The sequence below is a fragment of the Streptomyces sp. NPDC053432 genome, from assembly GCF_055585365.1.
Genome location: NZ_JBVJKF010000005.1, coordinates 80,901 through 137,836, shown reverse-complemented (window position 1 = coordinate 137,836; position 56,936 = coordinate 80,901). Strand labels below are relative to the sequence as shown.

Below are 56,936 nucleotides of genomic sequence, written 5' to 3'. Positions count from 1 at the left end.
CGAGGAGGCGGCCGGAGTCCTCAAGCACCGCAAGCGCAAGGAGAAGGCGCTGCGGAAGCTGGACGCGATGCAGGCCAATCTCGCGCGCGTGCAGGACCTCGGGGACGAGCTGCGGCGGCAGCTCAAGCCCCTGGGACGGCAGGCGGCCGTGGCCCGGCGGGCGGCCGTGATCCAGGCCGACCTGCGCGACGCCCGGCTGCGGCTGCTCGCCGACGACCTGGTCACGCTGCGGCGGGCGCTCGACGAGGAGCTCGCGGACGAGGCGGCCCTCAAGGAGCGCAAGGAGGCCGCCGAGGCGCAGCTCGCGGACGCGCTGCGCCGGGAGGCGGAACTGGAGGCGGCGGTACGCGAGCTGGCCCCGCGGCTCCAGCGGGCCCAGCAGACCTGGTACGAGCTGTCCCAACTGGCCGAGCGGGTGCGGGGGACCGCGTCCCTGGCCGACGCGCGGGTCAAGAGCGCGACGGCTCCGGCCGAGGAGGAGCGGCGCGGCCGCGACCCGGAGGACATGCGGCGGGAGGCCGGGCGGATCCGCGAGCAGGAGGCTGAACTCACGGCCGCCCTGGAGGCGGCCTCGCGTGCGCTGGAGGACACCGCCGAGCACCGCGGCGAGCTGGAGCGGGCGCTCGCCGAGGAGGAACGACGGCTGCGGGACGCGGCCCGGGCCATCGCGGACCGGCGCGAGGGGCTGGCCCGGCTGACGGGCCGGCTCGGCGCCGCGCGCTCCCGGGCGGGGGCGGCGCAGGCCGAGATCGACCGGCTGGTTGCGGCGCGCGACGAGGCCGAGCGCCGGGCGGGTGCCGCGCAGGCGGAGTACGAGGCGCTGGCGGAGGAGGTCGGCGGGCTCGACGAACCCTCGCTGGACGCCGAGCACGAGGCGGCCCGGGCGGAACTGACGGCCGCGGAGGCGGGACTGTCCGCGGCACGGGACGCCCTGTCCGAGGCGGAGCGTTCGCGGGCGGCGGTGTCGGCGCGGCGGGACGCGCTGGCGCTGGGGCTGCGCCGCAAGGACGGCACGGGCGCGCTGCTCGCGGCGCGCCAGCGGCTGGCGGGAGTCCTGGGCCCGGTCGCCGAGCGGCTCTCCGTGGTCCCTGGGTACGAAGCCGCGGTGGCTGCCGCGCTGGGTTCGGCCGCGGACGCGCTGGCGGTGGCGTCGCCGGGGGCGGCGGCCGATGCCATCCGGCACCTCCGCGACACGGACGCGGGCCGCGCGACCCTCCTGATCACCCCACCACCCGTTGTCCCGGGGCAGGGCGGCTCCCCGATGGCTGCCGCCGCCCCGGCAGCCTCCCCGGGCGGGCCGGGCTCCTCGACGGCGACCGGCCCGACCGCCCTTCCGGGGCAGGGCCCGGGTCCCGACCAGCCGTTGGGCGGGGGTGCGGGGGAAGGCTCTTTCCCCCACCCCGCCCCTTCCCGTAACCGGGCTCTGCCCGGACCCGCTCCTCAAACGCCGGCGGGGCTGGGGCATCAGCACCCGGCTGTGCCCGGGGCCGCGGACGAAGTGGCCGTGCACCGTCCAGCCCCTCCGGCGTTTGAGGAGCGGGGTCCGGGGCGGAGCCCCGGCGGCGCAGCCGCCTCCCCGGCGGTGCCGACCGGCGTGCCGGTCCTCGGCGAAGCCGTGCCCGCCGCCCAGCTGATCCGCGGGGACGCCGAAGTGCGCGGCGCCGTCGGGTGGGTGCTGCGGGACCACGTCGTCGTCGGCACGCTCGACGACGCCGAGGCGTACGTCGTACGGAACCCGGGCGCCGTGGCCGTGACCGCGGACGGGGACGTCCTCGGCGCGCACCTCGCCCACGGCGGCTCCTCGGCCGCGCCCAGCCTGATCGAGGTGCAGGCCGCCGTCGACGAGGCCGCCCAGGAGCTGGCCCGGCTGGACCAGCGCTGCAGCGAACTCGCGGAGGCCCGCGAGTCCGCCCAGGCACGGCGCCGGGCCACGGCCGCGCTCGTGGAGGAGCTCGCCCAGCGGCGGCGGGCCGCCGAACAGGCCCGCGCCGGGGTCGCGCAGCAGCTCGGACGGCTCGCCGGACAGGCCAAGGGGGCGGCCGGCGAAGCCGAACGCGCCGTCACCGCCGCGGCGAAGGCGCAGGACGCGCTGGAGCAGGCGCTGGCCGAGGTGGAGGAATGCGCCGAGCGGCTGGCGACGGCCGAGGAGATCCCCGTGGAGGAGGAGCCGGACTCCTCCCGGCGCGACCGGCTGGCCGCCGACGGGGCCAACGCACGCCAGACCGAGATGGAGGCCCGGCTCCAGCTCAGGACCCACGAGGAGCGGGTCAAGGGGCTGGCCGGACGGGCCGACTCGCTCGACCGCGCCGCCAGGGCCGAGGAGGAGGCCCGGGCGCGCGCCGAGCGCCGCCGCGCGCGCATGGCGTACGAGGCACGGGTGGCCCGGGCCGTCGCCGACGGCTCCCGGCAGCTGCTCGCCCACGTGGAGGTGTCGCTGCGCCGGGCCGAGGAGGAACGCGCCGCGGCCGAGCACGCCAAGGGCCTGCGCGAGCGGGAGCTGGCCGGTGCCCGCGACCACGGCCGCGACCTCAAGGGCGAGCTCGACAAGCTCACCGACTCCGTGCACCGCGGCGAGGTGCTCGGCGCCGAGAAGCGGCTGCGCATCGAGGCGCTGGAGGGCAGGGCGCTGGAGGAGTTCGGCATCGAGACCGCCGGACTCGTCGCCGAGTACGGGCCGGACCAGCCGGTGCCCCCGTCCCCGCCCGCTGACGGCGAGGAGCTGCCGGAGGATCCCGAACACCCCCGCAACCGGCCCGGCCCCTTCGTACGGGCGCAGCAGGAGAAGCGGCTCAAGGCCGCCGAGCGCGCCTACCAGCAGCTCGGCAAGGTCAACCCGCTGGCCCTGGAGGAGTTCGCCGCCCTGGAGGAGCGGCACCAGTTCCTCAGCACCCAGCTGGAGGACCTGCGCAAGACCCGGGCCGACCTCCTTCAAGTGGTGAAGGAGGTGGACGCGCGGGTCGAGCAGGTCTTCACCGAGGCGTACCACGACACCGCGCGGGAGTTCGAAGGAGTGTTCTCGCGGCTGTTCCCCGGCGGCGAGGGCCGGCTGGTCCTCACGGATCCCGACAACATGCTCGCCACCGGCGTCGACGTCGAGGCCCGTCCGCCGGGCAAGAAGGTCAAGCGGCTGTCGCTGCTCTCGGGTGGCGAGCGCTCGCTGACGGCCGTGGCGCTGCTGGTGTCCATCTTCAAGGCGCGGCCCAGCCCGTTCTACGTGATGGACGAGGTGGAGGCCGCCCTGGACGACACCAACCTGCAGCGGCTGATCCGCATCATGGAGGAGCTCCAGGAGAGCTCGCAGCTGATCGTGATCACCCATCAGAAGCGGACGATGGAGGTCGCCGACGCGCTCTACGGCGTCTCGATGCAGGGCGACGGGGTCTCGAAGGTCATCAGCCAGCGCCTCCGCTGAGAGCCATTCTGTTCAAGAAATGAATCACACTCCGCAGGTATCCCGGACGCGTGCACCAAGGCCCGGGTATTGACTTCAGAAATTGAACACATAAGCTCGCTCCGCTGTCTCCCGCCTTCGGGTGGTGCTCGATCTTGAACTGTGCACCACTAGGAGAACGGACAAAACCCCCACGGAGCACACCTTGACCAGCACAGCGCAGGAACCGGCGTCGGGCGGATCGGCCACGCCGCGGCCCGAGCACCTCGGCCGCGTCATCTTCATCGCCGCCGCCGCGGCCATGGGCGGTTTCCTCTTCGGCTACGACAGCTCCGTCATCAACGGCGCCGTCGTCGCCATCCGGGAACGCTTCGACGTCGGCTCCGAGGCGCTCGCCCAGGTGATCGCCGCCGCGCTGATCGGCTGCGCCCTCGGCGCCGCCACGGCCGGCCGTATCGCCGACCGGATCGGCCGAATCCGCTGCATGCAGATCGCCGCCGTCCTCTTCACCGCGAGCGCGATCGGCTCGGCCCTTCCGTTCGCCCTCTGGGACCTCGCCATGTGGCGCGTGATCGGCGGCTTCGGCATCGGCATGGCCTCCGTCATCGGGCCCGCCTACATCGCCGAGGTGTCCCCGCCCGCCTACCGCGGCCGGCTCGCCTCCTTCCAGCAGGCCGCCATCGTCATCGGCATCGCCGTCTCCCAGCTCGTCAACTGGGGCATCCTCAACCTCGCCGACGGGGACCAGCGCGGAGACATCGCCGGCCTGGAGGCCTGGCAGTGGATGCTCGGGGTGATGGTCGTCCCGGCCGTCGTCTACGGACTGCTGTCCTTCGTCATCCCCGAATCCCCGCGCTACCTCGTCTCCGTCGGCCGCAACGCCGAGGCCAGGAAGGTGCTCGCCGAGGTGGAGGGCAAGCGCGTCGACCTCGACGGACGCATCGCCGAGATCGAGCACGCCATGCGGTCCGAGCAGAAGTCCACCTTCAAGGACCTGCTCGGCGGCCGGTTCGGATTCCTGCCCATCGTCTGGGTCGGCATCGGCCTGTCCGTCTTCCAGCAGCTCGTCGGCATCAACGTGATCTTCTACTACAGCTCCCTGTTGTGGCAGTCCGTCGGCATCGACCCGAGCGACTCCTTCCTGTACTCCTTCGAGACCTCCGTGGTGAACATCGTCGGTACGGTCATCGCGATGGCGCTCGTGGACCGGCTCGGCCGCAAGCCCCTGGCCCTCATCGGCTCGGCCGGCATGGCGATCTCGCTGGGCCTGGCGGCCTGGGCGTTCTCGTTCAAGTCCGGTACCGGCGACGACATCTCCCTGCCGCACGCGCAGGGCATCGTGGCGCTGGTCGCGGCCAACTGCTTCGTCCTCTTCTTCGCCCTCTCCTGGGGCGTGGTGGTCTGGGTGCTCCTCGGCGAGATGTTCCCGGGCCACATCCGGGCCGCGGCCCTCGGCGTCGCGGCGGCCGCCCAGTGGATCGCCAACTGGGCCATCACGGTCTCGTTCCCGACGCTCTCGGACTGGAACCTGTCCGGCGCCTACATGATCTACACCGGCTTCGCCCTGCTCTCGATCCCCTTCATCCTCAAATGGGTGCCGGAGACCAAGGGCAAGGCGCTGGAGGAGATGGGGTAACCAACCCCCGCCAACGCCCCTTCTCCTCGATACTGCCCCGGCTCAGTCCTTGAGCCGGGGCAGTACCTGTTCGCACAGCAGGTGCAGGCTGCGCCAGCCCTCGTCGACCGGCATCCCGCCGCACAGCGGGTGCAGCACCAGGTTTCCCGCCTCGCCGGCCGCCCGGGCGTACGAGACCGCCTCGTCCGGGGTGAGGATCCGGTACACGCCCTCCGCACGAAGCTCGGCCACCGAGCGCGCGCCAGACCGTACGGCGCTGCGGATGTCCTTGGACTGCCAGGAGGCGTACGTGCCCGCCTCGTGCAGGAAGCGCTCGCCGTGCTCGGCCCAGACCCGGTCGGGGTCCTCCGCGATGTGCAGCAGCGGGGTCTCGGCGGCGGGCATCATGCAGAAGCCCTCCGTGCCGTACTCGGCGAGCTTCGCGTTGTAGTACGCCCCCAGCTCCGGCAGGTGGGCGCTGGGGAAGAACGGCAGCCCCAGCCGGGCCGCGCGCCGCGCCGCCGCCTCGGAACTCCCGCCGACCAGCAGCATCGGATGCGGCTGGGTGAAGGGCCTCGGGGTGACCCGGACCGTGCGGCCGCGGAACTCGAACGGCTCGCCGGTCCACGCCTTCAGCAGGGTCTCCAGCAGCTCGTCCTGGAGCTTCCCGCGCCGGCCCCACTCCACGCCGTGCTGCTCGTACTCCTCGGGCCGGTAGCCGATCCCCGCGACGGTGACCAGGCGGCCGCCGCTCAGCAGGTCCAGCACGGCGATGTCCTCGGCCACCTTCAGCGGGTCGTACAGCGGCCCGATGATCGCCGAGACGGTGACGGCGATCCGGCGGGTGGCGCCGAACACCGCGCCCGCGAAGGCGAAGGGGGAGGGCAGCCAGTTGTTGCCGGTGCCATGGTGTTCCTCGGTCTGGATGGTGTCGATCCCGAGGTCGTCGGCGTACCGGGCCATCTCCAGCGCCGCCTTGTAGCGGGCGGAGAGGGACTCCGGGGTGCCGTTCGGGTCGACGAGGTTGAACCGGGCCACGGTGATGGGCATGGAGTGGTCCCCCTTCGCCGGGTGTGGGTGGGCGGGCGAAGAGGGACGCTAGCTGACGTGGCGTCAGTTGGACAGGGATCCGACGGGCTCCCGCTCCCCGGCGGGACCGGGCACGGCCGGAGCGGGGGTGCGCGGCAGTACGGCGTACAGCAGCCCCGAAGTCAGGATCCCGACGGCCCAGCCGAGCCCGTTCCGCCCGATCCAGGTGCCCGCGAGGGGCCCGCCGAACCAGTCCACCTCGGTGAACAGCAGCCCCACGACCAGGGCCGCGGCCCACGCGGTCATCGCCTGCCAGGCGAAACCGCCCTTGTACCAGTAGGCGCTGCCCGGGGTGGTGTCCAGCAGTGCGGGGCCGTCGTACTCCTTGCGGCGCAGCATGTCGACGCCGAAGACGCCGATCCACGCGGAGAAGGCCACCGCCAGCAGCGTCAGGAAGGAGATGAAGGAGCCGAAGAAGCTGGTGGCGACCACCATCAGCAGGAAACCGAAGACCAGGCTGATGACGGCGTTGACGCTGACCGCCCAGGCGCGCGGCACCCTGATGCCCAGGGTCTGCGCGGTGAAGCCGGCCGAGTACATGGACATCGAGTTGATCAGCAGCATGCCGACGAGCGCGACGAGCAGGTACGGGACCGCGATCCAGGCCGGCAGCAGCGCGCCGATGAAGGACACCGGGTCCTGCGCGCGGGCCAGGTCCGGGGTGCCGACCGCCATCACCGCGCCCATGAGCACCATGGGGAGCACCACGACGCCGGCCCCGCCGATCGTCGCGCCCACCATGCCCCCGGAGGAGGCTGTACGGGGGAGGTAGCGGGTGAAGTCCGGGCCGGACGGGACCCAGCTGATGCCGCCCGCCGCGATGGTGCCGATGCCCGCGATCATCATCGCCGTGGAGCCCGCGGGCTTGCCGAAGACCGCCGTCCAGTCGGTGGTGGCGACCAGGTAGCCGAGCACGAGCACACTGAAGGCCCCGAAGAGGTACGTCGACCACTTCGAGCAGACGCGCAGCGCGTTGATGCCGAGGCCCGAGACCACGAAGGTGCAGCCCACGAAGAAGAGCAGGGTGGCGACGATGAGGGGGGTGCTGCTCTTCACGCCGAAGAGCAGGCCGAGCACCGTCAGGACGGCGTAGGCCCCGCTGACCGCGTTGATGGTCTCCCAGCCCCACCGGGCCACCCAGATCAGCGCGCCCGGGAAGAGGTTGCCGCGCTGCCCGAACACGGCCCGCGAAAGGGCCATGCCCGGGGCGCCGCCGCGCTTCCCGGCGATGGAGATCAGCCCGACGATCCCGTACGAGACCACCGGCGCGGCGAACGCGACGACGAGCACCTGCCAGATGTTCAGCCCGTTGAAGATCACCAGCCCGGCGCCCATGGTCAGCAGCAGCACGCTGATGTTGGCGGCGACCCAGGTCGGCACGAGCTCGCGGACCCTGCCGCCGCGCTCTCCGTCCGGTATGGGTTCCAGTCCGCGTGTCTCCATCACGCTGTCGGGTGCGCCGGTCGGGGCGTCGGCAGGCATGGGTGCTCCGTGAGAGGTGGGGGGATTTGCCCACCATCATACGTTTGCAGCAGAACGCGAGGTAAAGGGGCTTACGGTCCCTGTAGGGCTTCCGGAGGCCAGGCCCGCGAGCCCCACCTGCGCAAACCGGGTCCGGGCCGGGGTGTCACGCATACTGAACGCGTTATGGACATCCTCATCCTTGCTGTAGTCATCGCCCTGGTCGCGGTCGGCGCGATCAGCGGGCTCGTGGTCAGCAGCCGCAAGAAGAAGCAGCTGCCCCCGGCGCCGCCGAGCACGCCGACCATCACTGCCCCGCCCGCCGAACCGCAGGTGGGGGAGGACGCCGTAGAGACGGCGGAAGAACCCCGCCGCACCATCGAGGAGGTCGTCCTCCCGGAGGCGGAGGCTCCCGCGGAGGCGCCGGTCGCGGAAGCCCCCGTCGCGGAGCCCGAGGCTCCGGCCGCGCCCGCGATCGAGGTGCCCGAGCCCACCGCCGGCCGCCTCGTCCGGCTGCGCGCCCGGCTCGCCCGGTCGCAGAACTCCCTCGGGAAGGGCCTGCTCACGCTGCTCTCCCGGGAGCACCTCGACGAGGACACCTGGGAGGAGATCGAGGAGACCCTGCTCGTCGCCGACGTCGGCGTCGTCCCGACCCAGGAGCTCGTCGACCGGCTCCGCGAGCGGGTCAAGGTGCTCGGCACCCGGACCCCGGCGGACCTGCGCGCCCTGCTGAAGGAGGAGCTGCTGACCCTGGTCGGCACCGACTTCGACCGCACGGTGAAGACGGAGAGTGGCGAGGACACCCCCGGCGTGATCATGGTCGTCGGCGTCAACGGCACCGGCAAGACCACCACCACCGGCAAGCTCGCGCGCGTGCTCGTCGCCGACGGCCGCAGTGTGGTGCTCGGCGCGGCCGACACCTTCCGCGCGGCCGCCGCCGACCAGCTCCAGACCTGGGGCGACCGCGTCGGCGCCCGCACCGTACGCGGCCCCGAGGGCGGCGACCCGGCCTCGATCGCCTACGACGCGGTCAAGGAGGGCATCGCCGAGGGCGCCGACGTGGTGCTCATCGACACGGCCGGCCGGCTGCACACCAAGACCGGCCTCATGGACGAGCTCGGCAAGGTCAAGCGCGTCGTGGAGAAGCACGGCCCGCTGGACGAGATCCTGCTGGTCCTGGACGCCACCACCGGCCAGAACGGCCTGACCCAGGCCCGGGTCTTCGCCGAGGTCGTGGACATCACCGGCATCGTGCTGACCAAGCTCGACGGCACCGCCAAGGGCGGCATCGTCGTCGCCGTTCAGCGGGAGCTGGGCGTCCCGGTCAAGCTCGTCGGCCTCGGCGAGGGCGCGGACGACCTGGCCCCCTTCGAGCCGGAGGCGTTCGTGGACGCCCTGATCGGCGACTGAGCACGACCCGTACGCACAACGGTGCCCCCGCGTCCCACCGGAACGCGGGGGCACCGCCGTGAGCGGGTCCGGGCTAGCCGCGGAAGCGGTGGCAGATGTACGCCAGGGTGCCCAGGAGGAGGCGGGCCTGGGGCGGGCCGCCGGCGTTGTCCAGGGCCGGCGGCCGCAGCCAGTGGACCTGGCCGAGTCCGGCCCGGTCCGAGGGCGGGACCGTCACGAAGGTCCCCTCGCCCAGGGCTCTCAGGTCCAGGTCCGCGTCGTCCCAGCCCATCCGGTACAGCAGCTGCGGCAGCTCGGCCGCCGCGCCCGGCGCCACGAAGAACTGGGCCCTGCCGTCCGGGGTCGAGACCACCGGGCCGAGCGGCAGGCCCATCCGCTCCAGCCGCACCAGCGCGCGCCGCCCCGCCTCCCCGGAGACCTCGATCACGTCGAAGGAGCGGCCCACCGGGAGCAGTACCGCCGCGCCCGGGTACTCGCTCCAGGCCTCGGTGACCTCGTCCAGGGTGGCCCCGGCCTTGACCGTGGGGGCGAAGGGCAGGGGGTGCGCGCCGGGCGCCGCGCACCGCGCGTCCCCGCAGGAGCAGTCGCGGGCGGGTGCCGCGGCCCGCGCGCCGGGAACCACGTCCCAGCCCCACAGTCCGGTGTACTCCGCCACCGCCGTGCACTCCGAGGTCCGGCCGCGGCGCCGGGCGCCCGAACGGAATTCCTTGGTGCCGCGGCTGCCGCCGATCGTGAAGCCCATGCCCATGCCCCCTCCAACGGGTCGGACGCGCTGGTGGTTACGAGGCCGGTGGGACCTGCTGCCGCGGGGTGCGGCCGCCGTCGCCCGGCGCACTCCTCGCCGCGCGCGCCCCGAGCGCACTCCAGTCCAACCGGACCGTTCTCACCTCGGTGTCAAGTGAATCGTGCCTGGCCGGTGGCGAGTTCATTCGAAGGGGTGGCGAATGGTGGCGTTTCTGGAATCGCCCTCGCCGGAGGGGTGATCGTAGGATTACTTTCAGTGCACGAACCCCGAAAGCATGCTCATCCGTGGGTATGCCGGAGGCAATGTGTGGAGGACCTGTGAAGGTCCATGGTGACGCCCGGCGTCACGGCCAGGGTTTCGTGTGGAAGATGCGACGCGGATGGGGGCGTTCCAGTGAGCGGCAACAGCGCAAGCGGAACGACGGACGACGCTGCTGCGCGCAACGAACAGCTGACGTCGTGGTTCGTCCGCAGCGGTTGGTCCAAGGGCGAGCTCGCCCGCCAGGTGAACCGCCGGGCCCGCCAGATGGGCGCCCACCACATCAGCACCGACACCTCCCGGGTGCGCCGCTGGCTCGACGGCGAGCAGCCCCGCGAGCCCGTCCCGCGGATCCTCTCCGAGCTGTTCTCCGAGCGCTTCGGCTCCGTCGTCGCCATCGAGCAGCTCGGCCTGCGCACCGCCCACCAGACCCCCTCCGTCTCCGGGGTCGACCTGCCCTGGGCCGGCCCGCAGACCGTCGAACTGCTCGGCGAGTTCTCCCGCAGCGACCTGATGCTGGCCCGCCGCGGCTTCCTCGGGACCTCGCTCGCCCTCTCCGCCGGGCCCGCCCTGATCGAGCCCATGCAGCGCTGGCTCGTACCGGTCCCGGCCGCCGACCCGGGATCGCGGGACACGGGGCCGGCGCACGCACCGGGCGGCCACCGGCTGCCCCGCCTCTCCGGACCGGAGCTCGACCTGCTCGACGCGACCACCGTCATGTTCCGCCAGTGGGACGCCCAGTGCGGGGGCGGACTGCGCCGCAAGGCCGTCGTCGGCCAGCTCCACGAGGTCACCGACCTGCTCCAGGAGAACCACCCGGCGCCCGTCATGAAGCGGCTCTTCAAGGTCGCCGCGGAACTGGCCGAACTGGCCGGCTGGATGAGCTACGACATCGGCCTGCACCCGACCGCCCAGAAGTACTTCGTCCTCGCGCTGCACGCCGCCAAGGAGGCCGGGGACAAGCCGCTGGGCTCGTACATCCTCTCCAACATGAGCCGTCAGATGATCCACCTGGGCCGCCCCGAGGACGCCCTGGAACTCATCCACCTCGCGCAGTACGGCAGCCGCGACTGCGCCGGCCCGCGCACCCAGGCCATGCTGTATGCGATGGAGGCCCGCGCCTACGCGAACATGGGCCAGCCCAGCCGCTGCAAGCGGGCGGTGCGGATGGCCGAGGACACCTTCGGCGACGTCGGCTTCGCGGGCGGCGAGCCGGAACCCGACTGGATCCGCTTCTTCTCCGAGGCCGAGCTCAACGGCGAGAACTCCCACTCGTACCGGGACCTGGCCTACGTCGCAGGGCGCAGCCCCATGTACGCCTCCCTCGCCGAGCCCGTCATGGAACGGGCCGTCGAACTCTTCGAGAAGGACCAGGAGCACCAGCGCTCCTACGCCCTCAACCTCATCGGCATGGCCACCGTCCACCTGCTCCAGCGCGAGCCCGAGCAGGCCGCGCTCCTCGTGGACCGGGCCCTGGACGTGGCCGGAAAGGTGCGGTCCGAACGGGTGAACACCCGGCTGCGCAAGACCGTCGACACCGCAGCCCGTGAGTACGGGGACGTCGCCGAGATCGTCCGGCTCACCGACCACCTCGCCTCGCGCCTCCCCGAAGCCGCGGAGGCCGTCTGACGGCCCGAGCGGCCGCCCCCAGGCCCCGGCCGCGGCAGTCACCCCGTGAAGCCCGATCAGGCTCCCCCAGCCAGGACGTCCGGGTACTGCCGCGGCCGGCTGTTCTTGGCGGCTGAACCGCCGCCGCTCTGGCGGAGGTGGTTGCCCGCCGTCGTGGTGGCTCGATCGACGGTCGCGGTGTTCATCGCCGCGTAACAGCACGGACGTCTTCGTCACGGGCGCGAAACATCGGGCGGCGCCGCCGGAAACCGGCCTGCGCGAATCTCATGGCCAATAACCGGCCAGTTCCCAACGCCGCCGCTCAGGTTTTCACGATCGCCCGCACGCGAACGTACCGACGACGAGGAGACGCCGATGGCATCAGCCATCACGACCCTCGCGGCAGACGCCCCGACGCTGTCTGCCGCGAACACCGGGTTCATGCTCATCTGCTCCGCCCTGGTCATGCTGATGACCCCGGGACTCGCCTTCTTCTACGGAGGCATGGTCCGCGTCAAGAGCAGCCTCAACATGCTGATGATGAGCTTCATCAGCCTCGGGATCGTCACGATCCTCTGGGTGCTCTACGGCTTCAGCCTCGCCTTCGGCACCGACTCCGGCTCCCTCATCGGCTGGAACTCCGACTACGTGGGCCTCAGCGGCATCGGGATCACCGAGCTGTGGGACGGCTACACCATCCCGGTGTACGTCTTCGCCGTCTTCCAGCTGATGTTCGCCGTGATCACCCCCGCCCTGATCAGCGGCGCCCTCGCCGATCGGGTGAAGTTCAGCGCCTGGGTCCTGTTCAGCGCCCTGTGGGTCACCGTCGTGTACTTCCCCGTCGCCCACTGGGTGTGGGGCGCCGGCGGCTGGCTCTTCGAGCTCGGTGTCATCGACTTCGCGGGCGGCACCGCCGTCCACATCAACGCGGGTGCCGCCGCCCTCGGCGTGATCCTCGTCATCGGCAAGCGCGTCGGCTTCAAGAAGGACCCGATGCGCCCCCACAGCCTCCCGCTCGTGATGCTCGGAGCCGGTCTCCTGTGGTTCGGCTGGTTCGGCTTCAACGCCGGATCCTGGCTCGGCAACGACGACGGCGTGGGCGCGGTCATGTTCGTCAACACCCAGGTCGCCACCGCCGCCGCCATGCTCGCCTGGCTCGGTTACGAGAAGCTGCGCCACGGCTCCTTCACCACCCTCGGCGCCGCCTCCGGCGCGGTCGCCGGCCTCGTCGCCATCACCCCCTCCGGCGGCTCCTGCTCCCCGCTCGGCGCGATCGCCATCGGCGCCATCGCCGGTCTGCTCTGCGCCATGGCCGTCGGCCTCAAGTACAAGTTCGGCTACGACGACTCCCTCGACGTGGTCGGCGTCCACCTCGTCGGCGGTGTCGTCGGCTCGCTCCTCGTGGGCTTCTTCGCCACCGGCGGGGTCCAGTCCGACGCGGCCGGCCTCTTCTACGGCGGCGGCCTCGAACAGCTCGGCAAGCAGGCCATCGGAGTCTTCTCCGTCCTCGCCTACTCTCTGGTGGCGTCCGCGCTGCTCGCCTTCCTCCTCGACAAGACCATCGGAATGCGGGTCACCGAGGACGACGAGGTCACCGGCATCGACCAGATCGAACACGCCGAGACCGCCTACGACTTCAGCGGAGCCGGCGGCGGCGCGGCCTCGCGCAACACCGCCGCCCCGAGCCACTCCGCCGCGAGCAAGAAGGTTGACGCATGAAGCTGATCACCGCGATCGTCAAGCCGCACAAGCTGGACGAGATCAAGGAAGCCCTCCAGACCTTCGGAGTCCAGGGCCTGACCGTCACCGAGGCCAGCGGCTACGGCCGCCAGCGCGGTCACACCGAGGTCTACCGCGGTGCCGAGTACCAGGTCGACCTCGTCCCCAAGATCCGCATCGAGGTGCTGGTCGACGACTCCGACGCCGAGGAACTGATCCGCGTCATCGTGAGCGCGGCCGCCACCGGCAAGATCGGCGACGGCAAGGTGTGGAGCGTCCCCGTGGACTCGGTCGTACGGGTCCGCACCGGCGAGCGCGGCGCTGACGCGCTCTAGGCGACGGGAGCTCCCGGGTGACGAGTGTCGAAGAACCCACGGACCACACGGCCGACCCGGGAGCCGGCGGCTACGCCGCGGCCCGGCTGCGACTCCTCCAGGAGGAGTCGCGGTCCGGGCCCTCGCGGCGTTCCGCGCTGGCCGGGCTTACCGACGACTGGCTGACCACCCTGTTCACGACCGCCGCACGCGAGACGGGCGTCCGCGGCGCCGCCCTCGTGGCCGTCGGCGGCTACGGCAGGGCCGAACTCTCCCCCCGCAGCGACCTCGACCTGGTGCTGCTGCACGACGGCAAGGCCGAACCGCGGGCGCTGGGCGCGCTCGCCGACCGGCTCTGGTACCCCGTGTGGGACCTCGGCCTCGCCCTCGACCACTCCGTACGGACCCCCGCCGAGGCCCGCAGGACCGCCGCCGAGGACCTCAAGGTGCACCTCGGACTGCTCGACGCACGCTCCGTCGCGGGCGACGCCGGGCTCCTCGCCGGACTGCGCACCTCCGTCCTGGCCGACTGGCGCAACCAGGCCGCCAAGCGGCTCCCGCAGCTGCACGCCCTGTGCCGCGACCGCGCCGAACGCTCCGGCGAGCTGCGCTTCCTGCTCGAACCCGACCTCAAGGAAGCCCGCGGCGGCCTGCGCGACATCACCGCCCTCCGGGCGGTCGCCGCCTCCTGGCTGGCCGACGCCCCGCGCGAAGGCCTCGCCCAGGCCCGCCGCAGGCTCCTCGACGCCCGGGACGCCCTCCACCTCGTCACGGGCCGCGCCACCGACCGGCTCTCCCTCCAGGAGCAGGACCAGGTCGCGGCCCAGCTCGGGCTCCTCGACGCCGACGCGCTGCTCCGTGAGGTGTACGAGGCCGCGCGCGTGGTCTCGTACGCGGGCGACGTGACCTGGCGCGAGGTCGGCCGGGTGCTGCGGGCCCGCTCCGCCCGCCCCCGGCTGCGCGGGCTGCTCGGCACCCGGGGCACCCCGGCGGCCGCGCGGGCACCGCTGGCCGACGGGGTCGTGGAGTCCGACGGCGAGGCCGTACTGGCCCTCGCCGCGCGCCCCGACCGCGATCCGGTGCTGCCGCTCCGCTTCGCCGCGGCCGCCGCGCAGGCGGGCCTGCCCGTCTCGCCGCACGCCGTACGGAGGCTCGCCGCGCAGGCGAAACCGCTCCCCGTGCCGTGGCCGGCCGAGGCCCGCGAACAGCTGGTGACGCTGCTGGGCGCGGGGGAGCCGACCGTGGCCGTCTGGGAGGCCCTGGAAGCGGAGGGCCTGATCGGCCGGCTGCTGCCCGACTGGGAACGGGTGCGCTGCCGCCCGCAGCGCAACCCCGTGCACACCTGGACGGTCGACCGGCACCTCATCGAGACGGCGGTGCGCGCCTCGGCCCTCACCCGCCGGGTCGGCCGCCCCGACCTGCTCCTCATGGCCGCCCTCCTGCACGACATCGGCAAGGGCTGGCCCGGGGACCACTCGGTGGCCGGTGAGACCATCGCCCGCGACGTCGCCGCCCGGGTCGGCTTCGACGAACGGGACACCGCCGTCCTGGGCACGCTCGTACGCCACCACCTGCTGCTGATCGACACCGCGACCCGGCGGGACCTGGACGACCCCGCGACCGTCCGCGCGGTCGCCGAGGCCGTCGGGTCGGTGGGCACGCTGGAGATACTGCACGCCCTCACGGAGGCCGACGCCCTCGCCACCGGCCCGGCCGCGTGGAGCGCCTGGCGCGGCTCGCTGGTGGCCGACCTCGTCGCACGGGCCGCCGCCGTCCTGCGCGGCACCGCCCCGGCGGCGCGGGAGCCGGAGATCCCGACCGCGGAACAGGAACGCCTCGCGGTGGAGGCCCTGCGCACGGGGGAACCGGTACTGACGCTGCACGCCCGCCACGAGGAGGACGCGGTCGGAGTGGAGCTGGTCGTGGCCGTCCCCGACCAGTCGGGGGTCCTCCCGGCGGTGGCCGGGGTACTGGCCCTGCACCGGCTCACGGTGCGGGCGGCGGACCTGCGCTCCACGGAGCTCTCGGACGGGCTCGGCGAGGTCCTGGTGCTGCGGTGGCGGGTGGCGGCGGAGTACGGCGCGCTGCCGCAGGCGGCCCGGCTGCGGACCGACCTGGTCCGCGCGCTGGACGGCTCGCTGGACGTCCCGGCGAAGCTGGCCGACCGCGAGGCGGCGTACCCGCGGCGGCGCGGGGTGGTGCCGCCGCCGCCCCGGGTCACCGTCGTCGCGGACGTCTCCGCGCTGGCCACCGTCCTGGAGGTCCGCGCCCCGGACGCCGTCGGCCTGCTGCACCGCATCGGCCGGGCGCTGGAGTCCCGGGGGGTCCGGGTCCGCAGCGCGCACGTCTCGACGCTGGGCGCGAACGCGGTGGACACCCTGTACGTCACCACGTCCGAGGGCAAACCCCTGGATGCGGCGGACGCGACCGCACTGGCCGGGCTGGTGGAGTCGGCTCTGGCGTAGGGCGCGCGCCGTGCCCTCGAACGCCGGGCGGGCTGGTGAATCCAGCCCCTCCGGCGTTTGAGGGGCGGGGTGCGGGGCGGAGCCCCGGATTCCTGAGCCGCGCCGGTCCGGCCCCGGCGGAGCCCCGGTGCACACCGCCGGGGTCACCACGTCGCGCGGCCCGATACCCTGGGGGACAACCACACCGCCCCCGACCCGAGGAATCGCGACCACCGTGTTCGATACGCTCTCCGACCGCTTGGCGAATACCTTCAAGGGCCTGCGCGGCAAAGGCCGGCTGTCCGAGGCTGACATCGACTCCGCGGCCCGGGAAATCCGTATCGCCCTCCTCGAGGCCGACGTCGCCCTCCCGGTCGTCCGCTCCTTCATCGCGAACGTCAAGGAACGCGCCCGCGGCGAAGAGGTCAGCAAGGCGCTGAACCCCGGTCAGCAGGTCCTGAAGATCGTCAACGACGAGCTCGTCACGATCCTCGGCGGCGAGACCCGGCGGCTCCGCTTCGCCAAGACCGCGCCCACCGTGATCATGCTGGCCGGTCTCCAGGGTGCCGGTAAGACCACCCTCGCCGGAAAGCTCGGCCTCTGGCTGAAGGGGCAGGGCCACACCCCGCTCCTCGTCGCGTGCGACCTCCAGCGCCCCAACGCCGTCAACCAGCTGTCGGTCGTCGCAGACCGCGCCGGTGTGGCGTTCTACGGTCCCCAGCCCGGCAACGGCGTCGGCGACCCGGTCCAGGTGGCCAAGGACTCCGTCGAGTACGCGCGCACCAAGCAGTTCGACATCGTGATCGTCGACACCGCCGGCCGCCTCGGCATCGACCAGGAGCTGATGCAGCAGGCCGCGGACATCCGCGACGCCGTCAGCCCCGACGAGATCCTCTTCGTCGTCGACGCCATGATCGGTCAGGACGCGGTCAACACAGCCGAGGCCTTCCGCGACGGCGTCGGCTTCGACGGCGTGGTGCTCTCCAAGCTCGACGGCGACGCCCGCGGTGGTGCCGCGCTCTCCATCGCGCACGTCACCGGCAAGCAGATCATGTTCGCCTCGAACGGCGAGAAGCTCGACGACTTCGACGCCTTCCACCCGGACCGCATGGCGGGCCGGATCCTCGACATGGGTGACATGCTCACCCTCATCGAGCAGGCCGAGAAGACCTTCTCGCAGGCCGAGGCCGAGAAGATGGCGGCCAAGCTCGCCAAGGGCCCCAAGGAGTTCACGCTCGACGACTTCCTGGCCCAGATGGAGCAGGTCCGCAAGATGGGCTCCATCTCCAAGCTGCTCGGCATGCTGCCCGGCATGGGGCAGATCAAGGACCAGATCAACAACATCGACGAGCGCGACGTGGACCGCACCGCCGCGATCATCAAGTCGATGACCCCGGCCGAGCGCCAGGACCCGACGATCATCAACGGCTCGCGCCGCGCCCGTATCGCCAAGGGCTCCGGCACCGAGGTCAGCGCCGTCAAGTCGCTGGTCGAGCGGTTCTTCGACGCCCGCAAGATGATGTCCCGCATGGCCCAGGGCGGCGGCATCCCGGGCATGCCCGGCATCCCGGGGATGGGCGGCGGCCCCGGCCGGCAGAAGAAGCAGGCCAAGCAGGCCAAGGGCAAGCGCAAGAGCGGCAACCCGATGAAGCGCCGGGAGGAGGAGGCCGCCGCGGCGGCCCGCCGCGAGCAGGGCGCGCAGGCCATCGAGCCCGCGGCCGGGTCCAGCCCGTTCGGCCTTCCCGCCGGCGGCCAGGGCGGTCAGGACTTCGACCTCCCGGACGAGTTCAAGAAGTTCATGAAGTAGTACCGCGCGAGCAGCTCTCACGTACGTCGTGAGGTGGGCCCCGGCCGTGTGCGCACGGCCGGGGCCCCGTGCGTTCCTGCCGGGGCGACGGTCCGGTTTATCCCTTATCGTCGGCCGGGGGGACGGCAGAAGGAGGGTCCCGTGCCCAGCCCATCCCCCGTACCGCCCCGAGACCGGGCCGATACGCCCTGGCGCTCGGAGGGCGCACCGCCCACGCCTCCCCCCAAGAAGAAGCTTCCGGGCGGCTGGCGCGGCCTCATCCTCGTCGCCCTGATCGTGTACCTGATCGCCAACCTGGTGCTGTCCTTCTTCAACGAGGGCGACGAGCCGACCATCTCGTACACCGAGTTCAGCAAGCAGGTCGCGAGCGGCAACGTCTCGAAGATCTACTCCAAGGGCGACGCCATCCAGGGCCAGCTGAAGGCCGAGCAGCCCCTGCCCGACGGCGACAAGGGCGATTACACCAAGTTCGTCACCCAGCGCCCGGCCTTCGCCGACGACGACCTGTGGGCGAACCTCACCAAGCAGAACGTCAACGTGACGGCCCGCCCGGTCGTCGAACAGCGCAGCTTCCTCGTCAACCTGCTGCTCTCCCTCGCCCCGATGCTGCTGCTGGTCCTCCTGTGGGTGTTCGTCGCCCGGCGCATGGGCGCCGGGATGGGCGGCGTGGGCGGACTGGGCCGCAAGGCCCCGCCCAAGCCGGTGGAACTGCAGGAGGGCGCCCCGCGCACCACCTTCGAGGACGTGGCCGGAATCGACGAGGTCCAGGGAGAGCTGCACGACGTCGTCGACTTCCTCAAGCACCCGCAGGCCTACCGCAGCATGGGCGCCCGGATGCCCGGCGGCGTCCTGCTGGCGGGTCCGCCCGGTACGGGCAAGACCCTGCTCGCCCGGGCGGTCGCGGGCGAGGCCGGGGTGCCGTTCTTCTCCGCCTCCGCCTCCGAGTTCATCGAGATGATCGTCGGCGTCGGCGCCTCCCGGGTGCGGGAACTGTTCACCGAGGCGCGCAAGGTGGCCCCCGCGATCATCTTCATCGACGAGATCGACACCATCGGGCGGGTCCGCGGCGGGGGAGCGGGCCTGGGCGGCCACGACGAACGCGAGCAGACCCTGAACCAGATCCTCACCGAGATGGACGGCTTCTCGGGCTCCGAGGGCGTCGTCGTGCTCGCCGCCACCAACCGCGCGGACGTCCTGGACCCGGCGCTGACCCGCCCCGGCCGCTTCGACCGCACCGTGGTCGTCTCCCCGCCGGACCGGGCCGGCCGCGAGGCCATCCTGCGCATCCACACCCGCGACATCCCGCTCGCCGACGGGGTCGACCTGGCCCAGGTCGCCACCACCACCCCCGGAATGACCGGCGCGGAGCTGGCCAACCTGGCCAACGAGGCCGCGCTGCTCGCCGTCAAACGCCAGCAGCGGCAGGTCACGCAGTCCGACCTGTCCGACGCCCTGGAGAAGGTCCAGCTGGGCGCCGAGCGGCCGCTGGTCATGCCGGAGGAGGAGCGCCGCCGGACGGCGTACCACGAGAGCGGACACGCCCTCCTCGGGATGCTCCAGCCGGGCGCCGACCCCGTCCGCAAGATCACCATCGTCCCCCGCGGCAGGGCGCTCGGCGTCACCCTCTCGGTCCCCGACGCCGACCGGTACGCGTACACGGAGGAGTACCTGCGCGGCCGCATCATCGGGGCGCTGGGCGGCATGGCCGCAGAGCACACCGTCTACGACGTCATCACCACGGGCGCGGAGAACGACCTGGAGCAGGTCACCAACATCGTGCGCGGCATGGTCGGCCGCTGGGGCATGAGCGAGCGCATCGGCCGGCTCACCGCGATCCCCTCCGACGGGCAGAGCCCGTACGGCCTGACCGCGGCCCCCGCCACCCTCGACGCCGTGGACCAGGAGATGCGCCGGATCGTCGACGAGTGCTACGTGGAGGCCTGCCGCCTGCTGCGCGAGCACCGCCCGAAGCTCGACGCGCTCGCGGCGGCCCTCCTGGCCAACGAGACCCTGGACGAGCCGGCCGCCTACGCCGCCGCGGGCATCCCGCGGCTGACGAAGGCGCACCCCACCGACTGACGTACGGCCGTTACGCCACCCGGGCGATCACGTACCGGAAGATGTTCGGCAGCCACACGGCGCCGTCGGGCCGCTCGAACGGGTGAAGCGCCTCGGCCAGCTCCTTCTCCGCCAGCGCCGGATCCGCGGCCGCGTCGTAGAGCCCCGTCGACACCAGCCCCCGCACCGCGCTGTCCACGTCGGCGTACCCGAACGGGCAGAACACCCGCCCCGAGCCGTCCGGCCGCAGCCCGGCGCCCTCCACCAGCGCGTCCAGGTCCCGCGGCACCGGCCCGCGGCCGAGGACCGAGGGCACCGTGCACCGCTCCGCGGGCCCCCAGCCGACCAGCACCACGGCCCCGCCGCGCCGGACCAGGGGCAGCGCCGAGGCCAGCGCCGCCCGGGTGGGCGAGAAGGCCAGCAGGGCGTCGTAGGGACGGTCCGCCGCGGGCTGCGACGGCGGGGCCGCCAGCACCTCCAGCAGCCGCTCATGGGCCAGCGCCCGCCGCGCCGGATCCGCCTCCACGCCCGTGGCCGAGGCACCCCGCCCGGCCGCCAGCAGCAGAGGCAGACCGGCTCCGCAGCCGAGGTCCAGCAGCCGGTCGCCCGGCCCGACCTCCAGCCGGTCGTAGACCGCTTCGTACAGCGGTACCAGCATCCGTTCCTGGATCTCCGCCCAGTCCCGGGCGACGAGCGTCGCCGTCGGCGTCGGTGTCATCGAAAGAGCGCTCCTGATTCCGTCTCGCCCCCTTGCCCCCGTTGCCAGAGAACTCCCCATTCGCCCGCGCGTCCAGAGGAGCGGGTCACCCGATTCACGCATCGAGCACGAGGCGCCGTACCATTCGCGCCATGGCAAAGGCACCCGTTCTCACCCCGCAGGCGGAGGATTTCCCCCGCTGGTACCAGGATCTGATCAACAAGGCCGAGCTGGCCGACAACGGCCCGGTGCGCGGCACGATGGTCATCCGACCGTACGGCTACGGGCTGTGGGAGCGGATGCAGCAGGAGATGGACGCGCGCATCAAGGAAGCGGGCGCCCAGAACGCCTACTTCCCGCTGTTCATCCCGCAGTCGTACCTGACGAAGGAAGCCGAGCACGTCGAGGGCTTCGCCCCCGAGCTGGCCGTCGTCACGCACGGCGGCGGCAAGGAGCTGGAAGAGCCGGTCGTCGTCCGGCCCACCTCCGAGACGATCATCAACGACTACTTCTCCAAGTGGGTCCAGAGCTACCGCGACCTGCCCCTGCTGATCAACCAGTGGGCCAACGTGGTCCGCTGGGAGATGCGCCCGCGCGTGTTCCTCCGTACGAGCGAGTTCCTCTGGCAGGAGGGCCACACCGCCCACGCCACCTACGAGGACGCCCGCGACTACGCCGCCCGGATCCACACGGACGTGTACGGCGACTTCATGAAGAACGTCCTCGGCATCGACGTGGTCCTCGGCCGCAAGACCGCCAAGGAGCGCTTCGCCGGCGCCATCAACACCCTCACCCTCGAGGGCATGATGGGCGACGGCAAGGCCCTGCAGATGGGCACGAGCCACGAGCTCGGCACCAACTTCGCCAAGGCCTTCAACACGCAGTACCTGTCGAAGGAGGGCCAGCAGGAGCTGGTCTGGCAGACCTCGTGGGGCGTCTCGACCCGCATGGTCGGCGGCCTGATCATGTCCCACGGCGACGACAACGGCCTGCGCGTCCCGCCGCGCCTGGCCCACGTCCAGGTCGTCGTCATGGCGATCAAGGGCGACGAGGCCGTGGCGAAGGTCCGCGAGCTGGGCGCCCAGCTCAAGGCCGCCGGTCTGCGCGTGCACGTCGACGACCGCGTCGACACCCCGTTCGGCCGCCGCGCCGTCGACTGGGAGCTCAAGGGCGTACCGGTCCGCATCGAGATCGGCCCGCGCGACCTGGAGAACGGCACCGCGATGCTGGCCCGCCGCATCCCGGGCGGCAAGGAGCCGGTGCAGATCACCGAGCTGCTGGACCTGCTGCCCAAGGTGCTGGACGAGGACCAGGCGCAGCTGCTGCGCGAGTCCCGCGAGCGCCGCGAGTCCCGTACGTCCGACGTCGCGACCATCGACGAGGCCGCCGAGGCCGCCATCGCGGGCGGCTGGGCGCGCATCCCGTGGGCCGACCTCGGTCCGGAGGGCGAGGCGAAGCTGGCCGAGCAGGCCGTCTCCGTGCGCTGCCTGATCGCCGAGGACGGGTCGGTGCCGCAGGCCGACGACGCCCCCGGTACCCTCGCGATCGTCGCGCGCTCGTACTGACGGCTCCTCAGCCCCGGCGCGCGGCCAGTGCCGCACGCCGGGGCTGATGTCTGCTGGTCGACGTTACGTACCGACTCCTCCTGACATCGGCGCACCCGTCCTCGTCAGGACGCATGAGGCAGAACTGACTGGTACGTGCAAAAAATTTGGAATGGCCCGGAATCGGAACACCTGGGCCCCTCGGCTCGTTGTCACGACGTGAGCACGACACCACCTGTTCTCGCCGCAGAGCTGGCGCAGGCGTGGGCCGACATTCAGCGGTACCACCCCGAGCTGCCTGACCTTGCCGCGCCCGAGTCCCTGATCGGAGAGTCGTCGTCCGCCTGTGGCGCCGAGCTCTCCTTCGAGCGACTGCTGCACGAGGCAGTCCACGGCATCGCTGCCGCCCGCGGGGTCCGTGACACCTCCCGCGCCGGCCGCTACCACAACCGCAGATTCCTGGCGATCGCCGAGGAGATGGGGCTGGACCACTCCGACGAGCCGCATGCGAGCAGCGGCTTCTCGCTGGTCACGCTCAACCCGGAGGCGAAGAAGCGCTACCGCCCGACGATGGAGCGGCTGCAGCGCGCCCTCAAGGCGCACACGGCCGCCACCGCGGCCGACACGAAGCGCAGCTTCCGCGGACCGGCGGCCCGCCACGGCTCCTCCGGTGGCGGCGTCCGGGTCAAGGCGGTCTGCGACTGCGGGCGCAACGTCCGCGTGGTCCCCTCGGTGCTGGCGCAGGCCCCGATCGTGTGCGGGGGATGTATGAAGCCCTTCCGCATCCCCGAGGTGGCCCTCTCGGCCGCCTCCTGACGCCCCGCGGCCGGCACACGGACGGGCAAGCCGCACCACCGGTTTCGTCCGCGCCTGCACCACGGCCCGCGACCCGGCGCGGCGTCCTGCCACCTCGCACGGCGGGGGGCGGCCGCGCCCCACGACGGCCCGCGGCCCCAGCGCGGCGGGCTGCTCCCTCGTTCGAAGGGGGTCGCGGCGCACGACGGGTCGCTGAGGTGCCCCCGGACGGGGGCCGGACGGGCCCGCGGCAGGCCGTCCCCGCGCGGGGGCGGGGGCGGGCCGGCCCCGGGAGGTGGATCTCCCCTCACTGCCGAGCGCGCCGCAGGCGTATGGCACAATGGCTAGCTGTACTCGACAGTCGCACAGGACCCCTCTCTCCTCCGGCTGACGCGTCCATCGGGCACCCGAGTACCGCAACCCCACGTGGCATCTCATGTGCCCAACCACGTCAAGTTCAGGAGACACCACTCCAGTGGCAGTCAAGATCAAGCTCAAGCGCCTCGGCAAGATTCGCCAGCCGCACTACCGCATCGTCGTCGCGGACGCCCGTACCCGTCGGGACGGTCGCGCGATCGAAGAGATCGGTATCTACCAGCCGACCTACAACCCGTCGCGCATCGAGGTCAACGCCGAGCGTGCGCAGTACTGGCTCTCGGTCGGTGCCCAGCCCACCGAGGCTGTGCTCGCCATCCTGAAGCTGACCGGTGACTGGCAGGCCCACAAGGGCCTCCCCGCCCCCGCGCCGCTGCTCCAGCCGGCGACGAAGGAAGACAAGCGTCGTTCCTTCGACGAGTTCGCCAAGGCCCTCGAGGGTGGCGACGCCAAGGGCGAGGCCATCACCCAGAAGGCCAAGAAGGCCGACAAGAAGGCGGACGAGGCTGAGGCCGCCGCCGAGTCGACCGAGGCCTGATCATGCTCGAGGAGGCTCTTGAGCACCTCGTTAAGGGCATTGTGGACAACCCCGATGAAGTGCAGGTCGCCTCGCGCAACCTGCGCCGCGGGCAGGTGCTCGAGGTCCGGGTCCACCCCGACGACCTCGGGAAGGTGATCGGCCGCAACGGCCGCACCGCACGTGCGCTGCGTACCGTCGTGGGCGCCATCGGCGGCCGGGGGATCCGCGTCGACCTCGTCGACGTGGACCAGGTCCGCTGAGCAGTTGAATCACCGGCACGGGCCGGGGAGGGCATACGTGTCCGCCCCGGCCCGTTGTCGTCCGAACAGGAGAGTTTCTCAGGTGGAGCTGGTAGTCGCGCGGGTCGGCCGCGCCCACGGGATCAAGGGTGAGGTCACCGTAGAGGTGCGGACGGACGAGCCGGAGCTGCGGCTCTCGCCCGGCGCCGTGCTCCGGACCGAACCGGCGTCGGCGGGCCCGCTGACCATCGAGACGGGCCGGGTCCACAGCGGCCGGCTCCTGCTCCGCTTCGCGGGCGTCAAGGACCGCACCGCCGCCGAGGCGCTGCGCAACACCCTGCTGATCGCGGACGTCGACCCGGCCGAACTCCCCGAGGAGGAGGACGAGTACTACGACCACCAGCTCATGGACCTGGACGTCGTACTCGAGGACGGCACCGAGATCGGCCGGATCACCGAGATCTCCCACCTGCCGTCGCAGGACCTCTTCATCGTCGAGCGCCCCGACGGCACCGAGGTGATGATCCCCTTCGTCGAGGAGATCGTCGCCGAGATCGACCTGGAGGAGCAGCGCTGCGTGATCACCCCGCCGCCCGGGCTGATCGACGACCGCGCCGAGATCGCCTCCGCCCGTGACGCCGAGGGCGACGCCTGATGCGTCTCGACGTCGTCACGATCTTCCCCGAGTACCTGGAACCGCTGAACGTCTCCCTCGTCGGCAAGGCGCGGGCCCGCGGCCAGCTCGACGTACACGTCCACGACCTGCGGGACTGGACGTACGACCGGCACAACACGGTCGACGACACCCCCTACGGCGGCGGTCCCGGCATGGTCATGAAGACCGAGCCGTGGGGCGCGGCCCTGGACGAGGCGCTCGCCGACGGCTACGAGGCGGGCGCCCACGGGCCCGTCATGGTCGTCCCCACGCCGAGCGGCCGGCCCTTCACGCAGGAACTCGCCGTCGAGCTCTCCGAGCGGCCCTGGCTGATCTTCACACCGGCCCGCTACGAGGGCATCGACCGCCGGGTCATGGACGAGTACGCCACGCGCGTGCCGGTGTACGAGGTCTCCATCGGGGACTACGTCCTGGCGGGCGGGGAGGCCGCGGTGCTGGTCATCACCGAGGCGGTGGCCCGGCTGCTGCCCGGCGTGCTCGGCAACGCCGAATCGCACCGGGACGACTCCTTCGCCCCGGGGGAGATGGCGAACCTGCTGGAGGGGCCCGTCTACACCAAGCCGCCGGTGTGGCGCGGACGCGACATCCCCGAGGTGCTGCTCAGCGGCCACCACGGGAAGATCGCCCGCTGGCGCCGGGACGAGGCGTTCCGCCGGACGGCGGCCCACCGCCCCGACCTGATCGAGCGCTGCGAGGCTTCCGCCTTCGACAAGAAGGACCGGGAGATCCTGTCCATCCTGGGCTGGCAGCCCTCCCCCGACGGCCGATTTTGGCGCAGGCCGCAGGCCGTGGAAGAATAAGCGGCTGCTGTGTGCTCGCGGACGCCCCTGCCACAGGGGGATCGTCGTCCGACGGGTGGCACGGCTCCCGAATTCTCTACGGAAACCCGCACTGGCGACCTGTGGCGTCATGCGAAGAAAGCAGACGAAGAACATGTCTCACCTGCTCGATGGCGTCAACGCCGCCGCGCTCCGCTCGGACGTCCCGGCCTTCCGCCCGGGTGACACGATCAACGTGCACGTCCGCGTTATCGAGGGCAACCGCTCCCGTATCCAGCAGTTCAAGGGCGTAGTCATCCGTCGCCAGGGCGCCGGTGTCTCCGAGACCTTCACCGTTCGCAAGGTCTCCTTCAGCGTCGGCGTGGAGCGTACCTTCCCGGTCCACTCCCCGATCTTCGAGAAGATCGAGCTCGTCACCCGCGGTGACGTCCGCCGCGCCAAGCTGTACTACCTCCGTGAGCTCCGCGGCAAGGCCGCGAAGATCAAGGAGAAGCGCGACAACTGAGGTCCCCTCCGGTGTCCCGGGCAGGCCGGATAGGCTCGCCCCCGATGGACACCGAAGCACCTCACACGCAGCGCGGCCACTCCTCCCCCGGCAAGGGGGAGGGGCGGCCGCGTTTTGCGTTGTCCGCGACCGTGCGGCCGCTGACCTGGCGTCGGGCCGGAGTGATCGGCGTGGTCTGCACCGTCCTCCTGCTGCTCGTCAGCAATTTCGTGGTCCAGCCCTTCCTGATCCCGAGCCGTTCGATGGAGCCGACGCTCCAGGTCGGCGACCGGGTGCTGGTCAACAAGCTGGCGTACCGTTTCGGCGACCAGCCGCGCCGCGGCGACCTCGTGGTCTTCGACGGCACCGGATCCTTCGTACGGGAACGCCCCGAGGGCAATCCGGTGGGCGAGCTCCTGCACGGCGGGGCGTCCGCGCTGGGGCTCGCGGAGCCTTCCGACACCGACTTCGTGAAGCGGGTCGTGGGCGTCGGCGGTGACGACGTGGTGTGCTGCGACGCCGGCGGGCGGATCGAGGTCAACGGCGTGCCGCTGCGGGAGCCGTACCTCTTCCCGGGCGACACGCCCTCGAAGGTGCCGTTCCGCATCGTCGTACCGCTCGGGACGCTGTGGGTGATGGGCGATCACCGGTCCCAGTCCCGGGACTCCCGGGACCATCTGGGGGAGCCGGGTGGGGGGATGGTGCCGGTGGACGAGGTGATCGGGCGGGCCGACTGGATCGGCTGGCCGGTGTCGCGCTGGGGTTCCGCCGGCGGCGGGCATGGGTAGCCGCGGGCGGCCCCGGAACGAACCGCCTCCCGAGCCGGGCAGCCGGGCCGAACGGCGGCGGCTGGCCCGCCGGGTGAAGCGGCGCCGGCGCACGCGCCGGGCCGGTGAGGTGCCGCTGCTGGTGGTGGCGGCGCTGTGCATCGCCATGCTCCTCAAGACCTTCTTCGTCCAGGCCTTCTTCATCCCGTCGGGCTCGATGGAGCAGACCATCCGGATCGGCGACCGGGTCCTGGTCGACAAGCTGACCCCCTGGTTCGGGTCCGAGGTCGAGCGCGGCGACATCGTCGTGTTCAAGGACCCGGGCGGCTGGCTCCGCGGGGAGGCGGCCCGGCCGGCCCCCGATCCGGTCGGGATCAAGCAGATCAAGCAGACGCTGACCTTCATCGGCCTGCTGCCCTCGGCCGACGAGCAGGACCTGATCAAGCGCGTCATCGGCGTGGGCGGGGACACCGTGAGGTGCTGCGACGCCAGGGGCCGGGTCACCGTCAACGGCCAGCCGCTGGACGAGCCGTACGTGAGTCCCGGCAACGCCCCCTCCGACATCCCGTTCGAGGTACAGGTGCCGGCGGGCCGGCTCTTCGTGATGGGCGACCACCGGGCGAACTCCGCGGACTCCCGCTACCACCTCGACGAGGCCTTCCAGGGCACGATCGACGAGGACGGGGTGGTGGGCGAGGCCGTCGTGATCGCCTGGCCCTACGGGCACTGGACGAACTTCGACACCCCTGCGACCTTCCGCATGGTCCCCGATCAGGCGAGGCGCGGGGCGCGCACGCGTCGTCGGCGCCGCCGGGCCGCGCCGTTCGCATAGTGTGTCCTGGGTCTCCCGATCCTTGGGGAACTCCCGCTCGTTAGGGGAGGGGAGGGCCCGTGACCGATCCGGCGCGGGCGGCGGTCTCTAATCGAGGAGTGGATGTGGGGGACGTGGCGGTAGGCGCACGATCCGGGCGCGACGAGGGCGAGGAACGGCCGGATGACGACGCCGTCGCGCGCAAGGCCGAGGAGGGGGAGGGCGACGAAGCCGAGGCGCAGCCGCACCGCTCCTTCTGGAAGGAGCTTCCGCTCCTCGTCGGCATCGCCCTGCTGCTGGCCCTGCTGATCAAGACCTTCCTGGTCCAGGCGTTCTCCATCCCTTCCGACTCGATGCAGAACACCCTGCAGCGGGGCGACCGGGTGCTGGTGGACAAGCTGACCCCGTGGTTCGGCTCCGAGCCCGAGCGCGGTGAGGTCGTCGTCTTCCACGACCCCCTGAACTGGCTGTCCGGGGAGGCCACCCCGGAGCCCAACTTCGCACAGCAGATCCTCAGCAAGATCGGTCTGATGCCGTCCGCGGACGAGAAGGACCTGATCAAGCGGACCATCGCCATCGGCGGGGACACGGTCGAGTGCAAGAAGGGGGGCCCGGTCGTCGTCAACGGCAAGCCGCTCGACGAGCCGTACATCTTCCCCGGCAACACCCCGTGCGACGACATGCCCTTCGGACCGATCACCGTGCCCAAGGGCAAGATCTGGGTGATGGGCGACCACCGGCAGAACTCCCAGGACTCCCGCTACCACATGCAGGACGCCACCCAGGGCTTCGTGCCGGTCGACAAGGTCGTCGGGCGGGCCGTGGTCGTCGCCTGGCCGCTGAACCGCTGGTCCACCCTGCCTGTCCCGGACACCTTCGACCAGCCCGGCATCAACAACCAGGCGGCGGCGAACGCGCTCGGGCTCGGGGCCTCCGGCCTGGCTCCCGTCGGGCTCGGCCCGGCCGCCCTCGGGCTCGCCGGGGCTGTGCCGCTCGTCATGTGGCGCCGCAGGAGGCTGACCAGCGGGCGTACCGCCGGGTAGGGTGCCGCCCAGGTCGACGATCTCCGAAGTGTGGGGGCGCTGCAATGGGCGGCACGCAGGCAAGCGGTACGGCTTCGAGCGGTACCCGTTCAATACGCGGTGGCAAGGATGGCCGCGGCGGTCCCGGCCACGTGCTTTCGGGGCTCGCCGTGGCCATCGGTTTCGTGCTCTTCCTCGGCGGCTTCGTCTGGGGCGCGGTCGTGTACCGGCCGTACACGGTGCCGACCGACTCGATGATGCCGACCGTGAAGCCCGGCGACCGGGTGCTGGCGCAGCGCATCGACAGCGCCGAGGTGCGCCGCGGCGACGTCGTCATCTTCACTGATTCCATGTGGAGCGATTCGCCCATGGTCAAGCGGGTCGTCGGCATCGGCGGCGACACCGTCAAGTGCTGCGGCGCCGGCGGCGAGCTGACCGTGAACGGCACGCCTCTCGACGAGCCGTACATCGACGGGACTAAGCCCTCCCTGGGCCTGGACATGCCGCCCGGCCAGGCCGCCCCCTCGGGAACCCCCTTCGAGGTGACTGTCCCCGAGGGGAACCTCTTCCTCATGGGCGACCGCCGCGCCGCCTCCCTGGACTCGCGGGCCCACCTTCAGGATGCCGGGCAGGGCACCGTGCCCAGGTCGGCCGTCAGCGCCCGCGTCGACGCGCTGGCCTGGCCCTCCATGTCGATGCTGGAGCGGCCCACGACGTACGAGTCCCTGCCCGGCGGAACCTCCGGGCACGGGCCGCTGCTGCTGCAGCTGGCGGCGGTGGCCGCCGGGGCAGTCCTGGTGGTGCTGGGGGCCGCGTACGGGCCCGTCGCCCGGGTCCTGGGGCGGGGGCGGCGGAAGGAGCGGGCCGATGGCAGCTGACCCGGAGGCCGGGAGTGCCGCCCCGCGGCAGGTGTCCCGGGTGATCCTGCTGGACCCGGGGGACCGGATCCTGCTGCTGCACGGGTTCGAGCCGGCCGACCCCGCCGACACCTGGTGGTTCACCCCGGGCGGCGGCCTGGAGGGGGCCGAGAGCCGGGAGCAGGCCGCGCTGCGGGAGCTGGCGGAGGAGACGGGGATCACGGAGGTCGAGCTGGGGCCCGTGCTGTGGCACCGGTACTGCTCCTTCCCCTTCGACGGGCGCCGCTGGGAGCAGGACGAGTGGTACTTCCTGGCCCGTACCGCCCAGACGGAGACCGTGATGGGCGGGCTCACCGAGCTGGAGCGGCGCAGCGTCGCAGGAGCCAGGTGGTGGACCTACGAGGAACTGATCGCGGCACATGAGACGGTGTACCCGACCAGACTCGCCGAGCTGCTGAAGACGCTGCTCGACGACGGTCCTCCGGGTGCGCCGGTGGTCCTGGCCCCGGAAATCGTTTAGGGGCGCATGGGTCTGGCGCACAATAGGGGGACGCACGGCTGAAGGGGAACATGCCATGAGTGCCGAGGACCTCGAGAAGTACGAGACCGAGATGGAGCTGAAGCTCTATCGGGAGTACCGCGACGTCGTCGGGCTGTTCAAGTATGTGATCGAGACCGAGCGCCGTTTCTACCTCACCAACGACTACGAGATGCAGGTGCACTCGGTGCAGGGGGAGGTCTTCTTCGAGGTCTCGATGGCCGATGCCTGGGTCTGGGACATGTACCGTCCGGCCCGCTTCGTGAAGCAGGTCCGCGTGCTGACCTTCAAGGACGTGAACATCGAGGAGCTCAACAAGAGCGACCTCGAACTGCCCGGCAGCTGAAGCGGGGGCCATCCTTCGTGTGGGTGACGGGATCATCCACAACGGCCGGGTTGTCCACCAAGATCCACACAGTGGGCGGGGGCGCGGGATCGTCGGTGCCGGAGGTGGTGCCGGATGAACGCGAAGGGCGTGGCACAGCAGGCATTGGGGCGGTACGGCGAGGAGCTCGCGGCACGGCGGCTGACCGAGGCCGGGATGACCGTGATCGCACGGAACTGGCGGTGTCGCAGCGGGGAGATCGACATCGTCGCGCGTGACGGGGACGCCTTCGTCGTGTGCGAGGTGAAGACCCGCCGGGAGGGTGACTTCGAGCACCCCATGGCCGCGCTGCGGCCCGGCAAGGCCGAGCAGCTGCGCAGGCTCGCCGGCCGGTGGCTCGCCGACCACGGCGGACCACCCCCGGGCGGGGTGCGCATCGACCTGGTGGGAATCCTGCTGCCGCGGCGCGGAGCGCCCGTGGTGGAGCACGTCAGGGGGGTGGCCTGATGGGATTCGCACGAGCCTGTTCGGTGGCTCTGGTCGGCGTCGACGGGGTGGTCGTGGAGGTCCAGGCCGACCTGGAGCCCGGGGTCGCGGCCTTCACCCTGGTGGGGCTGCCCGACAAGACCCTCGTCGAGAGCCGGGACCGGGTGCGCGCCGCCGTGGCCAATTCGGGGGCGGCCTGGCCGCAGAAGAAGCTCACCGTGGGTCTGAGCCCGGCCTCCGTGCCCAAGAGCGGCGCCGGATTCGATCTCGCCGTGGCCGCGGCGGTCCTCGGCGCGGCCGAGGTGGTCGACCCCCGCGCGATCGCCGATCTCGTCCTCATCGGGGAGCTCGGGCTGGACGGCCGGGTGCGCCCGGTCCGCGGGATCCTGCCGGCCGTCCTGGCCGCGTCGGAGGCCGGGTACCGGCAGGTCGTGGTACCGCAGCAGTGCGCCGCCGAGGCCGCGCTCGTACCGGAGGTCTCGGTGCTCGGCATCCGCAGCCTGCGCCAGCTGATCGCGGTCCTGACGGACGCACCCGTCCCCGAGGAGGACGGCGCGGACACGGCGGCCGCCGCCGGCCGCCCGGACCCGATGCTGGCCGGGCTACTGGTGCCGGGGGCGGGGCTGGGAGCGGGACTGGGCGGCCGGGGCCGGTCAGGCACGGGAGACGCGCCGGACTTCCCCGACCTATCGGACGTGGCCGGGCAGCACGCCGCGCGCCGGGCCCTGGAGGTCGCGGCCACCGGAGGCCACCACCTCTTCCTCAGCGGGCCGCCCGGAGCGGGCAAGACGATGCTGGCCGAGCGGCTGCCCGGGATCTTGCCGCCGCTGACCCGCCAGGAGTCCGTGGAGGTGACGGCGGTCCACTCGGTGGCCGGCATCCTGCCGCCCGGGGAGCCGCTGGTCGCCAGGGCGCCCTACTGCGCACCGCACCATTCGGCGACCATGCAGTCGCTGGTCGGCGGCGGGAACGGAGTCCCGAGGCCGGGGGCGGTGTCCTTGGCCCACCGCGGGGTGCTCTTCCTGGACGAGGCCGCGGAGTTCAACGGCCGGGCGCTGGACGCGCTGCGCCAGCCCCTCGAATCGGGCCACGTCGTCATCGCCCGCGCGGCCGGGGTGGTCCGGCTCCCGGCCCGTTTCCTGATGGTGCTCGCCGCGAACCCGTGCCCGTGCGGGCGCCACACCCTCCAGGGAGCCGGGTGCGAATGCCCGCCCTCGGTGATCAGGCGCTACCAGGGCAGGCTGTCCGGGCCGCTGCTCGACCGGGTGGACCTGCGGGTCGAGGTCGAGCCCGTGACCCGGTCCGATCTGCTCGGGCAGGGTGGCCGCGGGGAGTCCACGGCGAGGGTGGCCGACCGGGTGCGGGAGGCCAGGGACCGTGCGGCGGCCCGGCTCGCCGACACCCCGTGGCGGCTCAACTCCGAAGTGCCCGGCCAGGAACTGCGCACCCGCTGGCAGGCCGGTCCGGGGGCGCTGGCCCAGGCCGAGCGGGACATGGAGCGCGGCCTGCTCACCGCCCGTGGGCTGGACCGGGTGCTGCGGGTCGCCTGGACCGTCGCCGACCTGCGAGGACGCGACCGCCCCGATGCGCTGGACGTGGCCGTCGCCCTGGAACTGCGGACCGGCGTCGCCAGGGGCGCGGCCGCGACCGTCGGAGCCGGGTCATGACCTGGGCGGCGGAGGATGCGGACCCGGAGGTGCTGGCCCGGGCCGCGTTGACGCGGGTGGTGGAGCCGGGGGACGAGCTCGCGGGCCGGTGGCTGCGTGAGTACGGGGCCGTGCGACTGATGGGGATGCTCACCAGGAGCGAGGACGAGGGGGACGGCGGGGTCCGGGCGCCGGGCGGAGCGGGGGCCGAGCGGCTCGCCGGGTACCGGAGGCGGGCGGCGCTGGCCGACCCCCGCGGGGATCTGGCGGCGGCCGCCGCGCACGGGGGACGGTTCGTGTGCCCCGGGTCGGCGGAGTGGCCCAGCCAGCTCGACGACCTCGGCGACGCCCGCCCCGTCGGGCTGTGGCTGCGGGGCCGGCCGAACCTGCGCACCTGGGCGCTGCGCTCCGTCGCCGTGGTCGGGGCCCGGGCCTGTACCCCGTACGGAGCGCACATGGCCCAGACCCTGGCCGCCGGGCTCGCCGAGCGGGGCTGGGTCGTGGTCTCCGGAGCGGCGTACGGGATCGACGGCGCGGCCCACCGCGGGGCGCTCGCCCCGGGCGGCGCCACCGCCGCGGTCCTCGCCTGCGGGGCGGACGTCGCCTATCCGCGCGGACACGCCGGGCTGCTCGGCCGGATCGCCGGCCAGGGGCTCGTCCTCGGGGAACTGCCACCCGGCAGCCACCCCACCCCCAGCCGGTTCGTCCTGCGCAACCGGGTCATCGCCGCCCTCACCCGGGGCACCGTCGTGGTGGAGGCCGCCCACCGCAGCGGCTCCCTGGTGACCGCCCGGCAGGCCCAGAAGCTCGGGCGGTTCACGATGGGCGTCCCAGGGCCCGCCACCAGCGGGCTCTCCGCCGGGGTGCACGAGCTGCTGCGGGGCGGGGCCGAGCTCGTCACCGACGCGGCCGAGGTGGTCGAGCTGGTCGGCGCCATGGGCGAGTTGGCACCCGAGCGGCGCGGACCGCTGCTCGCCCGAGACCTGCTCGACCGCGACACCGCCGCGGTGCTCGAAGCGCTCCCCGCGGGCCGCCCCGTGCGGGCGGTGGAGTTGGCACTTGCCTCCGGCATCGGCACCGATGAAGTCATCGGCAGACTGTACGAACTTCACTCTCTGGGGTTCGTCGAACGGCAGGGCGGCGACTGGCAGTTGAGCAGACAAACGGCTGGAGGAGGCACACGAACCGGGGACGTCCGGCGAGGCGGTGGTTGACCTGGGGCGTTCCGGTGAAAGAGTGAAAGCGATGAGAGACGCGGTCTTCCCGATGCCGGCTGCCGGGACCGAGCGCCGGGCGCCGGTCCCGGGCCGCCCGTGCGCGTCGGATCGCGCCTGCGCCCCCGCGCGATCCCGTACTCTTCGCGCACCGCGACACTTCCGTCACGCTACGCTCCCAAGGAATCCCGCTCCGGCAAAGGCGAAGCATGCCCCAGCACACCTCAGGGTCTGACCGCGCTGCGGTGCCCCCCGCTGCCCGCGGCAGTGAGCGGTCCACCGCGCCCTCGTCCCTGGAGGTGCTGTGGCGCTCGTACAAGGCCTCGGGTGACGAGCGGCTGCGGGAGCAGCTGATCCTGCACTACTCCCCGCTGGTCAAGTACGTCGCGGGCCGGGTGAGCGTGGGGCTTCCGCCCAATGTGGAACAGGCCGACTTCGTCTCCTCCGGCGTCTTCGGGCTGATCGACGCCATCGAGAAGTTCGACATCGACCGGTCGATCAAGTTCGAGACCTACGCGATCACCCGCATCCGCGGCGCGATGATCGACGAACTGCGTGCGCTGGACTGGATCCCCCGCTCGGTGCGGCAGAAGGCCCGGGCCGTGGAGCGGGCCTACGCCACGCTGGAGGCGCAGCTGCGGCGCACTCCCACGGAGAGCGAAGTGGCGGGGGAGATGGGGATCGGGGTGGAGGACCTCCACGCCGTTTTCAGCCAGTTGTCGCTGGCGAACGTGGTCGCCCTGGAGGAACTCCTCCACGTGGGTGGCGAGGGCGGCGACCGGCTCTCGCTCATGGACACCCTGGAGGACACCGCCGCCGACAACCCGGTGGAAGTGGCGGAGGACCGCGAGCTCAGGCGGCTGCTGGCCCGGGCCATCAACACACTGCCGGAGCGCGAGAAGACCGTGGTCACCCTTTACTACTACGAGGGCCTCACGCTGGCCGAGATCGGCAACGTGCTGGGCGTCACCGAGAGCCGGGTCAGCCAGATCCACACCAAGTCGGTGCTGCAACTCCGGGCGAAGTTGGCGGACGTGGGGCGTTGAGCTTGCGCCACCTCCGTAGAGTGGACGCGTGCCCAGGATTCGAGCGGCCTCCGTGGCCGAGCACCGGTCGATGCAGCGCGGCGCCCTTCTGGACGCCGCGCGAACCCTGCTGTCCGAAGGCGGTACGGAGGCGCTGACCTTCCCCGCCCTCGCGGAGCGGACCGGGCTGGCCCGGTCGTCCGTGTACGAGTACTTCCGCTCCCGCGCGGCGGTGGTCGAAGAGCTGTGCGCGGTGGACTTCCCCGTGTGGGCCGCCGAGATCGAGGCGGCGATGGAGGCCGCGGAGGCGCCGGAGGCGAAGATCGAGGCCTATGTCCGCAGCCAGCTGGGACTGGTGGGGGACCGGCGGCACCGGGCGGTGGTGGCCATCTCCGCGAGCGAGCTGGACGCCGGGGCGCGGGAGAAGATCCGCGCGGCGCACGGGGGGCTCGTCGCGATGATCGTCGAGGCCCTGGCCGCCCTGGGGGAGCCGGAGCCGAAGCTCGCCGCGATGCTGTTGCAGGGCGTGGTGGACGCGGCGGTGCGGCGGATCGAGCTCGGGGCCGCCGAGGATCCGGCGGTGGTGACGGAGACGGCCGTGGCCATGGCCCTGCGGGGCGTCCTCGGCTGACGCCCCGGGGCGCCGCCCCGGACCCCGCGCCTCAATCGCCGGCGGGGCTGGAATTTGCTGCGGTGGGTGGGCCGGTGCGGCTCAAAGACCGGGGTTCGGCTCCGGAGCCCGTGTCGGAATGGTCGGTGGGGCCGGATTTCGCTTGCGGTGGGTAGGCCGGTGCGGTCCAAAGACCTGGGTTCGGCTCCGGAGCCCGTGCCTCGGACGTCGGCGGGGGCATCGGCAGCAGGCGGGGTGTGGGGCGGGGCAGGAGGGTGAGGGGGTTGAGGTACTCCTCGTTCCTCAGGAGGCCCCAGTGGAGGCACGGGCCCGGGCAGTGGGGACCCTCCGTCAGGACCGCGACCACCTGGCCGGCGGTGACCGCCTCCCCCTCGGAGACCAGCGCGCGGACCGGTTCGTAGGTCGTGCGCAGCCCGTTCGGGAGGGTCAGGGAGAGGACCCCGCGGCCCGCGACCGGGCCCGCGAAGTGCACCCGCCCCGCGGCGACCGCCCGGACCTCCGCGCCCACCTCGGCCGTCAGGTCCACGCCCCGGTGCCCGGCCGCGTACGGCGACGGCGGCGGGTCCCACCAGCGGGCCACCGAGAGCGGTCCGGGCAGCGGACGGACTCCGGGAACGGCGGCCTGGGCCAGGGCCAGGAGCAGGCTGATCAGCAGTGTCGTCATGAGCCGTAGGGTCCCGCGGCCGCCGCGGGCGCGCGCCGGCCTGTGGACGGGCCGGGCACTGTGGACAACGGCGTCACCCGGCATACCGCCGGGTCCCGTACACTTCTTGTGGCGATCCGGGTCACCGGGTCGACTTCGCACGCCCCAGCACCGGCTCGGAACGGCCAGGTGACAGCGTCTCTCGGTCCCTCAGCGGGGCAGGACGCGGCGGGGCGTCAGGAACCAAACCGAGAAACCAAGGAGATGGCCATGGCCGTCGTCACGATGCGGGAGCTGCTGGAGAGCGGCGTCCACTTCGGTCACCAGACCCGTCGTTGGAACCCGAAGATGAAGCGCTTCATCTTCACGGAGCGCAACGGCATCTACATCATCGACCTCCTGCAGTCGCTGTCGTACATCGACCGCGCCTACGAGTTCGTGAAGGAGACCGTCGCGCACGGCGGCTCCATCATGTTCGTCGGTACCAAGAAGCAGGCCCAGGAGGCCATCGCCGAGCAGGCGACCCGCGTTGGCATGCCGTACGTCAACCAGCGCTGGCTCGGTGGCATGCTCACCAACTTCTCCACCGTCTACAAGCGCCTCCAGCGTCTGAAGGAGCTTGAGGCGATCGACTTCGAGGACGTCGCTGCCTCGGGTCTCACCAAGAAGGAGCTCCTGGTCCTCTCCCGCGAGAAGGCCAAGCTGGAGAAGACCCTCGGTGGTATCCGTGAGATGTCGAAGGTCCCCAGCGCCGTCTGGATCGTCGACACCAAGAAGGAGCACATCGCCGTCGGTGAGGCGCGCAAGCTCCACATCCCGGTCGTCGCGATCCTCGACACCAACTGCGACCCCGACGAGGTCGACTACAAGATCCCGGGCAACGACGACGCGATCCGCTCCGTCACCCTGCTCACCCGCGTGATCGCCGACGCCGTCGCCGAGGGCCTCATCGCCCGTTCCGGCGCTGCGACCGGTGACTCGAAGCCGGGCGAGAAGGCCGCTGCCGAGCCGCTCGCCGAGTGGGAGCGCGACCTGCTCGAGGGCGACAAGAAGGCCGACGACGCCGAGGCCGCTCCGGCCGAGGCCGCTGTCGAGGCCCCGGCCGCCGACGCCGAGCAGGCCTGACCCTCTGAGAGCGCCCGGCGTTCACGCGCCGGGCACTCGCAGCACGGACGATGACGGCGGGGGAGCCGCGCCACAAGCGCGGAACCTCCGCCGTTCACCCGTAGATCTACGACTTCGAGAGAGAATCACAGACTCATGGCGAACTACACCGCCGCTGACGTCAAGAAGCTCCGCGAGCTCACCGGCGCCGGCATGCTGGACTGCAAGAACGCGCTCGTGGACGCCGACGGTGACGTCGACAAGGCCCAGGAAGCCCTCCGTATCAAGGGCCAGAAGGGCGTCGCCAAGCGCGAGGGCCGTTCTGCCGAGAACGGCGCCGTCGTCTCCCTCATCGCCGACGACAACACCTCCGGTGTCATCGTCGAGCTGAAGTGCGAGACCGACTTCGTCGCCAAGGGCGAGAAGTTCCTGGCCGTCGCCAACCAGCTGGCCGCGCACGTCGCCGCCACCTCCCCGGCCGACATCGAGGCGCTGCTCGCGTCCGAGATCGAGCCCGGCAAGACCGTCACCGCCTTCGTCGACGAGGCCAACGCCAACCTCGGCGAGAAGATCGTCCTGGACCGCTTCGCGCAGTTCACCGGCGGTTACGTGACCGCGTACATGCACCGCACGATGCCCGACCTGCCGTTCCAGATCGGTGTCCTGGTCGAGCTCGACAAGGAGAACGCCGAGGTCGCCCGCGGCGTCGCGCAGCACATCGCCGCGTTCGCCCCGCAGTGGCTGTCCGCCGAGGACGTCCCGGCCGACAAGGTCGAGTCCGAGCGCCGCATCGCCGAAGAGGTCACCCGCGCGGAGGGCAAGCCCGAGGCTGCCATCGCGAAGATCGTCGAGGGTCGCGTCAACGGCTTCTTCAAGGACGCCACGCTGCTCGGCCAGGCCTACGCCCTGGACAACAAGAAGTCCGTGCAGAAGGTTCTGGACGAGGCCGGTGTCACCCTGAAGCGCTTCACCCGCATCAAGGTCGGCATCTGAGTCCGTCCGTACGCGACGGACACCGGACCCCGGTAGGGTCTGAGGCAGTCGTCCGCGTTCGCGCAGGACGACCGCAGATCTGACGAGGAGGCCATTGCCGTAGAGGGAACCGCGAGGACCCACCGGCAATGGCCTTCTTCGTATGTGCACGAGGAGATCTCCATGAATCAGGGCGTGGACCCCCACACCGCATCCGACGACAAGAGCGACCAGAAGAAGGGCCGCCGCTTCATGCTGAAGCTGTCGGGCGAAGCCTTCTCCGGTGGCGGAGGACTCGGCGTCGACCCCGACGTCGTCCACGCCATCGCACGTGAGATCGCCGCGGTGGTCCGCGACGGCGCGGAGATCGCCGTCGTGATCGGCGGCGGCAACTTCTTCCGCGGCGCCGAGCTCCAGCAGCGCGGCATGGACCGGGCCCGGTCCGACTACATGGGCATGCTCGGCACGGTCATGAACTGCCTCGCCCTCCAGGACTTCCTGGAGAAGGAGGGCATCGACTCCCGCGTGCAGACCGCCATCACCATGGGCCAGGTCGCGGAGCCGTACATCCCGCTGCGCGCAGTGCGCCACCTGGAGAAGGGCCGCGTCGTCATCTTCGGCGCCGGCATGGGCATGCCCTACTTCTCCACCGACACCACGGCCGCCCAGCGCGCCCTGGAGATCGACGCCGAGGCCCTGCTCATGGGCAAGAACGGTGTCGACGGGGTCTACGACTCCGACCCCAAGAAGAACCCGGACGCGGTGAAGTTCGACGCTCTGGAATACGGCGAGGTCCTCTCGCGCGACCTCAAGGTCGCCGACGCCACGGCGATCACGCTGTGCCGCGACAACCAGCTGCCGATCCTCGTCTTCGAGCTGCTCGCCGAAGGCAATATCGCGCGCGCCGTCAAGGGTGAGAAGATCGGCACGCTTGTCAGCGACCAGGGAACCCGGGCCTGACGTCCGCCGCCGGGCCGGGCCCCACAGGGCCCGCCCGGCCCGCCCGCCTGAACCATCCAATCAAGACATGCAGGAGCACGTGGTGATCGAAGAAATCCTCCTCGAGGCCGAGGAGAAGATGGAGAAGGCCGTCGTCGTCGCGAAGGAGGACTTCGCCGCGATTCGCACCGGCCGTGCGCACCCGGCGATGTTCAACAAGATCGTGGCGGACTACTACGGCGCCATCACGCCCATCAACCAGCTCGCCTCCTTCTCGGTGCCCGAGCCGCGCATGGCGATCGTGACGCCGTTCGACAAGAGCGCGCTGCGCAACATCGAGCAGGCCATCCGCGACTCCGACCTCGGTGTCAACCCGAGCAACGACGGCAACATCATCCGGGTGACCTTCCCCGAGCTGACGCAGGACCGCCGCAAGGAGTACATCAAGGTCGCCAAGAACAAGGCCGAGGACTCCAAGGTCTCGATCCGCTCCGTGCGCCGCAAGGCGAAGGACGCCCTCGACAAGCTCGTCAAGGACAAGGAAGCCGGCGAGGACGAGGTGCGCCGCGCGGAGAAGGAGCTCGACGACACCACCGCGAAGTACGTCGCGCAGGTGGACGAGCTCCTCAAGCACAAGGAAGCCGAGCTCCTCGAAGTCTGATGAACGACTCTTCCTGGCAGCCGGAGCCGGTTCCGGCGGGTCCCGCATACGATGCGCAGGTGGGCCCGCACACTCGGCCCATGCCCATCGTGCCCGATGCCGCCGGCCGTGACTTCGACGACCGGGAAGCACGCGATCGGGGGGCCGCCCCGGACGGCGGCCTCCTCTTCCGCGACGAGACGCCGCCGCAGGAGCCCATGCCCAGCCCCCCGCCCCCGCCTTCGCAGGCACCGCAGGACCCCTCGCCCCCGCCGCAGAAGAAGCGGGCGGGGCGCGACCTGCGCGCCGCCATAGGGGTCGGCGTCGGCCTCGGCGCGGTGATCTTCGCTTCGCTGTTCATCGTCAAGGCGGTCTTCGTCGGCGTCGTCGTCGTCGCGGTCGTCGTGGGCCTGTGGGAGCTCACCTCCCGGCTGCAGGAGAAGAAGGGCATCAAGGCCCCGCTCGTCCCGCTCGCCGTGGGTGGCGCGGCCATGGTCATCGCCGGATACGTCCGCGGCGCCGAGGGGGCTTGGGTCGCGATGGCCCTGACCGCCCTCGCGGTGCTCGTGTGGCGGATGACCGAGCCGCCCGAGGACTACCTCAAGGACGTCACCGCGGGTGTCTTCGCCGCGTTCTACGTGCCGTTCCTCGCCACCTTCGTCGCGATGCTGCTCACCGCCGACGACGGGCCGCAGCGCGTGGTCACCTTCCTCCTGCTGACCGTGGTCAGCGACACCGGGGCCTACGCGGTGGGCTGGCGCTTCGGCAAGACGAAGCTCGCGCCGCGCATCAGCCCCGGCAAGACCCGGGAGGGGCTCTTCGGCGCGGTGGCCTTCGCCATGGCGGCGGGCGCCCTGTGCATGGAATTCCTGATCGACGGTGGCGCCTGGTGGCAGGGCCTGCTGCTGGGTCTCGCGGTCGCGGTCAGCGCCACGCTGGGCGACCTCGGCGAGTCGATGATCAAGCGTGACCTCGGCATCAAGGACATGGGCACGCTGCTCCCGGGGCACGGCGGGATCATGGACCGCCTCGACTCCCTGCTGCCGACCGCCCCGGTGGTCTGGCTGCTGCTCGCCGCCTTCGTGGGCACCGGCTGACCGGGGCCGCGGACCTCGCCGGCACCGGCTGACACCGCGGAGCGGGTTATCCTAAAAGGCGCGCCACTCGCGAGTGGCGCGCCTTTGCCGTTCCGCGTCTGCTGGGACGGCCCGTGAGAGGTCTCCAGGCTCCTGTCGAGCCGCAGTCCGCTCCGCACCGGCGGAGTCGCGCGCCAGGACCTCGCCCCATCGAGGAGTATCCGATCATGGCCCGCCCCGTTCCGGGAGAGCTCACCTTCGTCGCGCCCCGTGGCGCCAAGAAGCCCCCGCGGCACCTCGCCGACCTCACCCCCGCCGAGCGCCGCGAAGCCGTCGCCGCGATCGGTGAGAAGCCCTTCCGGGCCAAGCAGCTCTCCCAGCACTACTTCGCCCGGTACGCGCACGACCCGGCCGAGTGGACCGACATCCCCGCCGCCTCCCGCGAGAAGCTCCAGCAGGAACTGCTGCCGGAGCTGATGAACGTCGTCCGGCACATCTCCTGCGACGACGACACCACCCGCAAGACCCTGTGGAAGCTGCACGACGGCACGCTCGTCGAGTCCGTGCTGATGCGCTACCCCGACCGGGTCACCATGTGCATCTCCTCGCAGGCCGGCTGCGGCATGAACTGCCCGTTCTGCGCCACCGGCCAGGCCGGTCTGGACCGCAACCTGTCCACCGCCGAGATCGTGCACCAGATCGTCGACGGCATGCGCGCCCTGCGCGACGGCGAGGTCCCGGGAGGGCCGGCCCGGCTGTCGAACATCGTCTTCATGGGCATGGGCGAGCCCCTCGCGAACTACAAGCGCGTCGTCGGTGCCATCCGCCGGCTCACCGACCCCGAGCCCGACGGCCTGGGTCTGTCGCAGCGCGGGATCACCGTCTCCACCGTGGGCCTGGTCCCGGCCATGCTGCGCTTCGCCGACGAGGGCTTCAAGTGCCGCCTCGCCGTCTCGCTGCACGCGCCCGACGACGAGCTGCGCGACACCCTGGTCCCGGTGAACACCCGCTGGAAGGTCCGCGAGGTCCTCGACGCCGCGTGGGAGTACGCCGAGAAGTCCGGCCGCCGCATCTCGATCGAGTACGCGCTGATCCGCGACATCAACGACCAGGCCTGGCGCGGTGACCTCCTGGGCCGGCTGCTCAAGGGCAAGCGCGTCCACGTCAATCTGATCCCGCTGAACCCGACGCCCGGCTCCAAGTGGACCGCCTCGCGGCCAGAGGACGAGAAGGCCTTCGTCGACGCGATCGCCCGCCACGGCGTGCCGGTGACCGTTCGGGACACCCGCGGCCAGGAGATCGACGGCGCGTGCGGCCAGCTCGCGGCCTCGGAGCGCTAGATTCCGGTCCTGACCGAACGCGATCGGCCACGGGGTACCCTGTGGCCGAACCAATTTCATATTCCGACAGGGGAGCGCCACAGCGCTGAGAGTGCGGTATCCGTCATCCGCAGACCCTCTGAACCTCGCCCCGGTCATTCGGGGTAGGAAGTTCGGTCACCACTCATGCTGTTGCGCCCTGCCCGGCGTCCGCTCCCACAGAGCGCCGGGCAGGGCCGCGTCTTCTCCTGGTCATCCCAGGAGGAATCACCAGTGAGCACCACCAAGAAGATCGCGGGCGCCGCGCTCGCGGCCGCGCTGGGCGTCACCACGCTCAGTGCCTGCGGCGGCGGCGACGCCAAGGACAAGAACGCGGGCGGGACCGAGAGCCCGAAGTCCAAGACGATCACGCTCGTCACGCACGACTCCTTCAACGTGACCGACACGGTCCTCAAGGAGTTCGAGCAGCAGAGCGGCTACACGGTCAAGGTGCTGAAGTCCGGGGACGCGGGCGCCGCGCTGAACCAGGAGATCCTCACCAAGGGCTCCCCGCGCGGCGACGTCTTCTTCGGTGTCGACAACACCCTGCTCTCGCGCGCCCTCGACAACGGCATCTTCACCCCGTACGAGGCCAAGGGCCTGGCCGGCGTGAAGCCCGAGTACCTGCTCGACAAGCAGCACCGGGTCACCCCGGTCGACTCCGGCGACATCTGCGTCAACTACGACAAGGCCTACTTCGCCGACAAGAAGATCGCCCCGCCGCAGACGCTGGACGACCTGATCAAGCCGGAGTACAAGAACCTGCTGGTCACCGAGAACGCCGCGACCTCGTCGCCCGGCCTCGGCTTCCTGCTCGCCTCCGTCGGCAAGTACGGCGAGGAGGGCTGGAAGGACTACTGGAGCAAGCTGAAGGCCAACGGCGTCGAGGTCGTCGACGGCTGGGAGCAGGCCTACAACGAGCGCTTCTCCGGCTCCGCGGGCGGCAAGAAGGCCAAGGCCGACCGCCCGCTGGTCGTCTCCTACGCCTCCAGCCCGCCGGTCGAGGTGCTGTACGGGGAGCCGCAGCCGGCCGAGGCCCCGACGGGCGTCGCCACCGGCACCTGCTTCCGCCAGGTCGAGTTCGCCGGCCTGCTGAAGGGCGCCAGGAACGAGGAGGGCGGCAAGGCCCTCGTGGACTTCCTGATCAGCAAGAAGTTCCAGGAGGACATGCCGCTCCAGATGTTCGTGAACCCCGTGACGAAGGACGCTTCCCTGCCGGAGCTGTTCACCAAGCACGGCGTGGTGGTCGAGAAGCCCGAGAACGTGGCCCCGGAGACCATCGCCAAGAACCGTGAGCAGTGGGTCTCGGCATGGACCGCGCTCGTCGTGAAGTAAGCGGTACCGAGGGAGCGGCCGCGGCGCCGGGAGGCGCCGCGCCGGTCCCGGCCGGGCCGGTGCGGCAACCGGTCCGCGAATCCGGCCGCGAATCCGGCCGGGCCACGGCCGTGCGGCTCGCGCTGATGCTCGTGCCCCTGGCCTTCTTCGGGCTGTTCTTCGCCTACCCCGTTGCCGCGATCCTCGGCCGCGGCCTCAAGACCGACACCGGCTGGCAGTTCGGCCGGATCACCGAGGTAGTCACCCGGCCCGACATCGCCGGCGTGCTCTGGTTCACCACCTGGCAGGCGCTCGCCTCCACCGCGCTCACCCTGGTGATCGCGCTCCCGGCGGCCTACGTCTTCGCGCGCTTCGAGTTCCCGGGGAAGCAGCTGCTGCGGGCCGTGGTGACCGTCCCGTTCGTGCTGCCCACGGTGGTCGTCGGCACCGCCTTCCTCGCCCTGGTCGGCCGGGGCGGCCTGCTGGACGAACTGGCGGGGGTCCGGCTCGACACCACCGTCTGGGCGATCCTCCTCGCGCACGTCTTCTTCAACTACGCGGTCGTCGTACGCACCGTCGGCGGGCTGTGGGCCCAGCTGGACCCGCGGCAGGAGGAGGCCGCCAGGGTGCTCGGCGCCGGACGGTTCACCGCCTGGCGGCGCGTGACGCTGCCCGCGCTGGCCCCCGCGGTGGCCGCCGCCGCGCTGATGGTGTTCCTGTTCACCTTCAGCTCCTTCGGCGTCGTGCTGATCCTCGGCGGGCCCTCGTACTCCACCCTGGAGGTGGAGGTCTACCGGCAGACCGCGCAGCTCCTGGACCTGTCGACGGCCGCCGTGCTGACCATGGTGCAGTTCGCCGCGCTCGCCGCGATCCTCGGCGTGCACGCCTGGACCGTGCGCAAGCGGGAGACCGCGCTGCGGCTGGTCGATCCGGCCCGGACCTCGCACCGGCCGCGCGGCTGGGCGCAGCGGTCCCTGCTCGGCGGGGTGCTGCTGACGGTGGCACTGCTGATCGTGGCGCCGCTCGCGGTGCTGGTGGAGCGCTCCTTCGACGCGCCCGGCGGGTACGGGTTCGGCTTCTACCGGGCGCTCCAGGACGTGGGCGCCGGTGGCGGGACGTTCCTGGTGGCGCCGCTGGAGGCGGTCTGGAACTCCCTCCAGTACGCGCTCGCCGCCACCGCGATCGCCCTGGTCATCGGCGGGCTCGCGGCCGCGGCGCTGACCCGGCGCGGGGGCCGCTTCGTACGCGGCTTCGACGCGCTGCTGATGGTCCCGCTCGGGGTGTCCGCCGTGACGGTCGGCTTCGGCTTCCTCATCACCCTGGACGAGCCGCCGCTGGACCTGCGGACCTCGTGGATCCTGGTGCCGCTCGCGCAGGCCCTCGTCGGCGTGCCGTTCGTCGTACGGACCATGCTGCCCGTGCTGCGCGCGGTCGACGGGCGGCTGCGGGAGGCGGCCGCGGTGCTCGGGGCTTCGCCGCTGCGTGCCTGGCGGGAGGTGGATCTGCCGCTGGTGCGCCGGGCGCTGCTGATCGCGGCCGGCTTCGCCTTCGCGGTCTCGCTGGGGGAGTTCGGCGCGACCGTCTTCATCGCGCGGCCGGACCACCCGACGCTGCCGGTGGCCGTGGCGCGGCTGCTGGGGCGGGCGGGCGAGCTGAACTACGGGCAGGCGATGGCCCTGAGCACGATCCTGATGCTGGTGTGCGCGGTGTCCCTGCTGGTGCTGGAGCGCCTGCGCCCCGACAAGACCTCCGGAGAGTTCTGATGACACTGCTTCAGCTGGAAGGGGTGTCGGTCCGCTTCGGTGAGCGCGCGGTCGTGGACTCCGTGGAGCTGAAGGTCGCCGAGCACGAGACGGTGTGCGTGCTGGGACCGAGCGGAAGCGGGAAGTCCACCCTGCTGCGGGTGGTCGCCGGCCTCCAGCCCGTGTCCGCGGGCCGGGTGCTGCTCGGTGGTGCGGACCAGGCCGGGGTGCCGGTGCACCGCCGTGGCGTGGGCCTGATGTTCCAGGACCACCAGCTCTTTCCGCACCGGGACGTGGGCGGGAACGTCGCGTTCGGGCTGCGCATGCGGGGCTCCTCGTACGGCCGGGGCTCGTACGCGCCCCGGGTCGCGGAGCTGCTGGAGCTGGTCGGGCTCCCCGGGGCCCAGGGCCGGGCGGTGGCCTCGCTCTCGGGCGGCGAACAGCAGCGCGTCGCGCTGGCCCGGGCGCTGGCGCCCTCGCCACGGCTGCTCATGCTGGACGAACCGCTGGGGCAGCTCGACCGGGGGCTGCGGGAGCGGCTCGTGGTGGAGCTGCGGGGGCTGTTCTCCCGGCTGGGGACGACCGTACTGGCCGTCACGCACGACCAGGGCGAGGCGTTCGCCCTGGCCGACCGGGTGGTGGTGATGCGGGACGGGCGGATCGCGCAGGCCGGGACCCCGCTGGAGGTGTGGCAGCGGCCCGCGTCCGAGTTCGTGGCGCGGTTCCTCGGCTTCGAGAACGTGGTCCCGGCCGCGGTGTCGGGCGGCGCGGCCCTCACCCCGTGGGGCAAGGTCCCGGTTCCGGTGGGCACCCCGGACGGGGAGCACCGGCTGCTGATCCGCCCGGCCGGGGTCGTGCTGTGCGAGGCGGGCCTGGGGTGCGAGGTGGTCTCCCGGACCTTCCGGGGCACGCACGTCGCACTGCGGCTGAGGCCCGGGGCGGGGCCGGTGCTGGAGGCGGAGTGCGGGCTGGCTGCGGCGCCCGCGGTGGGCGACCGGGTGGCCGTGACGTTCACGCCGACCGAGGTGGTCGTCCTGCCGGCCACCCCGGTCGGGGGCGGGCCCGCACAATAGGGCCCGCCGGGGCCTTCCTCAGGCCGCCCGGATGCCGTCCACGGCGATCGGCAGGTGGCGCGGGCCGCGCAGGACGGCGTTCTGCCGGTACGGCGGCGGGTCCTCCAGCAGCCTCGGGTTCTCCAGCCTGCGGGCCAGTTCGCTGAGCGCCAGCGCCGCCTCCAGCCGGGCCAGCGGCGCCCCGAAGCAGCCGTGGATGCCGCTGCCCAGGCCCAGGTGCTGGACGTCGGGGCGGTCCGGGTCGAAGCGGTCCGGGTCCTGGAACCGGCGGGGGTCACGGTTGCCGGAGGCCAGGATCAGCCAGAGCGAGGATCCCTTGGGGATGGTCACGCCCTCCATCTCGATGTCGGCCAGCGGGGTGCGCTGCGGCAGCAGCTGCACCGGCGGCTCGTAGCGCAGCAGCTCCTCCACGATCGGGACGGCCAGCTTCGGCTCGGCGCGCAGCCGGTCCAGGACCTCCGGATGGCGCAGGAGGGTGAGCATGCCATTCGTGATCAGGTTGACGGTGGTCTCGTGCCCGGCGATCAGCAGCAGCGCCGAGGTGCTGAGCACCTCCATCGTGCTCATGGCGCCGTCCGGCCCGTCCGCGGTCGACAGCTGGGACAGCATGTCGTCACCCGGGTTCTTCTTCCGCTCCTCGATCAGCCCGGCCAGGTACATGCCGAGCTCCATCCGGGTGTCCTGCGTCTTCTTGATGCGCTCGGCGGGGTCGGCGTCCGGATCGGGGTCCAGACTCGCGGCGAGCGTGTCCGCCCAGACGTGGAAACGGGCCTCGTCCTCGGGCGGGATGCCCAGCAGGCGGCAGATCACGGTGACCGGGAAGGGGTACGAGAACTCCTCCACGAGGTCGATCCGTTCCGCGTTCCCCTTCTCGGCGAGGGAGTCGATCAGGCCGGTGACGATGTCGCCCAGCTCGCCGCGCATATCGTGGACCCGGTGCGGCGAATGCGGAGGCCCGAAGGGGCGGTTCGTCATCCGGCGCAGCCGGTCGTGGTCGGGCGGGTCCAGCTTCAGGAAGGACGGGGGCAGGGACGCCATCCCGTCGTCCTCGCCGTCGCCCTCGTTCAGCAGGTCGCCGGCCGTGGACGCCAGGTTGCGCGAGTCGGAGCTGATCCGCGGATCGTGCAACAGGCTCTTGATCTCGTGGTACGTGCTGATGACGTACAGTCCGTCCCCGTCCTGGAACACCGGGGTCTTGCGGAGCTCCTCGTACAGCGGATACGGGTTGGACCGGCTGGAGTAGTCGAGGATCTGCCGCAGGATGCCTTCAGTCATGAGAGGTCCTCGTGCTCAGTTGTGGGCCGGCGTGAACGTCATCCGCCGGTCGGCCGGGGAGTAGCCGCTCAAGGTGATGGTCGGCCCGTGCGTGGGCACCGACGGGTCGGGGAAGTCCGCGTCCAGCGGGTTGTTCCCCTCGCTCCTGCGGTCGACCGTCGCGTACGGCGGCGGGAACGGCGCGGTCTGCTCGATCTGCTGCTCGTAGAAGTCCAGCCAGCGGCACTGGTCGAAGGTGACGGCACCGATGACGCGCCCCTGGTAGCCGTAGACGCCCACGAAGCGGCGCTCGGCGCGCGAGCCCTGGGTGATGAGGATCTCGGTGCCCATCGAAGGCACCCCGACCGACTTGATGTTCACCCCGAACTGGGAGGACCAGAACGCGGGGACCCACACGTGCGGGCGCCGGTCCACGCCCTCGCTGAGCATGTTGTGCGCCGCGGTCTCGGCCTGGGCGACGGCGTTGCCCCAGTGCTCCAGGGACAGGAACTGGTACCCGAAGAGCGCGTGCGGGGAGCGTGCCACGTCACCCGCCACGTAGATGTCGTCGGTGACGATGCCCCAGATGTTGAAGGCCCGGCAGCCCGCGTCGCAGGCGATGCCCCGCGGACCGGCACCCAGCCCGGACCCGGTCAGCCAGTCGGTGTTGCGCTGGGCGCCGAGCGACACGACCACGACGTCCGCCTCGACGACGCTGCCGTCCGACAGATGGGCGGCCCGTACCTGACCGGAGGAGTCGCCCTCCAGTCGGGTGACCATGATCCCGGTCCGCAGGTCCACCCCGTTCTCGCGGTGCATCCCGGCCGCGACCTCTCCGATCACCCCGCCCAGGGCGCCGACCAGCGGCGCGTCGCCCCGCTCGGCGACCGTGACCGCGAGGTCCCGCTCCCGGCATGCGGAGGCGATCTCGGATCCGGTGAACCCGGCGCCGATGACCAGGACCCGGCGCGGTCCCGCCGCGAGCCGCCGCTCCAGGGCGGCCCCGTCGTCGCGGGTGCGCAGGGTGAAGACGCCTTCGAGGGCCGCCTCCTCCTCGTTGGGCCACGGGCGGGCCCGCACCCCGGTGGCGATCAGCAGCCGGTCGTACTCCACCTCGTCGCCGTCGGCGAGCCTGACCCGGCGGCCCGCCAAGTCCAGACCCGTGGCCGGTACGCCGAGCCGCCACTTGGCGTCGATGTCGCGGCGGCGGGGGAGCAGCGTACGGTCCGCGGTCGCCTTGCCCAGCAGGACCTGCTTCGACAGCGGGGGGCGGTCGTACGGCTCGTAGGGCTCGTCGCCGATCATCGTGAGGGAGCCGGCGAACCCCTTCTCGCGCATGGTCTCGGCGGCCCGCAGGCCGGCGAGGGAAGCGCCGACGACCACGATGCGGCCTTCGCGCTTGAGCCGCTCAAGGGCTGAGTCATCGCTCACCACGCGCCTCCGTGGTCTCCAGGGAGCCGTTCACGGCGTCCAGCAGGATGGCCCTGACCGGACAGGCGTGGACGGCGCGGACGACGTCCTCGCGGTGCTCCTCGTCGGGCTGCGGGTTGTACAGGAGCGACTCGTCGCCGTGCATGGCGAAGACGTCCGGGGCGAGGAACGCGCACTGGGCGTAGCCCTGACAGCGGTTGAGGTCCACGACAAGCCTCATGAGGCATCCGCCTTTCCGTGGCTGGATCTTCCCCGTCGTCCCCGAGTTCCCCGACCCCCCGTTCCCTTACCCCATCCAGCATGCATGCGGCGGCCGGGCGCGTCCTGCCGGACAACGAACCCCCAGGTCAGGAGTGCATCCGGGTCCTGACCCGCAGGATGTGGGCGCTGAGGAGCAGGGCCCAGACCGGGAACACCAGCTCGGACCACGGCACCCCGGCCCCGACCACGAGCAGGATCAGGCCGGCGAGGGTGCTCACCACGATCAGCGGCCGGGGGAAGACCCCGAGCCGGCGCCCGATCATCGAGGTCGACAGGACGAAGACGGCCGCCATCCGCATGGAGTACGTCGCCAGGATCGTGTACGCGTAGTGGCGGCCGAAGTCGGAGGGGCTGCCCTCCGCCAGCACGGTTCCCGCCGCCCCGGCGGCGACGAACAGGCTCGCGGCACAGATGAACCCGCTGCCGAGGAAGACGGTGGAGAAGAACTTGTCCTCGGCCTCCCCGACGTGCGAGCGGAGCGCGCCCATGAACCAAAGGAAGGCGATCCCGGCGAAGGGCACGATCTCCAGGGCCAGCCGGACCGCCCAGCGGTTCCCCGGGGCGACCGCCTCCCCCGCCCCGTCGCCCGAGGGGACGGCGAGCCGCATCAGGACCATCGCCGTCGCGAGCAGCAGGGCGAACACGATGCCGGCCGCTCCGGCGGCCCGGGGCGCGTACAGCCGGGCGGTGGCGGTGTCCGTGCGGGCCATGGCTCCTCGCTCTCTCCCCCGTCCAGCAAGCGGCAGCCGCCGGGCGTGCGCCACCGGGGGAGAGCGAGCGGGTGAAGGGCCCCGCGGCTAGCCGACCGCCGCCGGGACCGGGGTCTCCACCTGGGGGTCGGAGCCCTCGTGCTTGCCGTACCAGGCGACGGCCACGGCACCGGTGACCGCGAGGACGAACCCGAGCGCCGCCAGCCACGCCAGGCCCGGCCGGGACGCGTCGCCGAGCCACAGGACGCCGATCGCGCCCGGGAGCACCGTCTCGCCGACGACCAGCGCCGCCGTGGCGCCGTTGACCGAGCCGATCTGAAGGGCGACGGTGTGCAGGTACATGCCGCCGACGCCCGCCAGCACGATGGCGTAGAGCGCCGGGTCGGACAGGAGCGTGGCGGGGTCGAACGGGTCGACGCCGTCCAGGATCCGGACGCCGACGCCCAGCGCGCCGAAGCCCAGGCCCGACAGCAGACCGGCCAGGATCGCGGCCCCGCCGCCCAGGAGGCGTACGGCGAGGGTGCCGCCCGCCATCAGCAGCAGAGTGATCCCCAGCAGCCACCAGTGGGTGGACATCGGAGCGTGGTGGCCGCCCTCGTGGCCCGCCGCCGTCGCCAGCAGGACCAGCGCCGTGCAGACGACGCCGATCGAGGTCCACTCCTTGCGGCTGAGCCGGATGCCGAGCATCTTCACGCTCAGCACGGCGGTGATCACCAGGTTGGCGCTGATGACCGTCTGGGAGAGAAAGAGGGGAAGCAGCCGGGCCGCCAGGGCACCCAGCCCGAAGCCCACGAAGTCCAGGATCGTGCCGACGATGAACTCCCAGGTCATCGCAGCTTTCGCGGTGGACGACAGATTGGGTCCGCCATGGGCGGTCACCCCGGCGGCGGCCGGGGACATCCGCGCGGCGCGCCGGGATCCGACGGCTTGCAGCACGGAGCCCGTGCCGTAGCAGATGGACGCCGCGACAGCGGTCAGCAGGCCTATGAGCACCGAGGGCTCCGTTCACGTCTGGCAGGTTTTGCGGTACCTCTGCCAGACGTGAGAACGGGCCGCGAAGTTGCTTCGAGACCTCAGCTCATCGAAGCGAGGACGTCCGCCACCTCGTCCACCGAGTCCACCAGCGCGATCCGCGACTCCATCGCCCGGCCGCGCGCCAGCGCGTGCAGCAGCGGCCAGACCGGGAGGTGCTCGGTCCAGTGGGCCCGGTCGACCAGGACCATCGGTGCCGGCTCGCCCCGCGACCCGTAGTAGTTCGGCGTCGCGCTGTCGAAGACCTCTTGTACGGTGCCCGCCGCGCCCGGCAGGAAGACCACGCCCGCGTCGGACCGGGCCAGCAGCCCGTCCTCCCGGGTGGCGTTCGCGAAGTACTTGCCGATGTGCGAGGCGAACGGGTTCGACGGCTCGTGCCCGTAGAACCAGGTCGGGATGCCCACCGAGTCGCCGCCACCGGGCCAGCGGTCCCGCACGGCGAACGCCGCACGCGCCCAGTCGGTCACCGACGGCTCGAAGGAGGGAGCTCCGGCCAGCAGCTCCAGAGCCTCCGGGAGGACCTCGTCGGCCGCCGGGGCCAGGTAGGCACCGAGATTGGCGGCCTCCATGGCACCCGGCCCGCCGCCCGTGGCCACGGTCAGCCCGGACCGGGTCAGGGCCCGGCCCAGCTCGGCGGCGCCCCGGTACGCCGCACCGCCGCGGGCCATGGCGTGACCGCCCATCACGCCCACGACCCGGGCGCCCGACAGGTGCTCGTCGAGGGCGTCGGACACGGCGTCGTCATGGAGCGAGCGCAGCATCGAGGAGAAGACGTCCCCGTCGGCCCTGGTCTCCTGGAACCAGGCGTACGTCTGGCAGTCCGACGTCGCCCCGTACCCGTCGGACAGCCCCGCGTAGAGCTCCTCGGGGCTGTAGAGCAGCCCCCGGTACGGGTCGAAGGGCAGGTCGGGGACGGGAGGGAAGACCAGCGCGCCGTCGGCACGGACCTTCGCGGCCGCGTCGGGCTCCATCGGGCAGCCCAGGAACACGGCCGCCGAGGTGTCGGCGGACAACAGCGCGAAGGTCCGCTCCAGCAGGTTGACCGACTGGATCCGGTAGCCGCCCAGCGAGCCGCGGGACACGACCCGGTCGAATTCGGCGAGCGTCTCGATCTCGGTGTCGATGTATCCGTTGACCATTCGGCCCACCCTAAGGGCTGCCCGGTCAGCGGGTCAGGGCCAGTGACGTCAGCTGCGCCACACCCCAGCTCAGCGGCAGGCACACGGCCACGAGCGCGGTGGCCCGCAAACTCGCCGCCGTACGAAGGACCTTGGCGGGGGCTCCCATGCCGGCCAGCGTCTCGCGGGCCGCGGCCCGGCTCTGCCTCGCCTCCACAGCGGATGTGAGAAGGGTCGCGGCCGCGCATCCGGCGACCAGGGCGGCGGCCGGCCCGGTCAGCGGACCCAGCGGTACGAGCAGTCCGCCCCCGCCGGGCAGGACCAGCGCCGTGAGCGCCCCCGCGCCGACCGCGCACAGCACACCGAGCGGCGGGCCGAGCCGGGGCGCCTCCTCCTGGAGGGCGCGTCCGGCCAGCAACCGGAGCGCGCCCGGGCGCACGGCCTGGACGAGGGCGCCGCAGGCGTAGGCGAGGCCGGGCCCGGCGAGGGCCAGCCCGACCGCGGTCAGTGACCAGCCGGTCAGCGTCCCGGTGCCGCTGCGGCCCGCGTACGCCTGGACCGCGAGCCCGCAGGCCGTCAGGGCGATGCCCCAGGGCAGCCCGGACTGCGGGGCCGCGGACGGCCGGCGGCGCAGGACCAGGGCGGTCGCGGCGCAGGCGGTCAGCGGGATCACGGCCAGCAGGGTGAGGGCCGCGGCCACCGGAAGCGGCTGCTCGGCGTGCAGGAGCCGCGCCCCGGCCCCGTCGAACGGCAGCCCGGAGAGGTCGCCGCGCAGGTGGAGGAAGACGGCCAGGGCGACGGCGCTGCCGAGGGTGCAGGCGACGGCGGTGGAGATCGCCGCGACCAGCACGAGCCGTACGGGTCCCAGACCCGCGGCGTCCAGCCCCGCGCGGGGGCGGGTCGCGGGGTCGGTACGGGCCACGGCGACGGCGAAGTGGACGGCCGCGGCGAGCGGTACCAGCGCCCACAGCAGGCGCGGGAACGATCCGGCGGGCCGGACCACGGCGTCCTGCAGGACGTACAGCAGCAGGAACCCGCTGCCGGCCGAGGCGGCCGCGACGAGGAGACGGCGCAGCTGGACCAGGGGCCGGGAGCCTCGGGCTAGGCGGAGAGCGAGCACGCGGCCTGCCCCTCCGACGTCTCGGGACCCGCAGGCGGGGTGGCCGCCGCGGCTCCGGCCCAGCGGCCGTCGAGCAGGGCCAGGCACCGGTCGGCGACGGCGGCGCTCTCCTCGTCGTGGGTGGCCAGCAGCACGGTGATCTCGTGCGAGCGGGCCGCCGTGGTCAGCGTACGGAGCAGGAGGGCGCGCTCGGCCTGGTGGAGCGGGGCCGTGGGCTCGTCCGCGAAGATCACTGCGGGCTGGTTGACGAGCGCCCGGGCCAGGGCGACCCGCTGCGACTCTGCGCGCCCCAGGGCGGCGGGCCGCTTGCGGGCGCAGCCGGCGATGTCGAGGCGGTCGAGCCATTCGTACGCGGCGTGCTTGGCGCTGCGGTGGGAGGCGCCGGAGAGCAGCAGCGGCAGGGCCGCGTTCTCCCAGACCTTGAGCTCGGGCAGCAGCTGCGGTTCGGGGCCGATCCAGCCGAAGCGGTCGCGGCGCAGCCGCTCGCGGGCCAGTGCGCCCATGGTGTGCACGGGGAGGCTGTTGAACCAGACCTCGCCCTCCTCCGGCCGCAACTGCCCGGAGAGGCAGCGCAGCAGGGTGGTCTTACCGCTGCCGCGGGGACCGGTCAGGGCCAGGATCTCGCCCTGGCGCACTCCCAGGGAGATGCCGGTGAGACCGGGGGAACCGCTGTGAGAGTACTGAAGGGACCGTGCCCATAGGACGTCATTGTCAGGCGGGGCATTGTCCGGGGCATTGTCCGGTGGAGCCACCATGGCGTACACCTCCGTCCGGGGGAACGAAGCGGAGCCCTTTTCGGTCACTGGCGCCGCATGGAGATGTAAAGAGATGAACGTCTTGGATGCCGACAGCACGCGGCCCGGATCCCCTCCTCTCACTCGAAAGGGGGATCCGGGCCGTGTGGTTCGGACTATTTACAGTCCGGCTGCCGCTGGGGTTACAGCTTGGTCCACGCCTCGGTGAGCACCGAGCGCAGGATGCCTTCGATCTCGTCGAAGGTGCCCTGGTCCGCGATCAGCGGCGGGGCCAGCTGGATGACCGGGTCGCCACGGTCGTCGGCGCGGCAGTACAGGCCGGCGTCGAACAGGGCCTTGGAGAGGAAGCCGTAGAGCACGCGCTCCGTCTCCTCGTCCGTGAAGGACTCCTTGGTGCCCTTGTCCTTGACGAGCTCGATGCCGTAGAAGTAGCCGTTGCCGCGGACGTCGCCGACGATCGGCAGGTCGAGCAGCTTCTCCAGCGTCGAGCGGAAGGCGTCCTCGTTGTCCAGCACGTGCTGGTTGAGGCCTTCCTTGTCGAAGATGTCGAGGTTGGCGATCGCCACCGCGGAGGACACCGGGTGCCCGCCGAAGGTGTAGCCGTGCAGGAAGGTGTTCTCACCCTTGTAGAACGGCTCGGCGATGCGGTCCGAGACGATGCAGGCACCGATCGGGGAGTAGCCCGAGGTCATGCCCTTGGCGCAGGTGATCATGTCCGGCACGTAGCCGAACTTGTCACAGGCGAACATCGTGCCGAGGCGGCCGAAGGCGCAGATCGTCTCGTCGGAGACGAGCAGCACGTCGTACTCGTCGCAGATCTCGCGGACCCGCTGGAAGTACCCGGGCGGCGGCGGGAAGCAGCCACCGGCGTTCTGCACCGGCTCGAGGAAGACGGCGGCGACGGTGTCGGCGCCCTCGAACAGGATCTCCTGCTCGATCTGGTCGGCGCACCAGCGGCCGAAGGCCTCGGGGTCGTCACCGTAGATCGGGGCGCGGTAGATGTTGGTGTTCGGCACCTTGTGCGCACCGGGCACCAGCGGCTCGAAGGGGGCCTTCAGGGCCGGCAGGCCGGTGATGGACAGGGCGCCCTGGGGGGTGCCGTGGTAGGCGACCGCACGCGAGATGACCTTGTACTTGGTGTGCTTGCCCTGCAGCTTGTAGTACTGCTTGGCGAGCTTCCACGCGGTCTCGACGGCCTCGCCGCCACCGGTGGTGAAGAAGACCTTGTTCAGGTCGCCAGGGGCGTAGTTCGCGAGGCGCTCGGCGAGCTCCACCGCCTGCGGGTGGGCGTATGACCACACGGGGAAGAAGGCCAGCTCCTGGGCCTGCTTGTACGCGACCTCGGCCAGCTCCTTGCGGCCGTGACCGGCGTTGACCACGAACAGGCCGGCGAGGCCGTCGAGGTAGCGCTTGCCCTTGTCGTCGAAGATGTAGGTGCCCTCACCGCGCACGATGGTGGGGACGGGTGCGTTCTCGTAGGACGACATGCGGGTGAAGTGCATCCACAGGTGGTCGTACGCGGTCTTGGAGAGGTCCTGGCTCACGGGCTATCGAGTTCCCCACATGTAGGTCTGCTTCTTGAGCTTCAGATAAACGAAGCTTTCGGTTGATCGCACGCCGGGGAGCGTGCGGATCTTCTTGTTGATCGTTTCGAGCAGGTGGTCGTCGTCCTCGCAGACGATCTCCACCATCAGGTCGAACGACCCCGCGGTCATCACCACGTATTCGCACTCGGCCATGGCCGTCAGTGCGTCGGCCACCGGGTCGAGGTCTCCCTCGACGTTGATGCCGACCATCGCCTGGCGCCGCAGGCCCACGGTGAGCGGGTCGGTGACGGCGACGATCTGCATGACGCCCTGGTCGAGCAGCTTCTGTACGCGCTGGCGTACGGCGGCTTCGGAGAGGCCGACGGCCTTGCCGATCGATGCATAGGGACGGCGACCGTCCTCCTGCAGTTGCTCGATGATCGCCAGGGACACAGCATCGACCGAAGGGGACGGTTGTCTGTTCCTGGAATCTGCGCTTCGACTGACCACGACCTCACTGTGCACGAGGGTCGTCTGTTCCGCAAGACGGAATCGATGAAATCCGTTGTTTGCCGACTTCGATCTCACTGATTTCGTAGTTGGTGACCTCTGGGTCTGTCGAAAGCGTCGCCCGAGGGGCTAGGCTTGGGATTCGTCTCAATCGTTGGACATGTGATCAGGAGTGTGGCTGTAGTGACCACCGAACTGCGTCGTCTGCGCAACTACATCGGCGGGGAGTTCAAGGACGCTGCCGACGGGCGGACCACCGAGGTGGTCAACCCGTCCACCGGCGAGGCCTTCGCGACGGCTCCGCTCTCGGGGCAGGCAGACGTCGACGCGGCCATGGCCGCGGCCGCGGCCGCCTTCCCGGGATGGCGCGACACCACGCCGTCGGAGCGCCAGAAGGCGCTGCTGAAGATCGCGGACGCCTTCGAGGCGCGCGCGGACGAGCTCGTCGCCGCCGAGTCGGAGAACACCGGCAAGCCGCTGGGCCTCACGGCCAGCGAGGAGCTGCCGCCGATGGTGGACCAGATCCGCTTCTTCGCGGGTGCCGCCCGCCTGCTGGAAGGCCGCTCGGCCGGCGAGTACATGGAGGGGATGACCTCGATCATCCGCCGTGAGCCCGTCGGTGTCTGCGCCCAGGTCGCGCCGTGGAACTACCCGATGATGATGGCCGTGTGGAAGTTCGCCCCGGCGATCGCCGCGGGCAACACCGTGGTGCTCAAGCCCTCGGACACCACCCCGGCCTCCACCGTCCTGATGGCGGAGATCATCGACTCGATCCTGCCCAAGGGCGTCTTCAACGTCATCTGCGGTGACCGCGAGACCGGCAAGGCCATGGTCGAGCACAGCACCCCGGCGATGGCCTCCATCACCGGCTCGGTGCGCGCCGGCATGCAGGTCGCCGAGAGCGCCTCGAAGGACGTCAAGCGCGTCCACCTGGAGCTCGGCGGCAAGGCCCCCGTCGTCGTCTTCGAGGACGCCGACATCGCCAAGGCCGTCGAGGACATCGCGGTC

Annotated in this window: 52 protein-coding genes (2 of these 52 cut by a window edge); 37 read left to right on the top strand and 15 right to left on the bottom strand. The window is 71.8% G+C overall.

Translation table 11 applies throughout. The annotated features are described in order from the left end of the window. On the top strand, positions 1-3,412 hold the 3' portion of the coding sequence (locus tag ACZ6Y1_RS10985) for an AAA family ATPase (protein ID WP_469625966.1). It extends 482 nt beyond the left edge of the window; only the last 3,412 of its 3,894 coding nucleotides appear in the window; its start codon lies beyond the left edge, outside the window; the stop codon is at positions 3,410-3,412. 184 nt (positions 3,413-3,596) lie between these two features. Further along, complete coding sequence (locus ACZ6Y1_RS10980) at positions 3,597-5,027, top strand: sugar porter family MFS transporter (protein ID WP_469625965.1); 1,431 nt, start codon at positions 3,597-3,599, stop codon at positions 5,025-5,027. Between the two features lie 42 nt (positions 5,028-5,069). On the opposite strand, the gene ACZ6Y1_RS10975 is transcribed toward ACZ6Y1_RS10980, so the two are convergent. Together ACZ6Y1_RS10975 and ACZ6Y1_RS10970 are read right to left on the bottom strand one after the other, a co-directional pair. Continuing rightward, positions 5,070-6,056, bottom strand: coding sequence for an LLM class flavin-dependent oxidoreductase (locus tag ACZ6Y1_RS10975; RefSeq protein WP_469625963.1), 987 nt, complete (start codon positions 6,054-6,056; stop codon positions 5,070-5,072). A gap of 63 nt (positions 6,057-6,119) precedes the next feature. Further along, a complete protein-coding gene (locus ACZ6Y1_RS10970; RefSeq protein WP_469625961.1) occupies positions 6,120-7,577 on the bottom strand; it encodes a cytosine permease in 1,458 nt (485 codons plus the stop codon). Between the two features lie 165 nt (positions 7,578-7,742). Between ACZ6Y1_RS10970 and ftsY the strand changes: the two genes are divergently transcribed. Next, entirely contained in the window at positions 7,743-8,966 is a 1,224-nt protein-coding gene (ftsY, locus tag ACZ6Y1_RS10965; RefSeq protein WP_469625959.1) for a signal recognition particle-docking protein FtsY, read from the top strand. Positions 8,967-9,039: 73 nt separating this feature from the next. Here the strand turns inward: ftsY and ACZ6Y1_RS10960 are convergent, their stop codons facing one another. Beyond that, entirely contained in the window at positions 9,040-9,708 is a 669-nt protein-coding gene (locus tag ACZ6Y1_RS10960; RefSeq protein WP_469625958.1) for a bifunctional DNA primase/polymerase, read from the bottom strand. Between the two features lie 396 nt (positions 9,709-10,104). Here ACZ6Y1_RS10960 and nsdA point away from each other — a divergent pair, with 396 nt between their 5' ends. The 6 genes from nsdA to ftsH all read left to right on the top strand — a co-directional run bounded on the left by nsdA (position 10,105) and on the right by ftsH (position 19,940). Continuing rightward, positions 10,105-11,598, top strand: a complete 1,494-nt coding sequence (gene nsdA, locus ACZ6Y1_RS10955) for a transcriptional repressor NsdA (protein ID WP_469625956.1) — start codon at positions 10,105-10,107, stop codon at positions 11,596-11,598. A 354-nt stretch (positions 11,599-11,952) separates the two neighbouring features. Next, positions 11,953-13,296, top strand: coding sequence for an ammonium transporter (locus ACZ6Y1_RS10950; RefSeq protein WP_469625954.1), 1,344 nt, complete (start codon positions 11,953-11,955; stop codon positions 13,294-13,296). Then, the gene (locus ACZ6Y1_RS10945; RefSeq protein WP_030708521.1) at positions 13,293-13,631 is read left to right on the top strand and encodes a P-II family nitrogen regulator; all 339 of its coding nucleotides are present in this window, start codon (positions 13,293-13,295) and stop codon (positions 13,629-13,631) included. Before ACZ6Y1_RS10950 ends, ACZ6Y1_RS10945 begins: the two co-directional genes overlap by 4 nt. A 17-nt stretch (positions 13,632-13,648) precedes the next feature. After that, positions 13,649-16,075: a [protein-PII] uridylyltransferase gene (locus tag ACZ6Y1_RS10940; RefSeq protein WP_469625952.1), complete on the top strand. Its 2,427-nt coding sequence runs from the start codon at positions 13,649-13,651 to the stop codon at positions 16,073-16,075. A 214-nt stretch (positions 16,076-16,289) separates the two neighbouring features. After that, on the top strand, positions 16,290-17,861 hold the full coding sequence (gene ffh / locus ACZ6Y1_RS10935; RefSeq protein ID WP_469625950.1) for a signal recognition particle protein: 1,572 nt from the start codon (positions 16,290-16,292) through the stop codon (positions 17,859-17,861). 141 nt (positions 17,862-18,002) lie between these two features. Beyond that, positions 18,003-19,940: an ATP-dependent zinc metalloprotease FtsH gene (gene ftsH / locus ACZ6Y1_RS10930; RefSeq protein ID WP_469625948.1), complete on the top strand. Its 1,938-nt coding sequence runs from the start codon at positions 18,003-18,005 to the stop codon at positions 19,938-19,940. A 10-nt stretch (positions 19,941-19,950) separates the two neighbouring features. On the opposite strand, the gene ACZ6Y1_RS10925 is transcribed toward ftsH, so the two are convergent. After that, the gene (locus tag ACZ6Y1_RS10925; protein ID WP_469625944.1) at positions 19,951-20,637 is read right to left on the bottom strand and encodes a methyltransferase type 11; all 687 of its coding nucleotides are present in this window, start codon (positions 20,635-20,637) and stop codon (positions 19,951-19,953) included. A 131-nt stretch (positions 20,638-20,768) separates the two neighbouring features. Between ACZ6Y1_RS10925 and proS the strand changes: the two genes are divergently transcribed. The 18 genes from proS to ACZ6Y1_RS10835 all read left to right on the top strand — a co-directional run bounded on the left by proS (position 20,769) and on the right by ACZ6Y1_RS10835 (position 35,350). Beyond that, complete coding sequence (gene proS / locus ACZ6Y1_RS10920; RefSeq protein ID WP_469625942.1) at positions 20,769-22,181, top strand: proline--tRNA ligase; 1,413 nt, start codon at positions 20,769-20,771, stop codon at positions 22,179-22,181. Positions 22,182-22,379: 198 nt separating this feature from the next. Continuing rightward, the gene (locus ACZ6Y1_RS10915) at positions 22,380-22,976 is read left to right on the top strand and encodes a hypothetical protein (protein ID WP_469625941.1); all 597 of its coding nucleotides are present in this window, start codon (positions 22,380-22,382) and stop codon (positions 22,974-22,976) included. Between the two features lie 454 nt (positions 22,977-23,430). After that, positions 23,431-23,868, top strand: a complete 438-nt coding sequence (gene rpsP / locus ACZ6Y1_RS10910; protein WP_403881606.1) for a 30S ribosomal protein S16 — start codon at positions 23,431-23,433, stop codon at positions 23,866-23,868. 2 nt (positions 23,869-23,870) lie between these two features. Next, positions 23,871-24,110, top strand: a complete 240-nt coding sequence (locus ACZ6Y1_RS10905; protein WP_030011889.1) for an RNA-binding protein — start codon at positions 23,871-23,873, stop codon at positions 24,108-24,110. An 82-nt stretch (positions 24,111-24,192) separates the two neighbouring features. Next, on the top strand, positions 24,193-24,744 hold the full coding sequence (rimM, locus tag ACZ6Y1_RS10900; protein ID WP_469625937.1) for a ribosome maturation factor RimM: 552 nt from the start codon (positions 24,193-24,195) through the stop codon (positions 24,742-24,744). Next, positions 24,744-25,565: a tRNA (guanosine(37)-N1)-methyltransferase TrmD gene (gene trmD, locus ACZ6Y1_RS10895; RefSeq protein ID WP_469625936.1), complete on the top strand. Its 822-nt coding sequence runs from the start codon at positions 24,744-24,746 to the stop codon at positions 25,563-25,565. Before rimM ends, trmD begins: the two co-directional genes overlap by 1 nt. Before the next feature lie 133 nt (positions 25,566-25,698). Continuing rightward, positions 25,699-26,049 (top strand): 50S ribosomal protein L19, encoded by a 351-nt coding sequence (gene rplS, locus ACZ6Y1_RS10890; RefSeq protein ID WP_073911044.1) that lies wholly within the window; start codon positions 25,699-25,701, stop codon positions 26,047-26,049. A 44-nt stretch (positions 26,050-26,093) separates the two neighbouring features. Then, a complete protein-coding gene (gene lepB / locus ACZ6Y1_RS10885) occupies positions 26,094-26,816 on the top strand; it encodes a signal peptidase I (RefSeq protein ID WP_469625935.1) in 723 nt (240 codons plus the stop codon). After that, entirely contained in the window at positions 26,809-27,627 is an 819-nt protein-coding gene (lepB, locus tag ACZ6Y1_RS10880; RefSeq protein WP_469625933.1) for a signal peptidase I, read from the top strand. Before lepB (ACZ6Y1_RS10885) ends, lepB (ACZ6Y1_RS10880) begins: the two co-directional genes overlap by 8 nt. Positions 27,628-27,740: 113 nt before the next feature. Then, complete coding sequence (gene lepB / locus ACZ6Y1_RS10875) at positions 27,741-28,649, top strand: signal peptidase I (protein ID WP_469625932.1); 909 nt, start codon at positions 27,741-27,743, stop codon at positions 28,647-28,649. A gap of 44 nt (positions 28,650-28,693) precedes the next feature. Beyond that, positions 28,694-29,506, top strand: coding sequence for a signal peptidase I (gene lepB / locus ACZ6Y1_RS10870; RefSeq protein WP_469625930.1), 813 nt, complete (start codon positions 28,694-28,696; stop codon positions 29,504-29,506). Then, positions 29,496-30,005: an NUDIX hydrolase gene (locus ACZ6Y1_RS10865; protein ID WP_469625928.1), complete on the top strand. Its 510-nt coding sequence runs from the start codon at positions 29,496-29,498 to the stop codon at positions 30,003-30,005. Before lepB (ACZ6Y1_RS10870) ends, ACZ6Y1_RS10865 begins: the two co-directional genes overlap by 11 nt. A 55-nt stretch (positions 30,006-30,060) precedes the next feature. Then, positions 30,061-30,369, top strand: a complete 309-nt coding sequence (locus ACZ6Y1_RS10860; RefSeq protein WP_005311352.1) for a DUF2469 domain-containing protein — start codon at positions 30,061-30,063, stop codon at positions 30,367-30,369. 114 nt (positions 30,370-30,483) lie between these two features. Beyond that, positions 30,484-30,855, top strand: a complete 372-nt coding sequence (locus ACZ6Y1_RS10855; RefSeq protein WP_469625926.1) for a YraN family protein — start codon at positions 30,484-30,486, stop codon at positions 30,853-30,855. Then, positions 30,855-32,501: a YifB family Mg chelatase-like AAA ATPase gene (locus ACZ6Y1_RS10850; RefSeq protein ID WP_469625924.1), complete on the top strand. Its 1,647-nt coding sequence runs from the start codon at positions 30,855-30,857 to the stop codon at positions 32,499-32,501. Before ACZ6Y1_RS10855 ends, ACZ6Y1_RS10850 begins: the two co-directional genes overlap by 1 nt. After that, positions 32,498-33,694, top strand: a complete 1,197-nt coding sequence (dprA, locus tag ACZ6Y1_RS10845) for a DNA-processing protein DprA (protein WP_469625923.1) — start codon at positions 32,498-32,500, stop codon at positions 33,692-33,694. The genes ACZ6Y1_RS10850 and dprA overlap by 4 nt, the downstream gene beginning before the upstream one ends. A gap of 209 nt (positions 33,695-33,903) precedes the next feature. Beyond that, on the top strand, positions 33,904-34,740 hold the full coding sequence (whiG, locus tag ACZ6Y1_RS10840; RefSeq protein ID WP_365174636.1) for an RNA polymerase sigma factor WhiG: 837 nt from the start codon (positions 33,904-33,906) through the stop codon (positions 34,738-34,740). Between the two features lie 52 nt (positions 34,741-34,792). Continuing rightward, positions 34,793-35,350: a TetR/AcrR family transcriptional regulator gene (locus ACZ6Y1_RS10835; protein ID WP_469626589.1), complete on the top strand. Its 558-nt coding sequence runs from the start codon at positions 34,793-34,795 to the stop codon at positions 35,348-35,350. Positions 35,351-35,381: 31 nt separating this feature from the next. Here ACZ6Y1_RS10835 and ACZ6Y1_RS10830 read toward each other — a convergent pair whose 3' ends face one another. Continuing rightward, complete coding sequence (locus ACZ6Y1_RS10830) at positions 35,382-36,014, bottom strand: M23 family metallopeptidase (protein WP_469625920.1); 633 nt, start codon at positions 36,012-36,014, stop codon at positions 35,382-35,384. A gap of 249 nt (positions 36,015-36,263) precedes the next feature. On the opposite strand from ACZ6Y1_RS10830, the gene rpsB reads away from it, so the two are divergent. The 9 genes from rpsB to ACZ6Y1_RS10785 all read left to right on the top strand — a co-directional run bounded on the left by rpsB (position 36,264) and on the right by ACZ6Y1_RS10785 (position 46,211). Continuing rightward, complete coding sequence (rpsB, locus tag ACZ6Y1_RS10825; RefSeq protein ID WP_403881644.1) at positions 36,264-37,118, top strand: 30S ribosomal protein S2; 855 nt, start codon at positions 36,264-36,266, stop codon at positions 37,116-37,118. 135 nt (positions 37,119-37,253) lie between these two features. After that, positions 37,254-38,090, top strand: a complete 837-nt coding sequence (gene tsf / locus ACZ6Y1_RS10820; protein ID WP_031148742.1) for a translation elongation factor Ts — start codon at positions 37,254-37,256, stop codon at positions 38,088-38,090. A 162-nt stretch (positions 38,091-38,252) separates the two neighbouring features. Next, a complete protein-coding gene (gene pyrH / locus ACZ6Y1_RS10815; protein ID WP_469625917.1) occupies positions 38,253-39,029 on the top strand; it encodes a UMP kinase in 777 nt (258 codons plus the stop codon). A gap of 82 nt (positions 39,030-39,111) precedes the next feature. After that, positions 39,112-39,669 carry a ribosome recycling factor gene (gene frr, locus ACZ6Y1_RS10810; protein ID WP_393829986.1) on the top strand — a complete coding sequence of 186 codons (558 nt, stop codon included), beginning with the start codon at positions 39,112-39,114 and terminating at the stop codon, positions 39,667-39,669. Continuing rightward, a complete protein-coding gene (locus tag ACZ6Y1_RS10805) occupies positions 39,669-40,745 on the top strand; it encodes a phosphatidate cytidylyltransferase (protein WP_469625915.1) in 1,077 nt (358 codons plus the stop codon). Before frr ends, ACZ6Y1_RS10805 begins: the two co-directional genes overlap by 1 nt. Positions 40,746-40,951: 206 nt before the next feature. Beyond that, positions 40,952-42,064, top strand: a complete 1,113-nt coding sequence (gene rlmN / locus ACZ6Y1_RS10800; protein ID WP_469625913.1) for a dual-specificity RNA methyltransferase RlmN — start codon at positions 40,952-40,954, stop codon at positions 42,062-42,064. A 252-nt stretch (positions 42,065-42,316) separates the two neighbouring features. Next, positions 42,317-43,417 carry a thiamine ABC transporter substrate-binding protein gene (locus ACZ6Y1_RS10795; RefSeq protein WP_469625911.1) on the top strand — a complete coding sequence of 367 codons (1,101 nt, stop codon included), beginning with the start codon at positions 42,317-42,319 and terminating at the stop codon, positions 43,415-43,417. Between the two features lie 125 nt (positions 43,418-43,542). Then, complete coding sequence (locus ACZ6Y1_RS10790; protein ID WP_469626585.1) at positions 43,543-45,159, top strand: ABC transporter permease; 1,617 nt, start codon at positions 43,543-43,545, stop codon at positions 45,157-45,159. Then, the gene (locus ACZ6Y1_RS10785) at positions 45,159-46,211 is read left to right on the top strand and encodes an ABC transporter ATP-binding protein (protein WP_469625909.1); all 1,053 of its coding nucleotides are present in this window, start codon (positions 45,159-45,161) and stop codon (positions 46,209-46,211) included. The genes ACZ6Y1_RS10790 and ACZ6Y1_RS10785 overlap by 1 nt, the downstream gene beginning before the upstream one ends. 18 nt (positions 46,212-46,229) lie before the next feature. On the opposite strand, the gene ACZ6Y1_RS10780 is transcribed toward ACZ6Y1_RS10785, so the two are convergent. From ACZ6Y1_RS10780 to ACZ6Y1_RS10735, 10 genes are all read right to left on the bottom strand, one after another. Continuing rightward, positions 46,230-47,486, bottom strand: a complete 1,257-nt coding sequence (locus tag ACZ6Y1_RS10780) for a cytochrome P450 (protein ID WP_469625906.1) — start codon at positions 47,484-47,486, stop codon at positions 46,230-46,232. A gap of 15 nt (positions 47,487-47,501) precedes the next feature. After that, the gene (locus tag ACZ6Y1_RS10775) at positions 47,502-48,896 is read right to left on the bottom strand and encodes an NAD(P)/FAD-dependent oxidoreductase (protein WP_469625904.1); all 1,395 of its coding nucleotides are present in this window, start codon (positions 48,894-48,896) and stop codon (positions 47,502-47,504) included. After that, positions 48,886-49,116, bottom strand: a complete 231-nt coding sequence (locus tag ACZ6Y1_RS10770) for a ferredoxin (RefSeq protein WP_469625903.1) — start codon at positions 49,114-49,116, stop codon at positions 48,886-48,888. The genes ACZ6Y1_RS10775 and ACZ6Y1_RS10770 overlap by 11 nt, the downstream gene beginning before the upstream one ends. Positions 49,117-49,243: 127 nt before the next feature. Continuing rightward, the gene (locus tag ACZ6Y1_RS10765; RefSeq protein ID WP_469625900.1) at positions 49,244-49,867 is read right to left on the bottom strand and encodes a hypothetical protein; all 624 of its coding nucleotides are present in this window, start codon (positions 49,865-49,867) and stop codon (positions 49,244-49,246) included. An 87-nt stretch (positions 49,868-49,954) separates the two neighbouring features. Further along, entirely contained in the window at positions 49,955-50,860 is a 906-nt protein-coding gene (locus ACZ6Y1_RS10760) for a DMT family protein (RefSeq protein ID WP_469625898.1), read from the bottom strand. A gap of 80 nt (positions 50,861-50,940) precedes the next feature. After that, a complete protein-coding gene (locus tag ACZ6Y1_RS10755; protein WP_469625896.1) occupies positions 50,941-52,038 on the bottom strand; it encodes an LOG family protein in 1,098 nt (365 codons plus the stop codon). Positions 52,039-52,063: 25 nt separating this feature from the next. Next, the gene (locus ACZ6Y1_RS10750; protein WP_469625894.1) at positions 52,064-53,137 is read right to left on the bottom strand and encodes a hypothetical protein; all 1,074 of its coding nucleotides are present in this window, start codon (positions 53,135-53,137) and stop codon (positions 52,064-52,066) included. Then, the gene (locus tag ACZ6Y1_RS10745) at positions 53,119-53,892 is read right to left on the bottom strand and encodes an ABC transporter ATP-binding protein (RefSeq protein ID WP_469625892.1); all 774 of its coding nucleotides are present in this window, start codon (positions 53,890-53,892) and stop codon (positions 53,119-53,121) included. Before ACZ6Y1_RS10745 ends, ACZ6Y1_RS10750 begins: the two co-directional genes overlap by 19 nt. 182 nt (positions 53,893-54,074) lie before the next feature. Continuing rightward, on the bottom strand, positions 54,075-55,436 hold the full coding sequence (locus ACZ6Y1_RS10740) for an aspartate aminotransferase family protein (protein ID WP_469625890.1): 1,362 nt from the start codon (positions 55,434-55,436) through the stop codon (positions 54,075-54,077). 3 nt (positions 55,437-55,439) lie between these two features. Next, positions 55,440-55,943, bottom strand: coding sequence for an Lrp/AsnC family transcriptional regulator (locus ACZ6Y1_RS10735; protein ID WP_007266859.1), 504 nt, complete (start codon positions 55,941-55,943; stop codon positions 55,440-55,442). A gap of 168 nt (positions 55,944-56,111) precedes the next feature. On the opposite strand from ACZ6Y1_RS10735, the gene ACZ6Y1_RS10730 reads away from it, so the two are divergent. Continuing rightward, positions 56,112-56,936, top strand: the 5' portion of a protein-coding gene (locus ACZ6Y1_RS10730; protein WP_469625888.1) for a gamma-aminobutyraldehyde dehydrogenase. It continues 615 nt past the right edge of the window; only the first 825 of its 1,440 coding nucleotides appear in the window; it begins with the start codon at positions 56,112-56,114; its stop codon lies beyond the right edge, outside the window.

Excerpts from the sequence above, each read along its gene's own strand:
- ACZ6Y1_RS10950 (WP_469625954.1), top strand. The coding sequence starts at position 11,953 with ATGGCATCAGCCATCACGACCCTCGCGGCAGACGCCCCGACGCTGTCT.
- rplS (WP_073911044.1), top strand. The coding sequence starts at position 25,699 with ATGTCTCACCTGCTCGATGGCGTCAACGCCGCCGCGCTCCGCTCGGAC.
- ACZ6Y1_RS10785 (WP_469625909.1), top strand. The coding sequence starts at position 45,159 with ATGACACTGCTTCAGCTGGAAGGGGTGTCGGTCCGCTTCGGTGAGCGC.
- trmD (WP_469625936.1), top strand. The coding sequence starts at position 24,744 with ATGCGTCTCGACGTCGTCACGATCTTCCCCGAGTACCTGGAACCGCTG.
- ACZ6Y1_RS10855 (WP_469625926.1), top strand. The coding sequence starts at position 30,484 with ATGAACGCGAAGGGCGTGGCACAGCAGGCATTGGGGCGGTACGGCGAG.
- tsf (WP_031148742.1), top strand. The coding sequence starts at position 37,254 with ATGGCGAACTACACCGCCGCTGACGTCAAGAAGCTCCGCGAGCTCACC.
- rlmN (WP_469625913.1), top strand. The coding sequence starts at position 40,952 with ATGGCCCGCCCCGTTCCGGGAGAGCTCACCTTCGTCGCGCCCCGTGGC.
- lepB (WP_469625935.1), top strand. The coding sequence starts at position 26,094 with ATGGACACCGAAGCACCTCACACGCAGCGCGGCCACTCCTCCCCCGGC.
- ACZ6Y1_RS10765 (WP_469625900.1), bottom strand. The coding sequence starts at position 49,867 with ATGGCCCGCACGGACACCGCCACCGCCCGGCTGTACGCGCCCCGGGCC.
- ACZ6Y1_RS10960 (WP_469625958.1), bottom strand. The coding sequence starts at position 9,708 with ATGGGCTTCACGATCGGCGGCAGCCGCGGCACCAAGGAATTCCGTTCG.
- ACZ6Y1_RS10850 (WP_469625924.1), top strand. The coding sequence starts at position 30,855 with ATGGGATTCGCACGAGCCTGTTCGGTGGCTCTGGTCGGCGTCGACGGG.
- lepB (WP_469625930.1), top strand. The coding sequence starts at position 28,694 with ATGGGCGGCACGCAGGCAAGCGGTACGGCTTCGAGCGGTACCCGTTCA.
- ACZ6Y1_RS10770 (WP_469625903.1), bottom strand. The coding sequence starts at position 49,116 with ATGAGGCTTGTCGTGGACCTCAACCGCTGTCAGGGCTACGCCCAGTGC.
- ACZ6Y1_RS10860 (WP_005311352.1), top strand. The coding sequence starts at position 30,061 with ATGAGTGCCGAGGACCTCGAGAAGTACGAGACCGAGATGGAGCTGAAG.
- ACZ6Y1_RS10780 (WP_469625906.1), bottom strand. The coding sequence starts at position 47,486 with ATGACTGAAGGCATCCTGCGGCAGATCCTCGACTACTCCAGCCGGTCC.
- ftsY (WP_469625959.1), top strand. The coding sequence starts at position 7,743 with ATGGACATCCTCATCCTTGCTGTAGTCATCGCCCTGGTCGCGGTCGGC.
- ACZ6Y1_RS10970 (WP_469625961.1), bottom strand. The coding sequence starts at position 7,577 with ATGCCTGCCGACGCCCCGACCGGCGCACCCGACAGCGTGATGGAGACA.
- rpsB (WP_403881644.1), top strand. The coding sequence starts at position 36,264 with ATGGCCGTCGTCACGATGCGGGAGCTGCTGGAGAGCGGCGTCCACTTC.
- proS (WP_469625942.1), top strand. The coding sequence starts at position 20,769 with ATGGCAAAGGCACCCGTTCTCACCCCGCAGGCGGAGGATTTCCCCCGC.
- lepB (WP_469625933.1), top strand. The coding sequence starts at position 26,809 with ATGGGTAGCCGCGGGCGGCCCCGGAACGAACCGCCTCCCGAGCCGGGC.
- ACZ6Y1_RS10905 (WP_030011889.1), top strand. The coding sequence starts at position 23,871 with ATGCTCGAGGAGGCTCTTGAGCACCTCGTTAAGGGCATTGTGGACAAC.
- ACZ6Y1_RS10975 (WP_469625963.1), bottom strand. The coding sequence starts at position 6,056 with ATGCCCATCACCGTGGCCCGGTTCAACCTCGTCGACCCGAACGGCACC.
- ACZ6Y1_RS10830 (WP_469625920.1), bottom strand. The coding sequence starts at position 36,014 with ATGACGACACTGCTGATCAGCCTGCTCCTGGCCCTGGCCCAGGCCGCC.
- ACZ6Y1_RS10755 (WP_469625896.1), bottom strand. The coding sequence starts at position 52,038 with ATGGTCAACGGATACATCGACACCGAGATCGAGACGCTCGCCGAATTC.
- ACZ6Y1_RS10805 (WP_469625915.1), top strand. The coding sequence starts at position 39,669 with ATGAACGACTCTTCCTGGCAGCCGGAGCCGGTTCCGGCGGGTCCCGCA.
- whiG (WP_365174636.1), top strand. The coding sequence starts at position 33,904 with ATGCCCCAGCACACCTCAGGGTCTGACCGCGCTGCGGTGCCCCCCGCT.
- ACZ6Y1_RS10865 (WP_469625928.1), top strand. The coding sequence starts at position 29,496 with ATGGCAGCTGACCCGGAGGCCGGGAGTGCCGCCCCGCGGCAGGTGTCC.
- pyrH (WP_469625917.1), top strand. The coding sequence starts at position 38,253 with ATGAATCAGGGCGTGGACCCCCACACCGCATCCGACGACAAGAGCGAC.
- ACZ6Y1_RS10925 (WP_469625944.1), bottom strand. The coding sequence starts at position 20,637 with ATGACACCGACGCCGACGGCGACGCTCGTCGCCCGGGACTGGGCGGAG.
- ACZ6Y1_RS10790 (WP_469626585.1), top strand. The coding sequence starts at position 43,543 with ATGCTCGTGCCCCTGGCCTTCTTCGGGCTGTTCTTCGCCTACCCCGTT.
- ACZ6Y1_RS10745 (WP_469625892.1), bottom strand. The coding sequence starts at position 53,892 with ATGGTGGCTCCACCGGACAATGCCCCGGACAATGCCCCGCCTGACAAT.
- ACZ6Y1_RS10945 (WP_030708521.1), top strand. The coding sequence starts at position 13,293 with ATGAAGCTGATCACCGCGATCGTCAAGCCGCACAAGCTGGACGAGATC.
- dprA (WP_469625923.1), top strand. The coding sequence starts at position 32,498 with ATGACCTGGGCGGCGGAGGATGCGGACCCGGAGGTGCTGGCCCGGGCC.